Origin of the sequence: Streptosporangium sp. NPDC020145 (genome assembly GCF_040631275.1) — a bacterium.
Taxonomy (GTDB): Bacteria; Actinomycetota; Actinomycetes; order Streptosporangiales; family Streptosporangiaceae; genus Streptosporangium.
In genome coordinates this window covers 97,202-154,657 of record NZ_JBEXZT010000018.1, presented here as the reverse complement: position 1 = coordinate 154,657, position 57,456 = coordinate 97,202, and the positions used below count along the sequence as shown (strand labels likewise).

Below are 57,456 nucleotides of genomic sequence, written 5' to 3'. Positions count from 1 at the left end.
TCCCAAATCTCCCCCCCCCCCCCTCTCACCCTACCCCCCCCCCCCCCCCCGGCCCCCCCCCCCCCCCACCCACCGGGGGGGGCCGTCCCGGCGGCCCCCCCCCCCCGACTCGTGTGTCCCCGTTCGTTCACCGTTGAAACAACCTTTTGTGAAGGGATTCAGTGATGACCCGCGACCTGAGGACAGCCCGAACCGGGGCAGTTCTCACATTCGTGCTGGCCGGCCTGCTCTGTGGGTCGATGACCGTGCGTATCCCGGCGCTGTCCGACAAACTCGGCCTGTCCGAGGCGTCGATCGGCGTCACGCTCCTCGTGTGGGGGCTGGGCGCGCTGGTCGCCATGCAGTCGATGCGCGGGGTGATGGCACGGCTTGGCAGCCGGAGCGTCCTGCGGGTCGGCGCTCCCCTGTGCGCGGTCACCCTGGCCCTGCTGGCCCTGGCGCCGACCTATCCCCTGCTGCTCGTCGCCGCGGCGCTGTTCGGCATGGCGTTCGGCGCGGTCGACGTCGCCATGAACGCGCAGGGCTCGACGGTCGAGCGCGCCTACGGCAGGCCGCTGATGAACGGCATGCACGCGGGCTGGTGCGTGGGCGCGATCTCCGCGGGCCTCCTCGGCACGGCGGCCATCGCGGCGGGCCTGTCGTTCACCGCCCACCTGATCCTGGTGGCGCTCGTCTCCCTTCCCGTACTGGTCGTCATCAGCCGTTCCTACCTGCCCGACCCCGTCCTGTCGGAGAAGGCCGCCGCGGCCGGCCGCCGCCGGATGCCTCCGGTGGTCTACCTGCTCGGTGTGATCGCCTTCTGCGCGTTCATGGTCGAGGGCACGATCGCCGACTGGAACGGTCTGTACCTGCGCGACACCCTGGGCGCGGCCGAGGCCGTGGCCGCGCTGGGCTACCCGGTCTTCGAGGCGGGCATGTTGCTCGGCAGGCTCACCGGCGACCGGGTCAGGGCCCGTTTCGGCGCCCGAGGCATGATCGTCACCGCGGGTCTCGCGACCGCGGCCACCTTCGGCGCGGTGCTGAGCGCGCCGACCGCCCCGGTCGCCGTGGGCTCCATGCTCCTGGTCGGCGTCGCGGTCGCCACGGTCTCCCCGATGGCCCTGTCCCTGGCGGGCGGCGCGACGGCCAACCCCGGTCCGGCCATCGCCCAGACCGGTGCGATGGGCTACGCGGGACTGCTGCTCGGCCCGGTGATCATCGGATTCGTCTCGCACGTGACCACCCTCAGGACCGCGCTCTTCCTGGCCGTCGTCCTGGGGCTGCTGATCGCGCTGGCCGCCCGGTTCCTGCCCCGCCCCGCCGTACCGGCCGCCGTGGAGGAGACGCGGGAGCGGGAGCTGTCCATGGCCGCCTGACCAGGTCGCCTTTCCGGTCTTCCGCATTCCGCGGAAGACCGGACATATATGTCTTAAATGCGAACAACATCCAAATAAGAGATCAAGGCAGAAAATCCTCTGTACGTGTCGTTGATCGTTGATCTACAGTTCTGACTGGTAGTGCACTGCCTGTCAAGTACGTCGTATTCACGATCCGTCAGAACAGGAGATGCTCATGCGACCCGTCCTTCCGGTGGTCACCGCACTCGCCTTGGCCTCGACGCTCGCCCTGGCCGGTACCGCCCAGGCGCAGCAGACCGGCCCGGCCTCCAAGGCCTCCCTGGGACCCGTGGCCTACTTCGAGTTCGCCGACGCCGGCAGCGACACGTTCGTCTTCAAGCTCACCGACACCTCCAAGATCCGGCACGCCAGGGATCTGCTGAGCGGCCTGTCCACCGACAGGCGCAGCGTCATCGGCAAGATCGTCACCGGCACCGAAAGCTACAATCCGTCCTGGAGCTACCACTACGACCCCGCCACGGTCGACTTCTTCGACGTCGCGACCGAGGTGTGCGACGCCTCGATCGGCTACGTCGAGGAGCACCTGTCCGAGGTGGGCGGCGCGTTCCTTCCCGGCAACACCTGGTGCCCGTGGAGCTCGCACCTGGTGCGTGAGGTGACCGTGCCGTAGGGCACACGACCCGTGGTGAACGGGAGGTCCAGACCGTCGGGGGACGCCTGGGGACTCCCTGAGTGAGGACAGCGCCGTCCGGCGGCGGGCCCGCCGCCGGACGGTCACACGGGAAACGGCGCCGCACCCGGGCGCGACGCCGTTTCCCGTGGTCCTGTGAACTACTTGCGCTTGGTGATCTCGTCGGTCAGCTGCGGGACGACCTGGTGCAGGTCACCCACGACGCCGTAGTCCGCGAGCTCGAAGATCGGCGCCTCGGGGTCCTTGTTGATGGCGACGATCGTCTTGGCCGTCTGCATCCCGGCCCGGTGCTGGATGGCGCCGGAGATGCCCGCGGCGATGTAGAGCTGCGGGGAGACGGTCTTGCCGGTCTGACCCACCTGGAACTGGTGCGGGTACCAGCCCGCGTCGGTCGCGGCGCGGGAGGCGCCGACGGCGGCGCCGAGGGAGTCGGCGAGCCCCTCGATGACCGAGAAGTTCTCCGCCGAGCCCACGCCACGGCCACCGGAGACCACGATCGCGGCCTCGGTCAGCTCGGGACGGGCCCCCTTCTCCTCCTTGACCCGCTCCACGATCCTGGCGGCCTTGGCGGCCTCGGAGATCGTGACGGAGACGCGCTCCTCGGCGCCCGCGCCCGCCGCGGCCTCGACCGGGGTGGCGTTGGGGCGGACCGCGATGATCGGGGTGCCCTTCGTGACGCGCGAGTGGACGTTGACCCCGCCACCGAAGATCGACTGGTCGGCCACGAGGCCGTCCCCCACACCGACCGCGTCGGTCAGCACACCGGAGTCGATCTTGATGGCCAGCCTGCCCGCGATCTCCTTGGCCTCGGCCGTCGCGGCGACGAGCACCGCGGCCGGAGCCTTCTCCGAGACGAGCTGGGCGAGCAGCTCGGCCTTGGGGGCCACGACGTAGTCAGCGACCTCGGCGGAGTCGGCGACGTAGATCTTCTCGGCGCCGTGCTCGGCCAGCCTCGCCTGGGCCTCCGCGGAGTATCCGGGCCCGGCCCAGACCGCCGACGGCGAGCCCAGCCCTCGGGCGAGCGTCAGCAGTTCCAGCGTGACCTTCTTGACCTGACCTTCGACGTGCTCGACCAGAACGAGAATCTCAGACATATCAGGCAACCCCCGTTCTCAGACGAACTTCTTCGACGCGAGGAAGTCGGCGGCCTTCACACCGCCGTCGCCCTCGTCCTTGACGATCGTGCCCGCCGCGCGCGGCGGAGCCGCGGCGAAGTCGGTCACCTCGCTCCAGGAGCCCGCCAGGCCGACCTGGGCGGCGTCGATCTCGGCGTCGGCGACTCCGAGCTTCTCCACCGGCTTCTTCTTGGCGGCCATGATGCCCTTGAAAGAGGGGTAACGCGGCTCGTTGATCTTCTCGACGACGGAGACGACGGCGGGCAGCGAGGCCTCGACCCTGTCGTAGCCGTAGTCGGTGACGCGCTGGACGGTGATCGTGCCCTTGCCCACCTCGACCTTGTTGGCGAAGGTGAGCTGCGGGACGCCGAGACGCTCGGCCAGCATGGCGGCGAGCACTCCGGTACGGGCGTCGGTCGACTCGGAGCCGAGCACGACCAGGTCGAACCCGATCTTCCTGAGCGTCTGCGCCAGGGCGTAGGAGGTGCCCAGCGCGTCGGAGCCGTGCAGCGCGTCGTCGACCAGGTGGACCGCCTTGTCCGCGCCCATGGCCAGGGCCTTGCGGATGGTGTCGCTCGCCTTGTCGGGGCCCATGGTGAGGACGGTCACCTCACCCCCGTGCGCCTCCTTCAGGCGCAGCGCCTCCTCGACCGCGTACTCGCACAGCTCGTTGATGACGCCGTCGGCGGCGTCGCGGTCGATCGTCTTGTCATCGGACCGCAGCTTGCGCTCGGTCGCCGTGTCGGGGACTTGCTTCACGCAGACGACGATGTTCATGGCCGGTGGCCGACCTCCCGTGTTCGCGTGCGCCACCGCGTCGCTGCGGTTAGCGCCGAATGCTCCCTACGCGCACGCGGGGTACGTGCACGCGATGCCAAGACTGCCGGGTCCCCGTGGGCGGAACGGCAGCGGACGGCACGGCCGGGATGTCCCGTCCCTGCCCTCCGGCACCATGTTACCGATCGGTAGCCTACCCGGGTCGTACGGCTGACGCCGATGGCCAGGGCTGGCCGACCAGTCACACACCCCCACCATACCGAACTATGTTCCGGAAATCGTGGCCGGGTCCCATAGCTCAGCTCGACACGAGGATGGCCACCAGAACGAACAGGACCGTACCCAACGCGAGCGCGAGTGAAAGGGTGCTGAAGAAGGTGCCCAGAACGGCCCAGAGTATGACGGCTCCCGCGCCGCCCGCCAGATCGACGATCGCCCGGCCCCGGTCCTTACGGGCAAGGAGGGCGACTCCCCCGTCCACGAGCACCGTCAGGCCGTAGGCCGTCAGCAACAGCAGCGACAGCTCCGGCAGCGGACCGCGCGCCGTCGCCGCCGCCAGCGCGGTCAACAGCCCCGTGCCGACGACCCAGCGACGGTGCACCACGACCCTGCGGCGCCGCAGGGCCTCCTCAGCCGAGAGCCTGCCCTGCGGCGGGCGCCGCCCCGGACGCCACTGCCGGGTGGTCAGCGCGTGCACCCCGGTCTCCACCGCCCCGCCGCCTGAGGAGTCCGTGGAACCTGTGGAGACTCCCGGCACCGCGAAGGCCTGCCGGGGCCGTGCGAGCGGCTCGCCGACCTCCGGGGCCTCGGCCCCGAGGCGTCCGAGCACCTCCGCCGCCGTGGGCCTGGCGGCCGGGTCACGCCGCATGCACTCGCGCAGCACCGGCTCAAGCCAGCCGGGAACCCCCTCAAGGTCGGGATCGTGGTGGACGACGCGGTAGCCGACCGCCGAGGCCGGGCCGGTGCCGTACGGGTGCCTCCCCGTCGCGGCGTGGGCGAGTGTGGCGCCGAAGGAGAACAGGTCGGCCGCCGGGCCCGCCGCCGCGCCCTCGATGACCTCGGGCGCCAGGTATCCGGGAGTGCCGATGACCGTCCCCGACGCCGTGACGGAGGCGGCGTCGAGGGCCGAGGCGATACCGAAGTCGATCACGACCGGCTCGCCGTCGGCCATGATGACGTTGGCCGGCTTGAGGTCGCGGTGAACGACCCCCGCGGCGTGTACGGCCGCCAGCGCCCGCGCCAGGCCGTGCGCCAGCCGTACGAGATCGTCGCCGGGGACCGCGCCCTCGGCGGAGATCAGCGCGCTGAGCGGGCGGCCCTGCACGTAGCGGGTGACCAGGTAGGGGCGGGCGCCCTCCATGGAGGCGTCCAGAACCTCGGCGACGTGCGGCCCCTGGACCCGCCGCATGGTCTCGACCTCGCGGGAGAGGCGGGCCAGGGCCGTGGCGTCGGCCGCGACGTGCGGATGCAGGATCTTTACCGCGACCGTCCGCCCGTCGGGGTCGAGCGCCAGGTGGACCTCGCCGAAACCTCCGGCGCCGAGCGTGGACAGCAGGTGGTACGGGCCAAGGCGGTCACCCTCGGTCGCTCCCATGCGGCTCCTTCCGGCCTGTCCCCTCATCGTGCCTCAGCCGGGCCGCTCCCGCACGAAGAGGTTCCGAGAAACCCTCCATAAAGGACACGGGCCTACACCCGGCTTCTCCATCACGGTTACCGGAACTCACATCTTCCGGACGGAGACCGTCCGGAGATCAGGCTCCGGCCTGGGAAACGACGACCGGTTCCAGTTCCTCGCCCTTGGGGGTCGTGGCGAGCTGAGCGCGCAACCGGCCGAGAAGGTCGGTGACCCCGACCACCCGTTCCCCCGAGGACAGGGTGTGCCGGCCGAGGAAGCGGTCCTCGCCGTACCAGGCGATGAAACGGCCTGAATCCACCGGAACCCGGGCCGCCTGCGCGCCGTCCGCCGTTCGCCAGAGGCAGAGCTGACCGGCCTGCCCGGCGCAACGGGTGGCGAAGACCCTCCCGGAGGGGGACATCCAGTTCTGCTCTCCCATCAGTTTCCCGACCTTCTTGAAGCGGTGTCGCACCGCACCGTGGAGGTCGAAGAACGTGACGTCACGGTGGGCGTCCTCCTCGTCGCGTTCGAGCCCGGTCTGAACGGCCACCGTCTTGAAGTCCGCCCCCCAGCGGAATCCTCCTGAGTAACGGCCGCCATGGGCGACGCGGACGAACCGGGAACTCATCGTGGCCACGTCGACGATCACAAAACCGGTGATCGCCTCCTGGGTGCGGGCGGTCAACAGCAGACGTCCGTCCGGCGACCAGACGGGGCGGACCACACCCATGGGCGCCTTGACCGTCGGCACCTCGCGGACCTTCCCCGTCACGGTGTCCACGATCGTCACAGGGTCCCGGCCCTGCGCCGGGTAGCTCTCCGTGGTCCCGGCCCCCCAGGCACCGGTCGGCGAAAGGGCCCTCACCGTCCCGTCAAACCGGGCGAAGACTCCCTTCACTCGGACGTAGAGGTCTTCACCGGACAGATAGGCGCCCAGCCAGGGGGAGGTCGTGGCGTCCTCGGCCACCACCGTTCGCGTTCCCGGCAGGCGGAGCAGCCTGAACCGCTGTGGTGGCGCGGGAGCGGGGACGGCCCGCGCCACACTGACGACATCGGTTTCGCGCAGCCGGTCGGCGACGGATCCGGAGAGTTCCGTCAGCCGGCGCCGCACGGAGATGTCACCCGACACGACGGAGACCACCACCGAACCGGCCCTGAGGACAACGGTGCTCGGCAGGGTCGCGTCCGCGACGGCCTGGTCTCCGATGCCGGTGACCGGTCTGTACGCGTAGACGTCCCGCAGCGTCTCGATCGTGCCGACGGCCTCGCCCGGATCGTCGGCGACCCACAGGACACGTACGACGAGGTGGCCGCCGTTCCGATCGGTGTAGCGGCAGGCGACAGGGCTGGGCATGGTGTAACCGGACAGGGTGGTCCGGGGCGTCCCGGCGGAGAACGTCCTCCCCGGGGAAAGCGCGCAGGCGTCCGGCCAGCGGCCCGGGTCCACACCCGCGAGCAGCGGCGTCCCTCCGCCCTGGCCACGTCGCAGGGCCGCGATGCGTACGCTCGGCGTCTGCCCCACCGCGCTCATGACGCTTCCTGCGTAGAGACGCTCACCGGCCGACGCCAGCGGCCTGCCGGGCGTCGGAAGGCCGTAGGAGGTCACCTCGCCGGTCCCGGGCTCGATCAGGTCGACGACCGGAAGGCCTTCCTCCTCCGTCGCCCGGATTCCGACGCCTCCCTCGACCAGGCCGGTGTACGCCGGCGCCGGTCTCACCTGCCACACAGGGGCGCCTCCGGGCCAGGAGGCCGCCTCCATGACATCCTCCTCACCACTGTGGTAGGTCGTCAGCACGAGGCCCTGTTCGTACGTCATCGCGCATCGCGGCCAGCACTCCCCGCGCCGGAGCACCGCCCGCCCCTCGTCGTCGTACAAGGTCATCGCACCGTCACCGAAGAGCGCGATCACGTGATCGGCGACCTGGAAGTCCGAGACCGCCCCTGCGGGAAGCCGGACCGACCGGCGCGTCGCACCGGTGGCCACGTCCAGGAGAAGCATGCGCGGCGACCGGCCACAGGTGAGGAGGAGCACCACGTCGGCGGCACGAACCGCCGATTGGGAGACGTCGCACCCGGCGGGAGGGCGGAAGCTCCACAGATCACGCGCCGTGCCCGGCGAAACGGCGATCAGCCCTCCTTTCTCCGACTTCCTGGTGAGGAAGACCGGCGAGCGGTCCTGCAGGGCCGCCGACCTCCGTCCCCGGGGCGGGAGGGACAGCCCCCGTCTGCGCCACAGTTCCTTTCCGGTGACGCTCGACACCGCGATCAGCTGGTGCCGCCTGTTCACCTGGGCGAACGGCTGGTAGTAGTCGACGACGAAAACGCCGGAGGCGATGCTCCAGCCCACGGCCGTCGCCGTGGAGAGGTGGTGTCTCCACCTTGGCCGTCCGTCGTCCAGGCCGAGTGCGAGCACACCGCGTGCGGTGTACACGAGAAAGTCACGTGACGTGAGGGCGTACCCGTACTCCCCCTGCGGGATCGAGACGTCCCTGTGCCAGAGAGGGACGAGACGCGCTCGTGGCTGGGCGGCCGCCGGTGCGTCCGCCAGGGGCAGGGGCAGGACCAGCACCAGAAGGACCGCCAGCAGCCGTGTTCTCATCGCCTTCCGCACGGCTGATTCCTACCGGTGATCCGGTAACCCACACCGAAACTGCTGGGATCGTTGTAGACGACCGAGTACCTCGGCGCCTCTCCTGTGACTCTGAACGGCTGTCCGTTGGCCTGTTGGAAGAACGCGCTCTCGGTCTCCCCACTGTCCTTGTAGGCGTAAACCACCTCGATACCCCATTCGTACCAGCGGTTCTTGGCATGCACCGTGAACTCGACCGTCACACGCTCCCCATATGCCAGATCGATGCTCTTGGGCAGGAACCTCGACTGACCGCCTCTGGGGTTCAGGTGGTCGAGGTCCGCCTTGACCTTGTACTCCTCACCACCTCCCTGGGCGGGGATGGTGAGACAGGTGCCCGTGGGAGGGGGCCCGGACCTGACGATGTACGGCCGGACGTCGATGATCCTGACGGCGCCGTGGCGCCGGCCCCGGAGAACGGTGACCACGTTCATCGTCCCCAGCCGAGCCGCATGGTGACGGAACAGCGTCTCCGTCAGCTGCCGGTAACTCGGAGCGCGCAGCAGAAGGGCGTGCTCGGCGGTCGAGAACTCGTCCGGCATCGCGAAGGAGTCTCCGACGTTGACTATCGATGTGGTGACGGCGGTCAGGACCGGCGCGCCGAGAGCGTCCTGAGCCACGTCGGCCAGAGTGGAGCGTTCGCCGAACGCTACCGCGCCGACCGCCAGGACGACGCCTACGACGAACAGCCACACCGGTGAACGCCGCCGGACGGGTCTTCCCGCAGACTCGGAGACAACCGTCACGTCCCTGGCGGACGTGATCTGGACGTTGTTCCCGCCGACCGTCGCATGGTGCAGGCTCGGGGCGGCGGCGGGCTGCTCGACCGGCTCGGTCTCAGGCGGATGACGGGTCATCTCGTCGCCCGAAGGCCACGAACCACCTGGCGGGCGAGTCTCACGGTGACCTCGTGGCCGCCCGCGCCGTCCATGCGGACCACCGTGTCACCCGCCCGTAGGATCGCGACATCGCGCACCGCACTGTTGGTGTACATCTGCGCGCCATGCCCGAGAGAGATGGGTTTTTTCTCGTCGAACCTCGCCATCAGATCCTGAAGAACGTCCTCTGTCTCGTCCTTGTCCGTTCCCGCCCATCTGATGTCGATCGTGATGACGGGATGCCTCGCGTCGCCGGGAACCAGGTCGCAGCCGACGGGCGTGTCCAGGGCGAGTTCCGGCGGCCCCGGCCGGGCGACAGGAGTGTAGTGAGCCTCCGGGAACTCGGCCCTCAGCGTGGAGGCCGGGATCAGGGCACACGCGTCACGCCACCTCTCACGACCGACGCCTCCGCGCGCCGTGGCGCCGGGGTCTGCCGACGGCGGAACCGTCGTGTAAGCGGCCAGCGACGAGGTGGACACGGAGGCGAACAGCAACGTGTACCGGCTCATGCCAAGCAGGCTGACGGGAGCGGGAAAGGCGACGACGGGCGTCTGCTCTCCCGTCACCGGATCCACCGTCACGACGATGGAGCTCTGAAGCTCACCGAGCCGCCTCGTCGCGTAGATCCGCCCGTCGAGCGCCTGAACCGCCATGAAGGAGACACTCTCGTCCTCGCTCTCGATGACGCGGCCCGATCGCCGGTCCACGATCGCCGTCAACAAGGAGTTTCTGTAGTCGTCCTGCCCCACGACCAGCACACCGGTGGCCGTGGCGACGAGAGAGCACGGACAGGCGTGTTCGGCGACGTGCTCGTAGAGTTGCCGGCCGTCGGCGTCGTAGACGTTCAACGCGTTGTCGCTCTCCAGGCCCACCACCCCGTCGGCGACCACGACCAGGGGATTGCCCAGGGGAAAGACCTCCTGCTCCCAGAGCCACCTGCCGGTGGAGGCGCTCAGCACACGCAGACGGGTCTCCCGCCCGCAGGAGATCAGCATCGCGACGACCCACCGGTCCGCCCCGCCTGTCTGCCCGAGGCACCCGGAGGGGAGGGGGGAGTCCCATCTGCGGCGCCCGTCCGCCACGTCGAGAGCTCTCACCACACCGATGGCGGGAAGGTGGATCAGTACGTTCCCCTCACCGACACCGAGATAGGTCACCAGAGGGGGCAGGGGCGTGTCGGAGCCGTGGAATCCGGACCCGAGCGTCCAGAGGAGCGCTCCAGTGCGTCCGTTGAACGTCAGAAGGCCGTCACCCCTGGGGGCCTCTTCGTCCGTCTTGTCCTTCCCGTCGCGCGGAATCGCCGCGACGACGTAGTCACCGGTCACCCCGATGCGCTCCTCCGGCGGGCTGTAGCCGTTGGAGTCCGACACGCCGAAGGACCACAGGAGACGCCCTGTGTCGGCTTCTCTGCCTTCGATCTGATCTCCGTGTGTCACGACCAGCACGTCACCGACGAAGACGGTGTTGGACAGGTCCTCCGGGATCTTCACCTTCCACAGCAGCGAGCGAATACCGCCGGGAACGGCCGCGCCTCCATTTTCCACAGGAACGCGGAAAGGCACCGGAGGAAGCGAAGAAGGAATCACCAGGTAGGGCAGGAACAGCAGGGCAAGCCACACCCATGATTCACGAACGCGCCACTTCCCGATTACGAAGTACATCTTCAGGAAGCCATGTCCACTTGACCTCCCGGCGAATCAGCGTCGATGGAGGTTGACGTCCCGTGCCGATCCGATCTGAACGTTGTCCCCGGAGATCGAGCTTCCAGCGACGACCTGACCACCGTTGTTCACCACCGGAGTGGAGGCGGAGGCGGCCCGCAGCAACCTCGCCACGTCCCCGGCCAGTTCGGGATCGGCGGCGAGAGCCCTCTTCAACTGACCACGGAGTGCGGCCAGGGCGTCCTCGTCCTCCGGCTCGTCCGCGAGATCCTGAACGGCGGACTCGATGCGATCGCGGCTTTCCTCACGCTTGACGAAACGCCGCAGCAGCCTGCGCCCGAGATTCACCGACTCGTCGGCGGCCAGATCCTGCGTCTTGGCCAGCACCGCGCCTCCGTAGGCGCCTATCGCCGCCACCACATAAGGTGTCACCTGATTTGCCAGATCGGCAACGTTCACGCGCCCTCCCAGTCCTTCTATCTCATCTCCCCCGCCGCCGTCATGGTTACACCGCCGACGATTATCGGCCCGCCTTTTGTTCTTCTTCCGGCTGTGAAATCGCACACGCCGCGGAAACCTGACGGACCGGCGCCGGGCAGGAGGGTGAAACGGTGCCCCGGCAACGACCGGGGCAAAGCCGAAGGGCGTGGGGTCCGGAAGACACCCACGCCCTTCGTCGTTCAGGATCCCGGCGCTTGGACCCTCCGTCTAGAAGGAGACGAACCCGAGGCCGAGGCTGTCCATCAGGTCGTTGAACAGGCCTCGGACGAGGTCGATCGCCCCCATCTGCCCGTTCTCCACCTTGACCTGCCAGGCCCGCGTCACCTGCTTGACGACGCTCGACGGCTGGTCCCACGGGACGAAGGACGGGATCAGCGTCAGCGCGCCCATCACCACGAAGAACGCGAGCGTGCCCAGGATGATCGTGGTCACCATCGCCGCCCCCGGGCTGCGGATCACCCCGGTCAGCGCGCGGGAGACCGCTCTGCGCGGCTTGCCTCCGCCGGGCAGCACGAACAGCCCCGCCACGAACGCCCCGGCCGCGTAGGCCGCCGCCGGGTCGGTCTTCATGTGCCCGATGAACGTCAGCGCGCCCCAGACGCACATGCCGAACATCGCGGCCAGCGGAGCCGTGACCAGCGTCGCGAGGAACGCCTTGATCAACGCCCACGGGGTGCCGACCAGCGCGAGCAGCGGGTCGGCGGCGCTGTTGCCGCGCACGGAGCGACGCTGGGCCAGGTCTCCGAAGAGGTACTCCCCGACCCGCAGGCAGAGCACGGCGACCAGGGCGAAGGCGCTCACCACCACGGGCAGCACGCAGGCCAGGCCGACCAGGATCGCCAGCAGCAGCGCCGCGGCCAGCGGATGCCCGGTGCGGTAGCGGGGACGCTGCTCCCCGGGCAGGGGCTGCGGCGCGGGCGGCGGGACGTACGGCCTGGGCTCGTGCTGGGGCGGGGCGAACGGCGCGCCCTGCCCCACCGGCTGCGGCGCCGGGTATCCGGCGACCCGCTGGTCGGGGTAGGGGGGCGGCGGCGCGACCCTGCGCTGCACGGAGAGCGGAGCCGGCACGTAGGGCGGCGGCGGTGTGGCCGGGACGTACGGCGGCGGCGACCCGGCCGTGGAACGCCCGGCCTGGTGCTCGGGCGGCTCCTCACGCGGCCTGCGCTCGCGCCGCTCCGGCTTGGCGTACTCGACCGGGGGCAGCAGGTCGGAGTAGGTCCCGTCCTGCGGCAGCGCCCTGGTGCCGTTCGCCGGAGGCGGGACCTGAGGCCGCGACGCGGAAGGCGACGTGGAGGACGAAGCGGAAGACGTGGAAGACGGCGCGGTGGGGGGCGGCACGACCGGCGGCTGACCGTCCAGCACCCGGGTGCCGTCCGCGCTGAACACCCTGGTGCCGCCGTCGTTGGCCTGCGGCGGCGCGGCCTCGTGGAAGGCGGTGACCGTCGGGTCGAGGTCGCGTGCCATCCGCAGCAGCGCGTGCGCGCTCGGCCTGGCCTTGGGGTCGACCGCCAGGGCCTGCCTGAGCCAGCCGCGCAGCCAGACCGGGGCCTGGTCGACGTTGGCCCGGCCCTCCATGATGTTGAAGCAGACGACCTCGAAGCTCCCGGTGCCGAACGGCGGCTTGCCGGTCGCGCCGAAGAAGACCGTCGAGGCCAGCGCGTGCACGTCGGCGGCCTGGGTGATCTCGGAGTCCCTGATGATCTCCGGGGCGAGATAGCCGGGCGTGCCGACGAACATGCCGGTCTGGGTCAGCCGGGTCGCGTTGACCAGGTGCGCGATGCCGAAGTCGATGACCAGCGGCTCTCCGTCGACCATCATCACGTTCGACGGCTTGAGGTCACGGTGCACGACGTCGGCCGCGTGGATCGCCACCAGCGCCGCGCACAGGCCGCGGGCGAGCTTGATGACCTCGTGCGGGGCCAGCGGCCCCTCCGCGAGGACGATCTCCTCAAGCGTGCGGCCCGGCGCGAAGCGGGTCACGATGTACGGCTGCGCGCCGGTCAGCTCGGCGTCGAGCACCTCGGCCACCTGCGCGCTGCGCACCCGCCGCATGGTCTCGACCTCGCGGGTGAGCCGGTCGCGGGCCTTGAGGTCGGCCGCGACGTGCGGGTGCAGGACCTTGACCGCCACCTCGCGGCCGTCCTCGTCGAGCCCCAGGTGGACGACCCCCATGCCGCCCTCGCCGATCTGCCTGAGCAGCCGGTACGGCCCGAGCCGCTCCGGTGCCTGCGTCTCTCCCGTCGTCATCGTGTCGCCCTGTCCCGTAGATTGCGCAGTTCCCCCACCACCGTTCCGACGTCGACCGGCGCCCATTGCACCCGCGACGTCCCTCCCCTGAAGGTGCCGATCGCGAACAGGAGCGCCAGTGCGGCGACCGCTCCCAGCACCGCGGCCACGGCCGTGGCCGCGCCGCGCGAAGGCAGCAGTGATGCCAGCGTACGTCGCATCTGCCTCCTGGGGCCCTCGACTCCAGGACCTGCGCAGATCGTCCACAGCGCCACAGCCGCACCCCAGCTGAGCGCGGCGGTCTGCGGCAGGCTCCTGACCAGCACCGACAGCAGCAACGTCACCGGCAGGCCGAGGATGAGGCCGTACGGCACGAGCGCGAGGGTGATGCCCGCGGACTTCGCCAGGGCGGCGGGCCTGCCGAGCACCCGCAGGACGTCGGCGGCCCCCTCGGAGGCCTGCCTGCGGCCGTTGAACTCGGGCTGGGCGATGTCGGCGGCGCGCAGCAGGATCACCAGCGGGATGGCGACGACGGCGGTCAGGACGGGCGCCAGGACGGCGACGGCCGTCACGGCGACCATCAGCAGCGCGCTCGCGACGCCGTAAACCGCGGAGCCCCGCGGAGCGGAGGAGGCGGTGGGACGCCACTCCTGGCGTTCCTCGGCGGGCGGGTAGGACTGCACCCGTGTCGCCTGGTAGGGCTGCGGGCCCGCGGCGCCCGGATGCGCGGGGTGCCCGCCCGGCTGGGGAGCCCGCTCGAAGGCCGCCTGCCCCTGGGGGTACTGCCGCTGCGCCTGGTTGCGCAGTTGTTCGAGCTCGTGGGGCCGGACCCGCTGGGTCGGGATGTCGCCGTCGCCACCGGGCCTCGCCGGCAGGCCTCTCGTCCCCGGCTGCTCCTGGAAGGCCTGCTGCGGCATCGGCTGCGAGACCGGCTGGGCGGCCGCCTGACGCAGCTCCTCCGGCGTCACCCTGCGGGTCGGCCACGGGTCGGGCCCCTGCTGCTGCTCGCCGAGCAGCGAGACGTAGTCGGGCGGCGTCGAGACCGGGGCGGGCGGCCACGGCATGGACGTGCCGGGACGCGAGGCGACCGGGGTCGGCACGTCACCGGGGTCGGTTCGCTCCCCCGTACGGCCGGGCGCCGCGACGTCACCGGGGCGGGAACCCAGGCCCGTGGGCACGTAGGGACCGGTCGGCTGCCCGGGGTCCGCGACGGGACCGGACCGGAAACCCGGGCCGGTGGGCACGTAGGGCCCCGTCGCCTGCCCCGTCGCCTGGCCGGGGGCCACGCCCGGAGCGCCGCCGGGAGTGGCGCCGAGTCCCGTCGGCACGTACGGCCCGGTCGGCTGCCCGAGGTCCGTCGTGCGGCCCTCGAAGCCGGTGACCGTGGGCACCTCGTCCGGCGGGCTGGGACGTCCGGAGGCCGACATCAGCCGTTCGATCTGGGCGGCGAGCTCCGCCGCCCTGGGACGCCTGGCGGGATCGCGCTGGAGGGCGGCGCGCAGCACGGGCCGCAGCGCCTCGGGGACCGCGTCCACGTTCGCCCGGCCCGCGGTGATGTTGTAGAAGATCATCTCCAGCGTGCCCTTGCCGAAGGGCGGCTGGCCGGTGGCCGCGAAGACCATCGTGCCCGCCCAGGCGTGCACGTCCACCTCGGGTCCCGCCTCGTGCCCCTCGATGATCTCGGGCGCGAGGTAGCCGGGCGTGCCGATGAACATGCCGGTCTGGGTCAGCCGGGTCGCGTCCACGGCCTGCGCGATGCCGAAGTCGATGAGGACCGGCCTGCCGTTCAGGATGAGCACGTTGCCGGGCTTGAGGTCGCGGTGGATCACCCCGACGGAGTGCACGGACGCCAGCGCGGAGGCAACCCCGTAGGCGACCTTGAGCAGCGCGGGCAGGTCCATCGGACCTTCCTGCTTGACGTGGTCGTCCAGCGGCTGACCCGGCACGTAGCGGGTCACGATGTAGGGGCGGTGTCCTGTCACGTCGGCGTCGAGGACCTCGGCGATGTGCTCGCTGCGCACCCGCCGCATGGTCTCGACCTCGCGGGAGAGCCTGCGGCGGGCCACGTCGTCGCCCGCGACCTCCGAGCGCAGGACCTTCACCGCGACCTGCCGCCCGTGGGGGTCGGCCGCGAGGTGGACAACGCCCATGCCGCCTTCACCGAGCCGCCGGAGCAGTCGGTACGGGCCCAGTCGGTCGTCCTGATTCATGGCATGAAAAACCATACCGGCTTAAACCCCGCCCATGAGATGAACCATCAGGCCATATTCTCTGATGGGATAACGTGTGCCAGATCTCCACGGTTTCCCAAACCGGGGTAACACTCAATCTCTTTTCGGCGTCAGTTCGCCAGGCCGATCACCTGGGCGGTCTTCAGACCGGCCAGCAGGGCGCCGGAGACCGCCAGCTTCGACCTGCGCACACCGCTGCCGATCACCACCCCCGGATGGGCCGCGACCGCCTCGTCCACCAGCACCGGCCAGTCCTCGGGCAGGCCGAGCGGGGTGATGCCGCCGTACTCCATCCCGGTCAGGCCGACGGCGTCGTCCTGCGGGGCGAAGGAGATCTTCCTGGCGTCCAGGTGCCGCCTGACCACGCCGTTGACATCGGCCCTGGTGGTGGCGAGCACCATGCACGCGGCGTAGCGAACCTCGCCCGCGCGCTTGGCGGCCACGATCACGCAGTTGGCCGACTCACCCATGCCGACGCCGTAACGCTCGCAGAAGGCCGCCGTGTCGGCGAGGTCCGGGTCGATCTCCGCGACCTCGACGTCCTGCCCGGTCACGGCCCGCGCGACCGGCTCGGCGAGCAGGTCGGGCCGCTCCCCGGCGGGCACCCAGTCAAGTGTTCCGATCCTCACAGCCTTCTCCCAACCACTCACCGCGTCGTTCCTGAGACTGTACGGCGAATCAGGCCGGGGCCCGTACGACCCGGGTGTGCAGTTCGGTCACCGCACGCCTGGCCGACTCCATCGCCCCCGCCTGCCAGGCCACCAGGTGGGTGAGCCAGTCTCCGGCGAAGTAGACCCGCCCGGCGGGGCGCCGCAGCAGGGCGAAGGCCCCCTCGTAGGAGGGCCAGCGGACCCAGCCGCCCTCGATGTGCGGTTGCCTGTGCCAGGCGATGGAGACGCTGGAGCGCAGGTCCTCGCGGTACCTCTCGCCGTGGATCTTCTTGCCCTGGGTGAGCGCGCGGGCCCGGCGCCCGGCGTGGGGGAGCCTGCCGTACAGCTCGGCGTTCTCCTCGGTGTTGTAGTAGCCGACGATCAGGCCGGACGCGGAGTGGTAACCGTGCGAGGGGTACCAGATGTGAGTGATGTCCAGGTCCGTCTCGGTGACGCCGCCGTAGATGCGTTCGTCGATCTCCCACCAGCGCCTGCCGTACTCAAGGCCGATCTTCCCGGCGGCGACCGGGACCGGGGTGCGCAGCGCGGCGGTGACCTGGGCGCCCAGATTGTGCGGGAGGCGGGCCATCAGGTGCGGCGGCAGTGTCGCGACGCAGTAGTCGGCGCGGATCGTGCCTCCGGTGTGGGTCACCTCGACGCCGTCGGGCAGGTTCTTCAGGCCCGTGACACGGGCGCCCGTCATGATCCGGTCCCGGCCGACCGCGCGGGTGAGCGCGGTCACGATCGCGTCCATGCCGCCGACCGGCTGGAACATGGGCACGGCCTGGTCGTAGCCGAAGTCCATGGTGATCGCCCTGCCCATGCCCGCGGCGAAGACCTCGGCCAGTGAGCCCGGGGCGCCGAGCGGGACCCCGTCGTCGACCCCGGGGTAGACGGTGAAGCCCCTGCGGGTCGAGCCCCGGTAGGACAGGTCGGGGCCCAGGTCGCCGAAGCGGCGCAGGAACTCGCCGAGCCGTTCCCTGTCGTCCCTGGTCAGCCTGCGGTTGAGCGCGCCCGCGTGGCTGGCCTTCGCCAGCAGTTCGGCGACGTAGCCGTACATGTCGGCGCGGGCGGTCCTGGCCCTGACGGGGGCCTTCATGCCGTGGGTGTAGACGTAGGCGGAGGCGTTGTTGTTGACGAACGTCTCGATGGGCACGCCCAGCTCGCGGCAGTAGTCCATGGTGACCATCCACGGCGCGATACGGCCCGGCCCGGCGTTGAAGTAGGTCCCCTCCTGGAAGTCCGCCGTCTGGGCCTGCCCGCCGTTCTCGGTCAGCCGGTCGCCCCGGCGCAACGTGAGGTTCCGCCCGCCGACCCGGTCCGCGGCGTCGAGGAGGGTGCAGTCGTAGCCCGCCTTGCCCAGCTCGTAGGCGCAGGTCAGCCCGGCGACCCCGGCGCCGAGGACGACCACCTTCGCCGCGCCCCTGCCGCTGAGGGAGAAGTCGGAGGCCCGGGGCGGGACGTAGTCCTCGGGCCGGGTCTCGTGGGAGCCGGGGGCCAGGCCCAGCGCGCCCATGGCCGCGAACATGGCGCCCGCCCCGCCCGCGGCCCCGACGCCGACCAGCAGCGCCCTGCGGGTCAGCGTCCCCCGGCTCCCCTGGGCCTCCCGATCGCTCATCGTGTTCCCTGGGCCGTCCCCCGGGTCGTCCCCCAGCTCTCGACGCGGCGTGCCTCGTCCTCACTCATGAAGCCCACCTCGGCCGTCATGAAGTCGTGGACCTGTTTGCGCCACGGCTCGGGGATCTCCTCGACGGCCGGGGGGTAGCAGCGGTCGAGCCAGGCGGTCGAGGCCTCGGTCGCGCCGAGGAACCCGGCGGCCCTGCCGAAGACGGTGCCCTCGACGCCGGGGACCCTGGCGCAGCCGTACTCGATCATCTCCTGCCCGCCGTACGGCGGGGGCTCCTGCCACTTGCGGGCGACGGGGCGCTTGGGGCCGACCGCGGTGCGCAGCGGGCGGCGTTCCACGGCGGCCTGGATGAGCTCCTTGTAGAGGCACTTCCCGCAGGTCCCGCAGGGTCCCTCGACGCCCCGAAGGCACCAGCGGACCTGCTCGCGCAGGGAGGAGTTCAGGGCCAGGCGCATGGTGACCGCCTCGCTCACCCCGCCGACCGGGAGCACGATGTGCACCCCGGCGGCGGCGAACGCCCTGCCCCAGGCGCCGTGCGGCGCCCACATCGGGTTGTCGGGGGTGTATCTGAGCAGGTAGCGGTCCCCCCCGAGCCAGCGCGACCCCAGCTCGTAACCGAAGGCGAGACCGCCCAGGTCGAGTTCGTCGGCCAGCAGCAGCGCCCCGGCGGCCACCGCGTGGTGCTCGGGATAACCGGGGCGGGGCTCGGCGAGGGTGAACTCCAGGTCGGAGCGGACCACGGTCAGCTCCCTGCCCGTCTTCTCGGCGAGGCGGGCCAGGACGTCGGAGCGGTAGTGGGTCCAGCGGTTGGGCACGCGCGGGTGGGAGACCCGCTGGAAGTGCACGAACGGCGCCTCGGGCAGCATCGCGGCCACGGCGACCGAGTCCGCGCCTCCGCTGTAGGAGACCGCGAGCCTGCTCCCCGAGCGCGGCGTCCCGCCGACCGGCCCCGCCTCGACCCCCCAGCCGTCGGCGAGGGCCTCGGCCAGAACCGGTGAGATCGGCTCGTCGAAGGTGACCGTACGGCGCGTCCACGGCGCGACGATCGTCCAGGCCGCCAGCGCCCGCAGGTCGGGGTGGACCTCGCCGGGAGTGCGCGGCAGCTCGACCCGGCAGGAGTTCGTGGCCATCCTCAACGGCTGGCCGTCGGCGCAGAGGCCGGTGATCTCGTCCTCGGCGTCCAGCCGGAAGGCCAGGCGCATGACGTCGTCCTCGGTGGTCCAGGTCACCCTCATGGAGCACCCGCCCCACGGCGGCCCAGCGCCTGGTCGGCGGCCTGCCAGAGCAGGACCTCGTTCTGCAGGACGTGCTCCATGGCGGCCGCGGTCTCCTGCGCCAGCCGGTGCGCGTCGTCCCAGCGCCGCACCTGCGCCTGTTCCGGGGTGGCCTTGGCCACCTGTGCCCTGAGCCTGTCGACCTCGGCCCGCAGCGCGGTGACCTCCCGGCCCAGCGTCTGGACCTCCCAGAGCGCGTCCTTGATGTCCTGCCGGTGGTCGGCCCTGGAGATGTACCGCGCGTCGAACCAGCCGAGCACCGCGCGCCGCAGCCATGCGGGCAGCAGCGCGCGCTTCCTTAAGCGCACCATAACCCGGCACGATACCGGCAAAACACGATCTACCAGGACGCTCTTCGACGCTTCAGGTGACGGGCAGCGCCAGATCCCTGGTTCCTCCGGCGGGTTCCCCCGGGGCGGCGATGACCTGCCGGTAGATCCGCTCGTACCCGGCGGTCATGACCTCGACGTCGAAGTTGCCCGCGACGTGGGCCCGGCAGGCGTGCGGGTCCAGCCCGCCGGCCGCCTCGACGGCCTCGGCGAGTTCCTCGGCCTCCTCCCTGACGAATCCGGTGACGCCGTCGGCGACCACCTCGGGAACCGCCCCCCGTTTCAGGGCGACGACGGGGGTGCCGCAGGCCATGGACTCGATCATGACCATGCCGAACGGCTCCTCCCACAGGATGGGGAAGAGCAGGCAACGGGCCGCGGCCAGCAGTTCCCGCTTGCGGTCGGCGTCGGCCTGCCCGACGTACTCGGCGTCGGGGCCGAGTCTCGGCTTGATCTCCCGCTCGAAGTAGTCGTGTTCCGCGGGCTCGGTGAGCTTGCCCGCCAGCACGATCCTGCGGCCCGCCTCCCTGGCCACGTCGATGGCGATGTGCGCCCCCTTGTCCGCGTTGAGCCTGCCCAGCCACAGCACCCAGTCCTCCTTGCGCTCCCGGAAGGGGAAGGAGGCCGTCTCGACGGCGTTGTGGACCACCCCGGCCCAATTGAGGTCGGGGGCCAGCCGCCGTTGCGCCTGGGAGATCGCGACCATCGACACGGCCGGGCCGAGCACCCGGTAGTACTCGCCCAGCTCGCCCTCGATCTCCCCGTGGCAGGTGACCAGCGTCGGCACCGCCCTGGCCGCCGCGCTCAGCGGCCCGGCCAGCGAGTGGTCGTGGACGATGTCGGCGTCGATGTCCAGGGCCAGCGCGTACGCCTTGGCCGCGTGCAGCACCTCGGGCATCGGCTCGCCGATCCGCTCGGAGGGCGCCGGGTCGTAGGTGGGCAGGAACCTGGCCCCCGTCCGCGCCCTGCCCGCCCCGATCAGGGTGACATCGTGCCCCCTGCGGGACAGCCCGGAGACCAGCTCGGCGAGCATCGCCTCGATGCCCCCGTAGCCCAGGGGCGGGACGTCGTACCAGGGGGGCGCGACCATGACGACGCGCATCGCGTCGCGTCGTCGGGAAACAGCGGTTGTGGCGATCATTCTCAACCTCACCTACGGCCGTCCGGCCCGCCGGAATCCGACTTGAGTGGAACCTCAGGGGGCGTAGCGCAGGGCGGCCGCCGTCGGGCGGCGCGGCTCGTTGATCAGGGTGACGCCTTCGGAGAGGCCGGTGACGGACACCTCCGAGCCGTCGACGTCGACGGTGACACGGGAGTCGTCCAGGGGGAGCCCGGTGATCCGCAGCTTGCCCAGCCCGACCGGGTCGACCCACACCCGGCCCCGGGGGATCCACGGGTCCAGGCGCATCAGGGTGCGCACCAGGTGGATGGGGGCCGCCGCCGCCCACGCCTGCGGCGAGCAGGAGGTGGGGTACGGCACCGGCCAGGAGAATTCGGAGCGGCCGAAGCCGCAGAACAGCTCGGGCAGCCGCCAGCCGAAGACCTCGGCCGCGTCGAGAAGGCCGAAGGTGATCCGCTTGGCCTCCTCGGCGAAGCCGTAGCGCATCAGACCGGCCGCGATCAGGGCGTTGTCGTGCGGCCACACGGAGCCGTTGTGGTAGCTCATCGGGTTGTAGGCGCCCATGTTGGAGGCCAGGGTGCGCACGCCGTACCCGGTGAACATCTCCGGGGAGAGCAGGTGCTCGGCCACGGAGGCGGCCCGGTCCTCGTCGATGATGCCCGTCCACAGGCAGTGCCCCATGTTGGAGGCGAGGCTGTCGATGGGCCGTCCCGCGTGGTCGAGCCCGATGGCGTAGTAGCCCCGGTCGGCCAGCCAGAAACGCTCGTTGAAGGCGTCCCTGATCCGGGTCGCGCGGGCGTTCCACTCCTTCTCCAGTTCGATGTCACCCACCTCGTGGGCGAAGTGGGCGCGGGCGATGTAGGCGGCGTAGACGTAGCCCTGCACCTCGGCCAGGGCGATGGGGGCGCGGGCCAGGGTGCCGTCGGCGAAGTTGACGCCGTCGAAGGAGTCCTTCCAGCCCTGGTTGACCAGGCCGTGGTCGGTCTTGCGCTGGTAGGAGAGGAACGGGTCGGCGCACCTGACGATCCAGTCGAGGGCGTCGTCCGCGTACGGCATGAGTTCCTCGACGGCCTGCTGGTGCACCCCCCACCTGCGCAGTTCACCCAGGAGCATCACGAAGAGCGGGGTGGAGTCGACCGAGCCGTAGTAGGCGTGACCGCCGTGCGGCGAGGCGCCGGTCTGCACGCCGAACCGCAGCTCGTGCAGGATCTTGCCCGGTTCCTCCTCGGTGAGCGGGTCGTCCACCTTGCCCTGGAGCCTGGCCAGGCGGCGCAGGGTGCCCAGCGCGAGCGACTGGTCGAGCGGCAACGCCATCCACGAGGTCAGCAGCGAGTCGCGGCCGAACAGCGTCATGAACCAGGGCGCGCCCGCCGCGATCGTCGGCGGCTCCTCCGGCCGGTCCGGTTCGAAGAGCCGCAGCGCCCCCAGGTCCTCCCGCGAACGGTGGATCACGTGGGCCAGGGCGCGGTTGCTCGTGGTGAAGGAGGGGCTGAGCCGCTCCCAGTCGGCGCGGCGCCTGGCGGGCTCGGCGTGTTCGAGCGGGTGGTGGGTGGAGAACCAGGCCGGTGACTCCTCCCCCTCCAGGATCGGGTTGACCTGGAACGTCGCCTTCCACTCGCCGCGCGCGGGCACGACGACCCTGAAGATGAGCACGCCGGGCACGGCGAACGGCGGAGGGTCGGTGACCACCCGCGTCCCGCGCGACCTGGTGGCCGAGAAGATCAGCAGCCCCGACCTGTCCGCCGTCATCTCCACGTCCGTCACGTGCCTGATCCGGCCCGCCTTCACCTCGAACAGGTCGGCCACGTCGGAGGAGACGTGCACGTCGAGCACACACCCGGCGGGTTCGTCGGACAGGTTGCGCAGGATCAGGTCCTCCCGCAGGCCACCGCCGACGTAGCGGTCCCTGATCACCAGCAGACTGCTCTCGACCCGTCCGGGACGCGGCGCCGCCCTGCCCACGAACGTCGCGTGGTACGGCTCGCCCGCCAGCACCCTGAGCGGCTCGACGGGCGACTCGTCCACCCGCAGCTCCCAGCGGGACAGCAGTCGGGTGTCGGCGTGGTAGACCCCCTGCGGCCCTCCCTGGATGATGTCCCCGCTCCGCGAGCACACGCAGAAGGAGCCCCCCTCGACCAGGGTCACCGTGGTGTCGCCCAGTGCTCCGGGCTGTCCTTCGAACGTCCAGGCGTTCAATGCACTCTCCGGGGTCCACGTCCTCGTTTCCTGCCCCATTCCCTCCTCCCCGGGGGAAAGAACGCTTCCATGGCGTGTCTTGCCTGTTCACAGGCGTGTCGCCGGGAGAGGGACTACCGTTTGGTGCCGTCTTCGTGACGCCTGGCGAACTCCTGCTCCAGGAGTTCGTGCAGGCGCCGGACCATGCCGGGGCCGGGGCTCGGGCGCGGCGTCTCCGGCGGGACGTGGGGGGACAGCGACGGCTGAGCGGGGATGATCTCCCGCCACGGCGTGACGAACACCCCCGCGGGTTCGGAGTCCTCCGGCTCCTCCGGGGTGTCCGAAACCGACGACACGGCGGTCACCAGGAACAGGATGCCGATCAGCGCGGCGCCCGCCAGACGGAGCGTGAACCTCCTGCGGCTCCTGCGCGCCCTCTCCACGCCCACGGCCACCGGGGCGCCCGCCGTCGCGACGGGCTCCTCCGCCTGGGGTGTCCCCTCGGCGTCGTGGCCGAGCCAGGTCCCGGGGTCGACCCCGAGCGCGGCAAGCCGCAGCCGCAGCCGCCTCACCTCGGGGGCGCCGCCGAGGACGGCCGCCGCCACCAGGGAGTGGATCTCCCCGACGGTGACGCCCGCCGCGACCGCCCGGCCCCGTTCGCTCCAGGCCAGGCGGCTCGGCCCGGTCCATGTCGTCTCCCAGTTGGCCCGCCCCCGCACCACCAGGGCCTGGCCGACCAGCGCGAACAGCGCGGTCTCCAGCCGGGCCAGGCTCCCGGCCGTCTCCTTCCCGCTCCGCTCCTCCTGAGGGCCGAGGCAGGCGGCGAGCCGTCCCGCCCGGCCGTCGGCCAGCAGGTCGAGGACGGTCTCCAGCGCGGGCCGCGCGGTGCCGCCGACCCTGCGGGCGGCCCGGACCAGGCTCCGCACCGGCTCCGTCGCCAGGGTCTCCATGGTCAGTCCGACCCACTCCTGCCAGGGCAGTACGGCCCGCCTCTCCCGCTCCCCCGGGAACAGGCAGTGCCGTACGGTCCCCGGCCTCACCTCGAACCCGGCCTCCAGGGCGGTGGTACGGCCCCGGCCCGCGGGTTCCCGGCGCCCGCCCAGGGCCCGCATGCGCCGTTCCACGCTGGGGTGGGGGTCGTGACGCGAGGTCCGCCGGGACGGCGTCGCGTGTTCCATCCCCTCGATCGCGGCCCGGTAGCCGGACGAGGCGAGCATGGCGGCGAACACCGCCGGCGGGTCGTCGGGCAGGTAGCCCCTGACGTACATGGGGTCGAGATACCGGTCACGGAACTCGCCCCACGCCACCGGCAGCACCACCAGGGTCCGCCACAGCGCCTCCGCCGCGACCGTGCCCCCTGTGCCTCCTGTGCCTCCCGTGGCCTCGACGGCCCTCGCCGCGGCCGCGTCCGCCTGGAGTTCCTGCCGCCGGTTGACGGCGGAGGAGACCCAGAGGTACAGCCTCGCGTAGCCGGAAAGCGGCCACCGGATCCAGGAGACCGGGACGCCGCGCGCGGCGGGGTCCGGTGTGCGGGGGCGTTCGAGCCGGTCGAGGACGGCACGCAGCGCCAGGTGCCCCCGGTAGACGACCGCGCCGAGCCCGGTGGGGGCGTGGTGACCCAGTTCGTGGCAGAGCGCCGCGCGCAGTTCGTCGGCCGTCAGCCCGGCCAGCAGCGGCAGTCCGAGGCGCAGGTGCCGTCTGCCCCCGACGAGGCCGAGCAGCCTCGTCTCCTCCGTCAGCTCGGCGTCCACCTCCGCGGTCAGCCGCAGGGTCGCGGGCGGGCGGGTGCCGAGCCGCCCGGCCAGTTCCGTGACCACGGCCCACAGCTCGGGCGCCTGGCCGGGGGTGACCAGGACGCCATCGGGGGCGGGCCGCGCCCCGGCCCCGGTGACGAACAGGCGGCGCAGGATCCACAGCGCCGGGATCGCGGTGAGCGCCGCCGTCACCGTCCCCGCCCGCGACGGCCTGCCCAGCGCGGGCGCGTCCCACACGAACAGGACGAGGACGCCCGCGTCGAGCAGGACGAGGACCAGGCCCAGCAGGCAGGGGCCCGCGAGCAGTCCGAGCGCCAGCAGCGCGCGCACCGCGATCACGGCAGCCCCCTTCCCCGGTCCGCCGCCGTCCCGATGGCATGGCGGACCCGGTCGAGGCAGGTCCCCTTCTTCCTCAGCCGCTCCCACGCCCCGCGCGGGAGGAGGCCTCTGGTGGGCACACCCGCGAACGTCAGGCGGTGGAACCCCCCGAACCCGTCCGCCCTGTCAGGTGCCCGTGTGTCTTCCTGTCGTGCGACGTCCCGTTCCGTCATCGTTCGCCCCTCCGCCGGAGGCCGGACGCGGAGACACCATGGAGACACCTGATGAGCGTCCCCTCGCCCGCCCTGTGGCCGATGGGCACGGACTCCTCACCGGCCCGTGCCCGTACCACCGTGACCTGGCCGCGCGCCTGACTCCCGCCGGTCGAACGCATGCGGTACAGAACCACCGAGAACACCGGCCTGGCCGAGCCCGCGAGCAAGGCGGGGACGACCGATCGCTCATCGCCGAGGTGTTCCGACGGCCGGCGCGCCCTGCGCAGGCCCCGTGCTCCGAGAGGGTCTCGACAGTGAGAGATCTTGGCCGGAGTCGACCTGAACCACAGCGGTGCGCGGGCCCGCCCGGCCGCGTCCGCCGGAGCGGGCGGCGGCCCGGTGGGCCACGAACACCGGTAATGCCAGTAAAGCAGCAGGCTGCGGCGTTGCGGAGGGAAAGACGGATTTCCGGACTTCGGCGATCCCCGGCCGGACGAGGCCGGTCGGGGACAGCCGGGGACGGCGTTACGCCGGGGTCAGCGCAGGGTGCCGTTGGTCATGCCGACCGGTTCCTCGGGGACGGCGATCAGGCCGAGTTCGGCGGGCGTGGCCACCAGCGGGTGGTCCGGCACGACCCGGACGGTGTATCCGAAGGAGCCGGTGCGGTCGAGCGGGATCGTGCCGCTGTAGACGGCCTTGCCGTCGTCGGCCTCCGCCTCCAGGGTCAGGTCGGCGTAGGACGGGCCGACCATCTCGTCGTGCTGGCCGACCAGCCCGTAGGCGGCCTGGACCCGGATGTCGGACGGCTGCAGCTCACCGAGGGCGATGGCCGCACGCAGTTCCAGGGAGGCGCCTACCTCGGGGGTGTCCCCCAGGTTGGTCGCCTCGACGTGCTCGACCCGCACCCCCGGCCAGGCCTGGTGGACCCGGAGTTTCCAGGCGGCGAAGTGCCTGGCGGGCTCGTAGCCGTCCGCGGACAGGGCGCGGGCCGACCCGGCCGCCGGGGCGTACAGGCCGATCACGTAGTCGCGGAGCATCCGGCCCGCCAGAACCTTGGGCCCGAGCGAGGTCAGGGTGTGCCTGACCATCTCCAGCCAGCGCAGCGGCAGGCCGTCGGAGGCCCTGTCGTAGAACCGGTCGGCCACCTCGTGGTCGATCAGGTCGTAGAGCGCGTGCGCCTCAAGCTCGTCGCGGCGGTCGGGGTCGGCGACCCCGTCCGCGGTGGGCACGGCCCAGCCGTTCGTGCCGTCGAACCACTCGTCCCACCAGCCGTCGCGGATGGACAGGTTGAGCCCGCCGTTCAGCGCGGCCTTCATCCCGGAGGTCCCGCAGGCCTCAAGGGGACGCAGCGGGTTGTTCATCCACACGTCACAGCCCTGCACGAGGAGCTGGCCCAGGGCCATGTCGTAGTCGGGCAGGAAGACGATGCGGTGCCGTACGTCCTCGCTGTCGGCGAAGCGCACGATCTGCTGGATGAGTTTCTTGCCGCCCTCGTCCGCCGGATGGGCCTTGCCCGCGATCACGATCTGGACCGGCTTCTCCGGGTTGAGCAGCAGTTCGCGCAGGCGTTCCTGGTCGTTCAGCATCAGGGTGAGCCGCTTGTACGAGGGCACCCTGCGCGCGAAGCCGATGGTCAGCACGTTGGGGTCGAGGGCGTCCTCGATCCAGCCGAGTTCGGCCCGGGAGGCGCCCCTGGCCAGCCAGGACCTGCGCAGCCGTTCCCTGGCCGCGTTGACCAGGCGGGCCCTGAGCCTGTTCCTGATCCCCCAGACGTCCACGTCGGAGATCTTGTTGACGCCCTCCCAGCCCTGGGCGCGCTCGACCAGGGTGGGCAGTTCCCTGCCCGCAAGTTCCATGATCTCGCGGCCGACCCAGGTGGGCGCGTGCACACCGTTGGTGATGGACCCGATCGGGATGTCGTCGGCGTCGAAGCCGGGCCACAGGCCGCGGAACATCTCCCGGCTGACCTCGCCGTGCAGCTCGGACACGCCGTTGACCCGCTGGGCCAGGCGCATGCCCATCGCGGCCATGTTGAACTTGCCCGGTTCGTCCTCGGCACCGAGTTCGAGGATGCGCTCGACGGGGACCGTTGGCCAGGCGTTGTCGCCGCCGAACTGGCGGGCGATCATCTCGGCCGGGAAGCGGTCGATCCCGGCGGGGACCGGGGTGTGGGTGGTGAAGACCGTGCCCGCCCTGACGGCCTCCAGGGCCTCGTCGAAGGAGAGCCTGGCCTCGGTCAGCTCGCGGATGCGCTCAAGGCCGAGGAAACCCGCGTGCCCCTCGTTGGTGTGGAAGACCTCGGGCTCGGGGTGGTCGCCGACCCGGCAGTAGGCCCGGATCGCGCGCACTCCGCCGATGCCCAGCAGCAGTTCCTGGAGCAGGCGGTGGTCGGTGCCGCCGCCGTACAGGCGGTCGGTGACGTCGCGGGCGGCGTTGTCGTTCTCCGCGACGTCGGAGTCGAGCAGCAGCAGCGGGACCCGGCCGACCTGGGCCACCCACACCTGGGCGTGCAGAGGACGCTGTTCCGGCAGGCTGACCGTGATCCGGACCGGGGTGCCGTCCCGCTCCTTGAGCAGGGTCAGCGGCAGGCCGCCCGGGTCGAGCGAGGGGTAGTGCTCCAGCTGCCACCCCTCGGGGGAGAGCGACTGGGTGAAGTAGCCGTGGCGGTACAGCAGGCCGACGGCCAGGATCGGCACCCCGAGGTCGCTGGCCGCCTTGAGGTGGTCGCCCGCGAGGATGCCCAGACCGCCCGAGTACTGCGGCAGCGCGGCGGCGATGCCGTACTCGGGGGAGAAGTAGGCGATGGCCCGCGGTGCCTCGGCGAGGGTCTGGTACCACCGGGGCGCGGTCATGTACTCGTGGAGGTCGTCGGCGGCGTCGGCGACCCGCCGGAGGAAGCGGCGGTCGGCGGCCAGCTCACGCAGGCGGCTCGCCTCGACGGCGCCGAGCAGCGCGACCGGGTCGTGACCGACGCGTTCCCAGGTCGCCGGATCGACCTCGGCGAACAGATCGAGTGTTTCGGGGTGCCACGACCAGCGCAGATTGTGGACAAGCTCGCCGAGGGGGGCCAGCTCCGGGGGAAGGACGGTGCGGACAGTGAACCTACGGATTGCTCTCACGCTGCCAGACCCTAGTTACTCAGCGCCATGACGGCGACCCGGACACTCACGCGTCTCCCCCTCACCACTATCAATCCGCTCCAAACACATCCAAGGGCAGTCGATCGACCGGGAGACCACACCCTGGGAACAACTCGCCGAACAGTAAGAGGTCCCGCACTCTTCCACCTAGGCGCATGAAGATGGACTATTGGGGCACGCATCTGTGGGTCGCGACGCCCCACCCCCGGGGGGCCGACCGTCGATGCAACGGCAGGGTATTGTCCTGCATCAAAGCCGGTGACCAGGGGCTTTTAGAGAATCGAAGATCTATTCTTGCCGACTTTTTCGGCGGCACCGGGTGTGCCGTCGCTACCTTGAGACGCGATGATCGGACGAATTCCCATCCAGGACATCCAGCCCACGGTCGAGTGCGGGAGCTACCCCGCCAAGGCGGCCGCGGGTGAGACCTTCGAGATCACCGCCGTCGTGTTCCGTGAGGGCCACGACGCGGTCGCCGCGGGCGTCGTGCTGACGAGCCCCGACGGCGCGCGTGGACCGTTGCTGCCGATGCGCGAGCTCGCGCCGGGCACCGACCGCTGGGGCGTCGAGGTGACGCTGCCCGCGGAGGGTGAGTGGAGTTTCCGCGTCGAGGCGTGGGGCGACCCGATGGCGACCTGGCTGCACGACGCGGGCATCAAGATCCCCCGTGACCTGGACGCCGAGCTGATGTGCGAGGAGGGCGCCCGGCTCTTCGACCGCGCCGCCAAGGCCGTACGGCCCGCGGACTGCGCGCCGGCGGGCCAGGAGCCGAAGAAGAAGTCGGGCAAGACCGGGAAGAAGACCGCGTCGGCCCACGTGTGCGGGCACCGGGCCGCGTTGCAGGCGGTCGCGGCCAAGCTGCGTGACACGGCGCTCGACCCCAGGGCCCGTTTCGCGGTCGCCCAGTTGCCGGAGACGGCGGAGCTGCTGCGGGCGCATCCGCTGCGTGAGCTGGTGACCCGCTCCCAGCGGCGGCTCGTCAGGGTCGATCGCCGCAGGGCGCTCTACGGCTCGTGGTATGAGTTCTTCCCGCGTTCGGAAGGGGCGATCGTCGAACCGGACGCAGCCCCCAAGTCCGGAAATTTCAAGACTGCCGCGAACCGGCTGCCCGCCGTCGCGAAGATGGGCTTCGACGTCGTCTACCTGCCCCCGATCCACCCCATCGGGCACAGCTTCCGCAAGGGCCGCAACAACACCCTGACGCCGGAGCCGTACGACCCGGGCTCGCCGTGGGCGATCGGCTCCGAGGAGGGCGGCCACGACGCCATCCATCCCGACCTGGGCACCTTCGAGGACTTCGACGCCTTCGTGGCCAAGGCCCGTGAGCTGGGCATGGAGATCGCGCTCGACCTGGCCCTGCAGTGCGCCCCCGACCATCCGTGGGTCAGGGAGCACCCGGAGTGGTTCAACGTCCGCGCCGACGGCTCGATCGCGTACGCGGAGAACCCGCCGAAGAAGTACCAGGACATCTATCCGCTGAACTTCGACAAGGACCCCGAGGGCCTCTACGCCGAGGTCAAGCGGGTGGTCCGGCTGTGGATGGACCACGGCGTACGGATCTTCCGGGTGGACAACCCGCACACCAAGCCGGTCGCGTTCTGGGAGCGGCTGATCGCCGACATCGGCTCGACCGACCCGGACGTGCTGTTCCTCGCCGAGGCCTTCACCAGGCCGCCGATGATGCACGCCCTGGGCAAGGTGGGCTTCCACCAGTCCTACACGTACTTCACCTGGCGCAACTCCCGGCAGGAGCTTGAGGAGTATCTCACCGAACTCTCGCACGGGTCGTCGAGCTTCATGCGGCCCAACCTGTTCGTCAATACTCCGGACATTCTCCACGAATACCTGCAACACGGGGGAGTCGCGGCATTCCGCATTAGAGCCATCATCGCTGCGATGGCCATGCCAACGTGGGGCGTGTACTCGGGTTATGAACTTGCGGAAAATGTCCCGGTTCGCCCTGGTAGCGAAGAATACCTAGATAGCGAGAAATATCAGTACAGACCTCGCGATTGGGCCAGTGCCGAGCGAGAGGGCCGTAGCCTGGCTCCACTGATCACGCAACTTAATCTGGTGCGCAGAGCACACCCGGCGCTCCAGGAATTGCGTAACCTACGGTTCCATAGCGTCGACAATCCGGACGTGGTCTGCTTCTCCAAGCGGCTGCCCGGCGCCCACGATACGGCCACACGACGGCACGGCATGGGCGACGTGGTCCTGACTGTCGTCAACCTCGATCCGCACCGCACCCACGAGGCGACGGTTTCGCTGGACATGCCCGCCCTGGGTCTCGGCTGGAACGCCGAGTTCGTCGTCGACGACGAACTCTCCGGCGAGTCGTACCACTGGCGGCAGTCCAACTACGTGCGCCTCGACCCTTATATCCACTCAGCACACATCTTCACTCTGCGTGCCACGGCGAACCAGCGGTGAGCCGGCCGGGTACGCATACCGGCAAACAGCGGGGAGTCCACTGGTGAGTCAGGTACCTGAGCCAATTCCGAACACCTTCGACGAGGAGAAGCCGCGCGACCCGTACTGGTTCAAGCGCGCCGTCTTCTACGAGGTGCTCATCCGGGGATTCGCCGACTCCAACGGAGACGGCACCGGAGACATCCGAGGGCTGATCGAACGGCTGGACTATCTCCAGTGGCTCGGCGTCGACTGCCTGTGGCTGCTGCCCCTGTACGAGTCCCCGCTGCGCGACGGCGGCTACGACATCGCGGACTTCATGAAGATCCTGCCCGAGTTCGGGGACCTGGGAGACTTCGTGAAGCTCGTGGACGAGGCCCACAAGCGCGGCATGCGGGTCGTCGCCGACCTGGTGATGAACCACACCAGTGACGCCCACCCCTGGTTCCAGGCGTCCCGGCACGACCCGCAGGGCCCCTTCGGCGACTTCTACGTCTGGAACGACGACGACGAGCTCTACAAGGACGCCCGGATCATCTTCGTCGACACCGAGACCTCGAACTGGACCTACGACCCGGTCCGGCAGCAGTACTACTGGCACCGCTTCTTCTCCCACCAGCCGGACCTCAACTACGAGAACCCGGACGTGCAGGACGCGATGCTCGAAGTGCTGCGGTTCTGGCTCGACCTCGGTATCGACGGCTTCCGGCTCGACGCGGTGCCGTACCTGTTCGAGCAGGACGGCACCAACTGCGAGAACCTGCCCAGGACCCACTCCTACCTCAAGCGGATCAGGGCCGAGGTCGACCGGCTCTACCCGGACCGGGTGCTGCTGGCCGAGGCCAACCAGTGGCCCGCGGACGTGGTCGAGTACTTCGGCGACCCCGCGACCGGTGGCGACGAGTGCCACATGGCCTTCCACTTCCCGCTCATGCCGCGCATCTTCATGGCCGTGCGGCGCGAGTCGCGCTACCCCATCTCGGAGATCCTGGCCCAGACGCCGAAGATCCCGGAGAACTGCCAGTGGGGCATCTTCCTGCGCAACCACGACGAGCTGACGCTGGAGATGGTCACCGACGACGAGCGTGACTACATGTACGCCGAGTACGCCAAGGACCCCCGGATGCGAGCCAACGTCGGCATCCGGCGCCGCCTGGCGCCGCTGCTGGACAACGACCGCAACCAGATCGAGCTGTTCACCGCGTTGCTGCTGTCGCTGCCCGGCTCGCCGGTGCTCTACTACGGCGACGAGATCGGCATGGGCGACAACATCTGGCTCGGCGACCGTGACGGGGTGCGCACCCCGATGCAGTGGAGTCCCGACCGCAACGCCGGCTTCTCCAGCTGCGACCCCGGCAGGCTGTACCTGCCGATCATCATGGACCCCATCTACGGCTACCAGGCGATCAACGTCGAGGCCCAGCAGAAGAGCTCCGGCTCCCTCCTGCACTGGACCAAGCGCATGATCGACATCCGCAAGCGTCACCCGGTCTTCGGCCTGGGCGCCTACACCGAGCTGAACTCCTCCAACCCGAGCGTCCTGGCCTACGTGCGTGAGCTGGGCGACGACCGGATCCTGTGTGTGAACAACCTGTCGCGGTTCCCGCAGCCGGTCGAGCTCGACCTGCGCCGTTTCGAGGGATCGGTGCCGGTGGAGACGATGGGTGGAGTTCCGTTCCCACCGATTGGCGAACTTCCGTATCTTTTGACGCTTCCTGGGCATGGGTTCTACTGGTTCACCCTGCCGCCCACATCCCAGGAGGCGTGAGACCGTGTTGACGGAGCTCCTTTCCGGCTGGATCACCCATCAGCGATGGTTCGCCGGTAAGGGGCGCCCGATCGACGAACTCGGCGTCGACTCCGACGTCGAGCTGAGCCCCGGTCTGCGCCATCTGATCATCTCGGTGCGCCAGGCCGGGGACCACGACCGCTACCAGCTCCTGCTCGGCACGGACGGCGACGCCTCAGGCCGCTACAGCCACGCCAGGATCGGCGGCGACTACTACGACGCCGTCTACAACCCCGACCTCACCGGGCCCCTGCTCACCGGGATGGCCGAGGGCCGCGACCTGGGCCCCCTGCGCTTCCGCCATCTGGAAGGCGCCTCGATCGACACCTCCCTGCGCAGTCTGGTGCTGAGCGCCGAGCAGTCCAACACCTCCCTGGTGTACGGCGAGACCTACATCTGCAAGCTGTTCCGCCGCCTCATCCCCGGGGTCAACCCCGAGCTTGAGATCGTCACCGCCCTGGCCCGCCACGGCGCCGGACACATCGCCCGGCCGTACGGGTGGATCGAGACCGACCTCGACGGGGAGACGACCACGCTGGCGATGACCCAGGAGTTCCTCGCGACCGCGAACGACGGCTGGTCGCTGGCCCTGGCCAGTGTCCGTGACCTGTACGCCTCACTCGACCCCTCGGCGGAGGACGCGGGGGGCGACTTCAGCTCCGAGGCCTACCGGCTGGGCGTGGCGACCGCCGAGGTCCACCGTGAGCTGGCCGTCGCCTTCCCCACCGGAGTGCTGGAGTCCCAGGACGTCAAGCAACTGGTCGAGGACCAGCGCCGCCGCCTGGCCCAGGCGATCACCGAGGTGCCCGCGCTGGCCGCGCACGCGCGGGTAGTCGAGGACGCCTACCAGCGGATGGCCGACGTGGTCTCCGAGATGCCCGTCCAGCGCGTCCACGGCGACTACCACCTCGGCCAGGTGATGCGCACGACGACCGACTGGGTCGTCCTCGACTTCGAGGGCGAGCCCGGTCAGCCGCTGGCCGAACGCCGCGCGCTGTCGTCCCCGCTGCGCGACGTGGCCGGGATGCTGCGCTCCTTCGAGTACGCGGCCCGCCACCTGCTCGCCGACAATCCGGACGCCGCGGCACTGCGCCCCAGGGCGGCCGAGTGGGCCGCGCTGAACCGCGCGTCCTTCCTCGACGGCTACGCGGCGGGCGGCGGCAGGCTGCACCCCCAGGACACCGTCCTGCTGCGCGCCCTCGAACTGAGCAAGGCCGTCTACGAGGTCGTCTACGAGGCCCGTAACCGCCCCACCTGGCTGCCCATCCCCATGGCCGCCTTCGAAACGGACCGCTGAGGGTTTCTCACTCCAGCCGGCCCAGGTCGGCCAGGGAGCCGTTGAACAGGAAGTCGGAGGTCTGGGTCATGGCCATGACCACGAGGTCGCGGGCGGGGTGGTTGAACCACGAGGTGCCGTAGCCGCCGTCCCAGCCGTAACGGCCGGGGACCGAGGAGATCTCGTCCGGCTCGGTGACGACGGCCACGCCGTACCCCCAGCCGTGACCGGCGAGCACGATGTCGCCTGACGCCCGCTGCCCGGCCGTCAGGTGGTCGGTCGTGATCAGCTCGACGGACCGCTCGGACAGCACCCGGCGCCCCCGGTGGACGCCCCCGGCCAGCAGCATGCGGGCGAAGGCCAGGTAGTCGTCCACGGTGGAGACCAGACCGGCCGCTCCCGAGGGGAAGGCGGGCGGCCTGGTCCAGGCTTCGTCGGCGGTGTGCGTCTGCGGCGTCAGCTCGCCGGTCGGGCCGGTCATGTAGTGGACCGGAAGCCTGCCGAGGTGCTCGGCGGGCAGGTGGAAGCCGGTCTCGGCCATGTCCAGCGGCTCGAACAGACGCGTCCTGAACACATCGCCGAGCGACATGCCCGTGGCGCGGGCGACCAGCACACCGAGCACGAGGGAGGCGGTGTTGTACTGCCAGCGCTCCCCCGGCTGGCACATCAGCGGCAGCGTGCCGAAGCGGCGCATCCACTCGTCGGGGTCGTGCGGCGTGCGGGGGTCGGGCGGGCCGGTGACGAGTTCGAGCTCCCGGGCCGCCTCGATGACGGGATAGGGCAGGTCGATCGTGGGGTACGGCGAGTCCGGCGTGACCCCGAAGACCAGGCCGTATCCCATCCGGAAGGTCAGCAGGTCCTCCACCGTGATCGGGCGTCCGGCGGGGACGGTGTCGTCGAGCGGGCCGTCGAGGCGCCTGAGCACCCTGCGCCCGGCCAGCTCGGGAAGCAGCCGGTCGACCGGTTCCTCCAGTCTCAGCGTGCCGTCCTCGACCAGGGTCATGGTCGCCGCGGCCAGGACCGCCTTCGTCATCGACCCGACGCGGAAGATCGTGTCGCGCCGCATCGGCTCGTCACCGCCCAGGGCCGTCGCCCCGATCGGCTCGACGAGCGTCTCGTCCCCCTGGGCGACGAGAAGCACCATGCCGGACAACTCGCCTTTCTCGACACGCGCGGCCATCGCCTGGCGCACCCGGTCGAACCCGGCTCGCAACGGAGAGGTTGTCATCGTCGTGCCTCCACGCTCAGGGCTCCCGCCCACCGGTACGGCGTCACCCCAACCCTGCCATCCCCGACCGACATTTCCCACGCGCATTCGGGGTACGGCGGTGCCGTACGACCGCTTCCGCCTCCGGAGGGAGGCGAAGAAAAGGGTGCCGTAAGCCGGAAAGAGGCTAGGAAAGAGCGGACATAAGGCTTTCCCATAGCTTTTCACAATCGCCTGACGGGTTCGCGGAAATTACCAGGACAGGCCCTTGTCGTCGTCGCGAACCAGTGGACGGGCATACACCGCCCACCTCAGGGCATGAATCCGGTCACACCCTCACCACCCGTACGGCCCCGCGACGCACCAGGTGTTTCGGCCGCCCCATAGTCCTCGTGACATAACACACGCCACGCGCACCACTCCCGGAACGGATTGAATCCACAAACCCTGGCGGACCAATTCACTGACTTCCGTGATCGCCGCGGGAGGGGCAATCTTGTCGGTGATCCTTCCGGCCGAAAAAACCTTCTCATCGGCTCGGGAAAAACACGGGAAAACTCATCGGGAGTCTGGAGAATCGAACATGGATCACGGAAGGAAAACAAAGGGAATCTTATCCGGATCGGGGACGCTGCTGGCGTGCGCCCTGCTGGTCGCCGGAGTCGGGGCCGTACCGGCGCAGGCGAGCGCGGCCGCGGTGAACTGCGGCGACACACTGACCGCGGACGCCGCCCTGACCGCCGACCTGGTGTGCGCCGGCGGCGGGCTGACCATCGCGACCGACGGCGTGACCCTCGACCTGGGCGGGCACGTCCTCACCGCGACCGGCCTCACCCTGCGGGCCTCGGGCGTGACCGTGAAGAACGGCAAGATCGTGGGAACGGGCGGGGAGGCGGTGACCGTGCAGCCGGGCACCACCGGCGGCACCGTGGAGGCGACGCTCTCCGACGTGCAGGTCACCGCGGGGGCGACCCGGGTGCAGGACGCGACCCTGACCGTGGCGGGCAGCAACCCGGCCCTGTGCCTCCTGACGGGCCTGACGGTGCTGAAGTCCACGGCGACGGTCGAGCAGTGCGTCATGCACGGGGAGGTCAGCGTCCAGGACTCCCCCGAGGTCACGGTGGCGTCGAGCACGCTGAGCGAGGGGAGGCTGACGACCGCCAGGTCCGGCGGCGTCTACAACGGGACGGTCTTCGACAACTTCCCGGTGACCGTCGCCGCCGACGCGGGTGAGGACGTCTTCCAGGACAACCTCTTCAGGAACGCCGACACCGCCCTTGAGGTCAAGGGCGGGCAGCGGACCACCTTCGACGGCAACGTCTTCATGAACAACTCCGTCGGACTGCTGAGCACCGGCGGCTTCGCCCTCACGACCGTGAAGAACAACGTCTTCCACAGCAACAAGACGGTCGGCCTGCTGGTCAACCAGAACCTCGCCGGGGTCAACCCCGACCCGGTGGCCGACAACATCTTCTTCGCCAACGGCATGACCCCCCGCAAGCTCACCGACCTGGGCGGCAACACCGTCCGCGGTGGCCTGCACCTGTTCACCGGCACCCTCACGCAGGCCGCCCTCACCGTGGCGCGCAACGGCGGCCTGGCCAACGGCGGCTTCCTCATCTGGGCCAGGCCCGGCTCGGTGACGGACGGCGGCGGCAACCGGGGTCCGTGCGGCCCCAAGCCCAAGTCCGGCCTCGCCTGCGCCTGACCCCGGCCTTCGACCTTGACGCTTGAGGCGGCTCCCGCCGGGACACGGCGGGAGCCGTTCAGTCGTCCGAGGTGATCCGTCGCTCGATCCGGTGGCGGATCCCGGCCGCGCGGGGGTCGTCGTAGTCGGCGAGCAGGCCGAGCGCCTTCGTCCAGTGCCGTCTGGCCGCCTCGGGGTCCTCCTCCACCAGGGACGCGCCGAGGGCGTCGAGGTCCAGGGCCTCGTGCCAGGTGTCGCCGAGCATGTGGTGGATCGAGGCGGCCTGGCGGTGGAAGTCGGCCGCCTCCCCGTGCCGGTCGAGCGCGTGGAAGGTCTCGCCGGTGCCGTACCAGGCCAGTGCCTCCCGGCTGCGGTCCCCGAGGCGCCGGTGGAGCGTGGCCGAGCGCTGGAAGGAGGCCAGCGCGTCGACGAACTGCCCGGCCGCCCGCTGGGCGTTGCCAAGGGCGATGAGCCAGAAGCCCTCAAGCCGGTTGTTCCTGAGCACGAGGGCGATCTCGACCGCCTCGTTCGCCGTGGCCAGCGCCTGTTCGACCTCGCCCCGTTCACGCAGGACGTCACTGAACAGGCGCAGCGCGTTGCCCTCGCCGCGTTTGCTCTCAAGGAAGCGGTGCATCTCCAGTGCGCGCCGTACGGCCTGCTCCGCCTCGGTGAGCCGTCCGGCGTGGTAGTGGGTGCTGGCGAGGTTGGCCAGGGTGGTGGCCTCCCAGTGCGCCGAACCCTGCTCCCTGAAGGCGGCGACGGCCCGCTCGAAGTGCTGCGCCGCCTCGTCCAACCGCCTCCTGCGGAGGTTGACCAGCCCGATGAGGTTGAGCGAGTGGGCCTGGCCGAGCCGGTCGTCCACCTCGGTCCAGATCGCCAGCGCCTGGCGGTGGCTCTCCAGGCTGTCGTCCAGGCGGTTGATCCGGACGTAGCCGATGCCGAACTCGGTGAGCAGCCGTGCCCGCGCGGGCAGGTCGCCGAGCCGTTCCGTCGCGGCCAGTCCGAGCCTGCCGACCTCCAGCCAGTCGGCGACCGGCGCCGAGGGCGGCTGGCTGTTGGCCAGCACGACCGCCAGCTGCCAGGTCAGCTCGTCGTATCCGGCGGAGATAGCGGTCCTGGCGACCTGCAGGAGGTTGGCGTGCTCGCGTTCCGACCAGTCGACGGCCGTGTCGTAGTCAGCGAAGGTCAGCGGTCGCACACCCTCCATGGGAGGTGTGAGCCGTATCCGGTTCTCGGCGGGGCCGATCCAGTTCTGGGCGGCGTCGGCGGTGTGCAGGTACCACTCCAGGACGCGGCGGAGCGCGGCCTGCCGGTCGTCGTAGGAGCCGTCCCGCTGCGCCTGGTCGGCGGCGTAGGCGCGCAGCAGGTCGTGGAACTGGTAGCGGCCCGGCGTCGTCTGTTCGAGCAGGTGGGCGCCGACCAGGGAGTCCAGCAGCTGCCGTGTCCTGCTCGGGGTCAGCCCGCCGAGCGCGGCGGCGGCGTGCAGCCCGAACTCGGGGCCCGGGTGCAGACCGAGCAGCCGGAAGAGCCGGGCGACCTGGTCGGGCAGCGCCCGGTAGGACCACGCGAACACCGTCCGTACGGCCCCGGCCTCCTCGTCGTCCCCGGTGCTCAGCGCGTCCCACAGGGCGGACTCGTCACGCAGGTCGGCGATCAGGTCGTCCAGCCGCATGTGGGGGTAGCTGACGGCTCGTTCCGCGGCGATCCGCAGGGCCAGCGGCAGCCGGGCGCACAGTCTGGCCAGCTCGGTGAGCTTGCTCTCGTCGTCCTCAGGACGGTATCCGGCGGTGACGGCCCGCAGCAGGGCGACCGCCTCCGGCTCGGGGAGCGTGCCCAGCGTCAGGCGGTGCGCCCCGTCGCGTACGGCGAGGATCGACAGACGGCTGCGGCTGGTGACGACGACCAGGCAGCCCGCGCTGCCGGGCAGCAGGGGGCGGACCTGGCTCACCATGGCCGCGTTGTCGAGGACGATCAGCATCCTGCGGCCGGCCAGCAGTGAGCGGTAGAGCGCGGCGGCGGCGTCGAGGTCCTGCGGCACCGAGTGGGCGCGGACGCCGAGGGCGACCAGGAACCGGTGCAGCGCGTCGTAGGCGGTTACCGGCTCTCCGGGGTCGTAGCCGCGCAGGTTGACGTAGAGCTGCCCGTCGGGGAAGCGCTCCTGGATCTGGTGGGCCCAGCGCAACGCGAGCGAGGTCTTGCCGACACCGGCCGTCCCGGCGATCACGCACACCGAGATGACCCTGGGGTCGCCGTCCTCACCGGTCAGGACCGCGTTCAGCCGTTCGAACTCCTCGACGCGGTTGACGAACCCTCGCACGTCCGCGGGAAGCTGGCGCGGCACCGGAGCCGGGGAGGCGCCCCTGTTCCTGCCGCCGTGGTCGTGGAAGTGCACTCCCCCGCTGACGTTCCTGGCCTGCACGACGTCACGTGAGGACCCCGACAGTTCGGAGTACGAACCGCCGGGGTGTTCTTCATCTTCTCTGTGCTTTTTGACGGCTACTCCGTTTTCGACCCGACCGTGGACGAGGAGAGGGAGGTGAGCTCCCGGTCGACATAGGACCTGACGTCCTCGCCCGTCTCGTAGAGGCCTCTGATGTAGTCCTCCCAACCCCTGACGAGGTGGGGAGTGGTGTAGCGGAACGCGCCGTCGGGGACACCGCCCTCGGTGTAGAGGACACGGTAGAGAGTCCGGCCGCCGAGGACGACCACCTCAGGAAGCGGGCCGCCGCGTTCGAAGGCCGCGACCGCCTCGGCGCCGACCACCCGGATCCGTTCGCCGCACTCCGCGCGCATCCGCAGCGAGCGCAGCTCCCAGCGCATGTACGGCGTGAGCGGCGTCTCGACGACCCGCACCCGGTGGAAGAAGGAGTTGCGGAGCTCGTCCTCACGCGTCATGGCGAGCAGGCTGTCCGTGCGCTCTTCGAGCAGCCGCATCGACTCGTCCCAGTCACCCCGGCGGAAGGCGTCGTAGCTGGGAACGGCCTGCTCCTCGAAGTGCTGGCGCCGTTCGAGCTTCCAGGAGTCACGGTTGCGAAGGACCGCCTCCCGCTGCCGGAAGTCGCGCCGGTAGGCCTCTCTGACGAGCCTTTCGCCCTGGGCGGGGATGAGGTGGGGAGCGCGGAGGTCAGACATCGGCGATGTCCGGTTTCGCGACGCTGAGCATGATGCCGGGGATGACGACCAGTCGCTCGTCCGGAGCGAGGGAGACGCCTTCCGGCAGACGCGGCTCGTAGACGGCGGTGAGATCTCTGCCGATCACCGCGATGTCACCGTTGTCCAGCTGCCAGATGTCGGGGCACTCGTCTCGACCGTCGGAACGGTCAAGCTCCTTGGCCGACTTCCCCAGGCGCCGTTGGAACAACGCGGACGGGTCAGCCTCCCAGGAACGAGCCATGCCTGCCTCCCAGTCGGCTTGGCCGTACGTGTGACTTGCACGGAGCATATGCGAGACGGCCTCCCGGAACAATGGAAAGTTCGCCTTCGCCGCCGAACATCACCCAAAAAACAAACGGCTAGCCCTAAACAGGATGAAAGCAGACCAATAACCGGCAATCACCCAACCCAGCCGAGAGGCCATGGACACCCCTGACCTGGGGATTGTCTCCACAGAAAGCCTTTTTCCCGTAAACGATCATGGCCTCGTATTCCGACGTCACCCCCTTTGGGCACCGTTTCCGGCAGACACCGGACGCCGAAGACACCAAGAACGGCACGCCCGAGATATCGGCCTCCGAAAAGCCGCTTCCGGCACTCGCGGGCGCCGTCATCCCGAGTACAGCCAGCACCACGAGAAGAGAGGCGCTGGTGGGATGTCGCCGGGTACGGCGTCGCCGTGAGGATCGACGGGCTCTTCCATCGCTCACGAACAGGAGAGGCCCGTGGCGAAGCGACATATCCCCATCGCCCTCATGATCGGCGCCGCCCTGGCCGCCGTGACGCCCGTACTGCCGGCCCTGGCGGGCGGATCACGCCCCACGGCCGTGGCGGTCTCCGACGTCCCCTGCCCGGTCGTGAAGGGAACGGCGGCCCGCTGCGGAGAGATCACGGTGCCGCTGGTCCGCGCCGACCCCTCAGCGGGCACGAACCGGATCGCCTACGCGCTGCTGCCGCGCACCGACGTCGGCCGTCCCCCGGCGGGAACGGTCATGGTGGTCAGCGGCGGTCCCGGCGAACCGGCGATCGCCTACGCGGAACGCTTCGCCGAGGACATGACCGCCCTGCGCGACGACCACGACCTGCTCCTGGTCGATCCGCGCGGCACCGGCGGATCGGAGCCGGTCGACTGCGGTGTCCCCGCGGACTACGACCTGCTCCCCAGAGAGCGGCAGATCGACGAGGTCGAGGCGTGCGGACGACGGCTCGGGGAGCGGGCACGGGCCTACACCTCGGCGGAGCTGGCCGACGACCTGGACGCCGTCCGCTCACGCCTCGGCGTCGACAGGGTCGATCTGTACGGCGTGTCCTACGGCACCTATCTGAGCACCGTCTACGCCTTCCGGCACCCGGAGCACACCCGCAGCGTCGTCCTGTCCGGGGCCTATCCCCTGCGCTTCGACCCGCTGGGCCGTCCGAACGCGCGGGCGGTCGAACGGGCCCTGCTGCGGCTGTGCACGCGCAGCGACGGCGCCTGCCAGGGTGAGAAGGCGGTCGCCAACCTCGAACGGCTGGCCGCCCGCCTGCGGGAACGCCCCATTCCCTTCGAGATCGAGGTCTCAGGGCGTCGCCGTACCCTGCTGCTCGACGAGCACATGCTCGCCCTGATCCACTTCTATGTGGCGAGCGGCAACGGCACCCCGCGGGTCTGGTCCGAGCTGCCGGCCATGGTCTCGCGGGCGGTCTCCGGTGACACGGCCCCGCTCGTCGCCCTGGCCGGGCAGCTCGCCGAGGGACTCGCCTCCCAGCCGCCGGAGAAGCGGGCCACCAGGGCCCAGGCCCTGTCGATCGTCTGCAACGACTATCCGACCGTGTGGGACCGGCGGGCCACCGTCGCGGACCGTACCGCCGCCTTCGCCGGGGCGCTGCGACGGGCCGAGGGACGGTTCGGGCCGTTCAGCGCGCGTGGCTGGACCGAGGCCGTGATGGACGGCGCCGACCTGTGCCTCAAATGGCCCCGTACCGGCCGGCCCGCGGGCCACGGCACCGCGCCCCGCGTCCCGGTGCTCGTGCTCTCCGGTGAGCTCGACACCAACACCCCCGTCTCCCAGGGGCGCCTGGCCGCGGAGCAGTTCCCGGTGAGCACCTTCGTGGAGGTTCCCTCCTCGGGACACGTCCCGACCTGGGAGGAGACCGGTTGCGCGGCCAGACTGGCGACGGCCTTCATCCGCACCGGCTCGACCGGTGACCGCTCCTGTCTGAAGGCCATCCCTCCCCTGCCGGTCACCCGCCTCCGCTGACCCTGCCGTACGGCGGGGCCCTTTTCGTACGGCGGGCCCCGCCGTACGAAAAGGTGTTGAGAGGTTGTCGGACCTCCGTGAGAGGCTGGGCGACGGTGATCAGGGCCGATCAAGATGAGAGGACCACGAGTCATGACCGACGACCGCGTTTCCCCCGCTTTCATCGCCGACGAACGCGCCATGCTGGACAGCTGGCTCGACTGGCACCGCGAGACTCTGGCCGTCAAGTGCGCCGGCCTGCCCGAGGAACGGCTCCGTGAGCGTTCCGTGCCGCCGTCGTCCCTGTCGTTGCTCGGCCTGGTTCGTCACATGGCCCATGTGGAACGCGTCTGGTTCCGCCGGGTGCTGGACGGCGAGGACGTCCCGCTTCTCTACAGCAAGGCCGAGGACCCCGACTCCGACTTCAACGACGTGGACACCGCCTCCGTGGAGGAGGCCTTCGCCATCTGGCGGGCCGAGATCGAGGTGGCGCGCGAGATCTCGGCCCGGGTGCCGCTCGACGCCGTCGGCAGGCAGCAGCGTCACGGCCAGGACGTCTCGCACCGCTGGATCCTCGTCCACATGATCGAGGAGTACGCCCGCCACAACGGCCACGCCGACCTGCTCCGCGAACGCCTCGACGGCGCCGTCGGCGAGTAGCCCACTTCTCTCTGCCATCAAGGAGCCGCGGCCAGGTTCGTCGAAGGGGAGTGAGATTCGCATCCTGTTCGCGTTCGATCCGGTCCGACGGGCAGTGCTGTTGGTCGCGGGTGACAAGGCCGGTAACCGGCAGCGTTGGTATGACACGAACGTGCCGCCGGCGGAAAAGCGATATGCCGAACACCTGCCGGAGTTGGCCAGCAGGGAGTACGAATGAGCGCGGTCAGCTGGAACGAAGTGAGGCGACGGGCCAGGGAGCAGCGTCAGGCCGCCGGGCTGACGGTACGGTCCGACGCCGAGAAGTCTGCCGCGATGGACCGGCTCGCGGCGGAGATCAGAGCGTACCGGCTCATGGAGATCAGGCATGAGCCGGACCTGACCCAACGCGACGTGGCCGCCGTCATGGGGGTCTCAAGCCCAAGGGTTTCGGCCATCGAACACGGAGACATCGACCGCGTCGAGGTCGCGACCCTGCGTTCCCACATCGAAGCTCTGGGCGGGCGTCTCCGCGTGGTGGCGGACTTCGGCGACGCCGAACACACCGTCGCCTGACCGACCCGTTCACCCAGCCGTTGGTGAAGGCGCTGGGCACCATCGGAGAGCGGCAGGGCTCTCGCACCGCTGGATCCTCGTCCACGTGATCGAGGAGTACGCCCGCCACAACGGCCACGCCGACCTGCTCCGCGAACGCCTCGACGGCGAGTGACCTTCTCCAGGGGACAGACCAGGTAAGCCGGAAAGGACCGGTGGTTGAGAGCCGGTCTCCCGGTGGCGCGATGTCCCCTCCGGTGCGAGCACCGGCTTTCGCCGCACCGCCTTGACGTGGACGGTCCCAGGTCGTCCATGGGCTGCCGGGCTGCGGATGCCGAAGTCGTCTCCCGAGGCGGAGAGGTCACCTGCCGGGCGGCGAAACGATTAAAAGGGCAAGAGGGATGTACACCTCCTGCCACTACCAAGCTATAGCGCATGGGGGGACTTGCCACAAGGCCCCGGTTGTGCTGCACAATCCCCCTTCGACACCGGAACGTACGGACATCGGGGGCCGTGAATGCGCGTTGTGTTGGTGACCTACGGATCACGCGGGGACGTCGAGCCGATGACGGGGCTGGCGGCGCGGCTACGGGCGCTCGGTACCGAGGTGCGGGTGTGCGCGCCGCCGGACTTCGCGGAGTTGCTGGACGATGTCGGCGTGCCGATGAGTCCTCTCGGCTGGCCGATCCGCGCGCTGGCGACGGGGGCGATCCCCGACAAGGCGAAGGCGGGCCTGTCCGGTATCGCCGCCGAGCTGACCGCCATGGCCTACGAGACGGTCGTCGAGGCGGCCGGCGACCGCGCCGCGGTGGTTGCCACCGGTTCCTTCCCCGCCGTGGCCGGTGCGCGGGCGGCGGCCGAGAAGCTGGGTGCGCCCTACGTGTTCGCCTCCCTCTCCCCCTCCTACCTGCCGTCGCCGCATCACGCGCCTCGTCCCTGGCCGGGCCAGGTGGTCCCCGAGGGGGTGACCGGCAACCGGGAACTGTGGGCCCTCGACGCCGAGCACAAGGACGCGTTGTTCGGCGAGACGATCAACAACCATCGGGCGTCGGTCGGCCTGCCCCCGGTGGACGGCATCCGCGACCATGTCTTCACCGGCCGCCCGTTCCTGGCGACCGACCCGGTCCTGGGTCCCTGGCAGGAGACGCCGGAGCTCGACGTGACGCAGACCGGCGCGTGGATCAGGCCGGACGAGCGCCCGCTTCCTGCCGACCTGGAGGCGTTCCTGGCCGCCGGGGACAAGCCGGTGTACGTGGGCTTCGGCAGTATGCCGATGCGGGGCGCGAGCGCCCAGGAGATCTCGCGGGCCGTCATCGAGGCGGTTCGGGTGCTGGGTCGCCGTGTCCTGCTCGGGAGCGGCTGGGCCGACCTGGCCGCGATCGACGACCGGGACGACTGCTTCGTCGTCGGCGAGGTCAACCAGCAGGCGCTGTTCAGCCGGGTGGCCGCCGTCGTGCACCACGGCGGCGCGGGCACCACGACGACGGCGGCCCGTGCCGGAGCGCCGCAGGTGATCGTGCCTCAGGTCGCGGACCAGCCGTACTGGGCGAGCCGGGTGACCGAACTGGGCATCGGCGCGGAACACGACGGTCCGACGCCGACCGCCGATTCGCTGTCGGCCGCGCTCAGGATCGCCCTGGCCCCCCAGACCGGTGCCCGCGCGGCCGTCGTGGCCGGGACGGTCCGTACCGACGGGGCGGAGCGGGCCGCGAGGCTCCTGCTCGACATGATCGGCCGGAGCGGATCCGGGTTTCCCTAGAAAGCGGCCCCACTCAGGCTCGCCGTCAAAAGCCGATGAAGGCGTTCCGCGCACTCGCACTCACCATGAACGGCACCTGAAAGAAAACCCCGGTGACACGAATCCCCACCCGGCCACGGAGCCATCTCAGGACAGTCACCTTGATTCGGTGGCTTCAGCTCGTCGTCGAGGGTCATGAGGGGTTCCCCGGGGAAGGGCGGCGCTCCACCGAAGATAAGCGCGGGAAATCTCTGGGAGGTCATGCCCCCGGCCACGGGACCGGCAAATCCGGGAGCCGTCGAATTCCGTATGCGGCCTGCTGGATGACCCGTGGAGGCGGACGCCAGGAGGTATTCTCCTGGCGTCCGATCATTTCATTCTCTTTCACATGAACCGGGAGTTGGTGTGGGAGCCGGGGGTTTCACATGGACAGGCGCCGTGATCGTGTCGATCATCTGGGCGATCGCTCCGTGGCCTGGGAAATGGCCCAGGAGGGTGATCCTCGTCGCCCATTTGCTGGCGACGGCGTATATAGCGGCTTCGATCCTCTCGGGATATCTGGCGAACCAATCGTTCTCAGGGAGCGACACCGTGAACGGCATGGTCAACGTGGGTTTCTTCCTGGCGCCCGGTGCGCTCATCGCGGTCTTCCGTCTGTGCCGTGACGTATGAGACGCTCACGAACCCCGCACCGATGTGTGAGCGTCATCCGGTGATGACGTCCAGGCCGCTCCAGTCGCGGGTGGCCGTGCCGAAGTCCTGGAACACGATCCACTCCCTGCCCTGGTTGTTGGTGGCGTAGGCGGTCGTGGTGCCCATCGCCTGGACGCGGTCGCCAGCCAGGGAGAACACCGGGCCTCCGCTGTCACCGGGCCGACCGGCCGTGCCGTCCTTCCACGCCGAGATCAGGTCGTTGTAGCACTCGTGGTTGCCGTAGAGGTCGGTGCCGCAGCCCGAGACGATGGTCCCGTCGACCGTGTAGCCACACTTGGCGCCGGACGTCGTGCCGGAGAAGCAGAGCGACTGGCCCCCAGCGGTCCAGCCCCAACCGGCCACCCCCTTGGTGAAGTCGTTGACACCGGGGGTTCCGTCCCAGATGCGCCCGCCGGTGTCCGCCCTGACGAGCAGCAGGTCATGGGCGGTGTGCTCGTGCGTCGCCCGGCCGATGACGTTGCCCGCCCCGCTGAGGAAGGTGTCGCCGATCGCTCCGCAGTGTCCGGCGGTCAGCAGATATCGCTGGGACTGCAGGGTGACTCCGAAGCCGCCGGTGCAGTTGTACTGCCAACTGCCGTTCCCGCCGCAGCTCGGGCCGCTGAACTTGTCGTTGTGGATGGCCACGCCCCCGTACCAGTCCGGGGAGTCGTCGCAGCGGACCGCGACGGTCCTGAACGGCTCGCCCTGGGTCACGGCCACCGGGACCCCGACGTCGGGGACCGGCGCGAGCCCACGTGCGGACAGGGACCGGACGGCCTCAAGACCGCTGCCGTCGGTGAGCGCCTTGACCATGTGGACCTAGCCGCCGTTCTCCATGCCGGCCCGCCGCCACAGTTCCTTCGCGGCGGCGCGCAACTCCTGCTTGGAGTACCGCGCGCCTCTGACCTCGACCGGCACGCCCGCCTGGCGAACGATCCTCCGGATCTCCCCGGGCGGGGTTCCCCTCCACCACAGGATCGCCCGGTCGGCGGCGAGTTCGACGCCCGCGTATCCCGTGTCGGCCCCTCCCTCGGCACGGTCACGGATCTTCTTCACCACCTTGAGGTACGGCTCCTGCCTCCGCATGGTCGCGCCGTCCTCCGGCGAGGGGACGGCGGGGGCCGCCACGGGCCGGGGAACGGGCTTGACCTCGCCGTTCTGCGCCGAAGCGGTTCCACCTGCCAGCATCAGCGGGGACAGGAGGGCAAGGATCGCGCCCTTCGTCACGATTGATCTGATCTTCTCGCGCACGTGTCCTCCGAGAGGGGGATGACCCACGACGCGGCCGGGGAACGCCGGTCACCGTGGGCGCGTGGGCGGCCGATCACACATCAGCCTGGCCCTGTCGTATCACCGGGCGGGCGGCGCAGAAAGAGATCCGATGACGTGGTGGATGACCGTAAGGAGCCGTAACCAGGCCGCATGCCGCCACGAGGTCGCGTCCACGGGAGTGGTGGACGAGTACGGCCGGGCCACAGGTGTGCCGCCGGATGTGACGGACGGCTGTTCGGCGGCGGTGTCACGCCTTTCACTCCGCGACGGCGACGTAGCGCCAGGTCCTCAGGTGTGCTTGGGGTTCGGAGAGGTCGAGCTCGACATCGGGCAGGACGCGCCGGATTCGTTTGGCCATTTCCTCACTCAGGAAGTGATGGTGCAGGTCGAGGTGGCGCAGGTGGGTGAGAGGCTGGCCGCTGAGCAGGGCTTCGGCTCCGGCGTCGCTCAGTTCGCCCATGGCCAGGCTGAGCGCCTCCAGCCGGGCGACGACCGGCGCCGCGGCGACGGCGGCGGCCACCTCGTCCTGGATCTCACTGTCGCGCAGGCCGAGTCGGCGCAGCGCGGGCAGACCCGCCCCGGACAGGACTCCCTCCAGGTCGTTCACCGTGGCGCCGCCGCCGTACTCGGTGACGCCGAGCCACAGCTCCAGATGTTCCAGCGCGGGCAGGTCGCACCGCCCGAGTGCGCGCACGACCTCACCGGGCAGTCCGCCGGTCTCGAATCGCAGGACCTTGAGGGAGGCGTGCCGTACAGGGCGCAGCCGCAGGCCCTCGCTGCCGCGCACGTCCAGCCGTTCCAGGAGGGGGAACGCCTCCAGGATCGGGGTGATGTCGCCCTGCTGAATCCAGGAGATCTGATAGTCGGGCTCGACGAAGCCGAGGAACAGCGAGCGCAGCCGGGGTAGCCGGTGGGCGTTGGCGACGAGCACGGCGGGGGCGTTCCGCGCGCTGATCCCGGCGACCACGATGGCCTGGATCCCGGAACCGTCGACGGTGGTGAGCAGTTTCTCCAATCCCTCGGTGAACCCGGGGCCGTCGGCCTCCTCGTACATCTCGCCGCCATGCAGGGGCCAGGCGAAACACGAGGGGTCGGGGACGGTGTCGCGGCCGGTGAGCATACGGAATCCGGCGACGGGCAGCCCGGCGTAGGTCTCGCGGTGGCCGCCCATCCTGTCCCAGCGGTAGAACCCGTCCTCATGGAGGAACCTCTCGCCGGGGTCGCGCGGGTCGGCCGCTCTTTTTCCGGGGTAGAGCGCGTCGAGATATCTGTCGTACTCGTCCTTGTCGACGAACATCTCGTTGCCATCGATGAACATGCGGCGTCCTCGGTCGGGGTGTGAGCCTCTGTCCTACCAGGCGCGGGTGACAGTCTCAGGAGTGATCATCCGCATCCGAGTCGTACACCCCTTCCGTGGACACGACCCGCCACGGCTCGGTGGCGTGCTTCGGCCCGCGTCGCCGTCGCGGTGTCCGCGTGTCCTCCCGCGCGCCGTCCGCCCCCGGATTCCACAACCGATCTTTACCGATGAGCAAAACGGTGTTGGTTTTCCATGGTTACTCGATCATGTCAATTTCTCATGGGTAGCAGCCATATGTTCGCCGCCTCGACGGCCCGCCCACCGGCTGCGATCGGCACGCCGGGCGGTTGACACGTCTTCGGCGCTGGGGATTGTGAACCGTTCCAAACAGGTGGGTCACAAGGAGGTTCCGGATTCGTTTTCGGGATTGCCCTGCCGGGAAAATCCCTCTAAATCCATTTAAATGCGATATGGGGATGTAGTTCGAGGTCGTGTGGTGTTAGCGGCGGCGATGGGGGCGCTGGTCGCGGGAGTTCTGGGGGGCCTCGCGGCCCGGCTGCTGATGCGCGGGGTCGCGGTCGCCGTGGGCGTGGACACCTCCTTCACCCTGGTGGCGACGGTGATGATCACCGTCGTCTTCGTCGTGCTCGCCGTACCGGCCGCGATCACCGCGACCGCGCGTCCGGGCATCAGGCGCGGCGGCAGGTGGGTGACCGTGCTGGTCACCGGCTGGACCTCGGCCAGGACCGGGTTCGCCGACGCCAAGTCCATCCTGCTGGCCGAAGAGGAGCAACTGCCGGTGCTCGCGGCGCTGGCGGTGGCCTTCGCGGCGGTGGTCACCGCCCACGGGCGGTTCGCGCAGTGGCTGACCCGCCGCCTGGCGACCTCGGGGGAACCCGCGAGGCCGTACGCGGCGAACCTCGGACACCCGGAGCCGGGGGCGGAGTTCGCCGACGGCGAGGCCTTCATCCGGGGGTCCTGCCAGAGCCCCGCCCCGCCGGCCCGTGGGACCGGCGGTCACTGAGCCCGTCAGCCTCCGGCCGCGACCCGCGCCTCCTGGAAGCGGGTGATCCGTACCACGACGATGGCCAGCAGGGCGGCGGCCAGCAGTGTGGGGATCCAGGTGAACGGGTCGAGGCCGAACCCGACGAGCGCGCCCACCTCCTCGGGCGGGCGCCCGGCGAGGCTCAGCAGCGCGACGGACGACAGCGGGACCACCCAGAAGGCCAGCAGCCACGCGATCCACCAGGCCCACACCAGCCAGGAGTGCGGCTGCCTGCCGATGCTCTCCCCTCGCACGCCGCCGGGGCGGGAGGCGGCCCAGACGTCGTCCACGATCTGTTTGGGGATCCACCACCCGACGACCGGCAGCGCCCACCCGAGCACGATGAAGATCTTGAACCAGCGGTGCGGGACCCGGGTGAGGGACTCGGCGTTCAGGCGCGCCCGTACCAGCCAGACCAGGAAGACGACGACCAGACCTGCCCTGACCAAGGCTCTGGAGGCCGTCAGGGCGACCAGGAACGCGGAGTTCGACAGCAGCGGGAGGGCGCCCTCACCCACGACCTCGACGACGGTGGCCAGGGGGTCGGCCGCCACCGCCCAGGCGGCCCCCACGAGGGTGTCGAGGCCGAGCAGGGTCAGTACGGCCGTCGCGAGCCCTCTGACCGGCCGCAGCGGGCGGGGCGGCGGAGGGAAGGCCGTCTCCGCGGGCAGCGGCCAGTGATGAGGGCGTGCGGGAACGGGTGCCCCGGCCGTGTCACCGCGCATCGCCGCCCTCCAGGTGATCAACGGAACCGACGGCCAGTATTCCGCACCACATGATGGCGACATACAGGATTTTCCTCATCGCATATCCGCACATTTTCGCGACACGCATGGTGATAGCGGACAAGGGCATGGGTCGTAACGCCCGAGTAGGGCAGGGTTAGGGGATACCGATCTACGGGAGTGATCCATGAACGCGGACTTGGACCTGGAGCGGCTCGCGGGCGGAGCGCACCACGATCCGCACTCGATCCTCGGCGCGCACCCGGGGGCCGGTGGCGTGACCGTCAGGACGCTGCGGCCGCTGGCGGAGAAGGTCCAGGTCGTCGTGGACGATCACATCCATGACATGGAGCACCTGGCCCACGGCGTCTTCGCGGTGACGATTCCCGGTCTTGACAAGATCCCCGACTACCGGTTCCTGGTCACCTATCCGGGCGCGGAGCCGTACGAGATGGCCGATCCCTACCGGCACTGGCCGACGCTGGGCGAGGTGGACCTGCACCTGATCGGCGAGGGGCGCCACGAGCGGCTGTGGGAGGTGCTCGGCGCGCGGGTCATGCGGCACGAGGACGTCGAGGGTACGGCCTTCGCCGTCTGGGCGCCGAACGCGCGGGGCGTCCAGGTGATCGGCGACTTCAACCACTGGGACGGCACCGCCCACCCGATGCGCTCGCTGGGCAGGTCCGGGGTCTGGGAGGTGTTCGTCCCCGGCCTCGGCGAGGGCGAGCGCTACAAGTTCAACGTGCTCGGCGCCGACAGCGTGTGGCGGGCCAAGGCCGACCCGATGGCCAGGCGCACCGAGGTCCCGCCCGCCACGGCCTCGGTCGTCGAGCGCTCCTCCTACGAGTGGCACGACGAGGAGTGGTTGCGCGGGCGCGCGGCGGCGGACGCGCTGAAGGAGCCGATGAGCGTCTACGAGGTGCACCTCGGCTCGTGGCGGCCCGGCCTGTCCTACCGGGACCTGGCCGTCGAACTGGTCGAGTACGTGGTGGACATGGGGTTCACGCACGTGGAGTTCCTGCCGGTCGCCGAGCATCCGTTCGGCGGCTCGTGGGGTTACCAGGTGACCTCCTACTACGCGCCCACGTCCCGCTTCGGCGGCCCGGACGACTTCCGGTACCTGGTGGACAGCCTGCACGCGGCGGGCGTCGGGGTGCTGGTCGACTGGGTGCCCGCGCACTTCCCGATGGACGACTGGGCGCTGGCCAGGTTCGACGGCACCGCGCTCTACGAGCACGCCGACCCGACCAGGGGCGAGCACCCCGACTGGGGCACCTACGTCTTCGACTTCGGCCGCAGGGAGGTGCGCAACTTCCTGGTCGCCAACGCGCTGTACTGGCTGCGCGAGTTCCACGTGGACGGGCTGCGGGTGGACGCGGTCGCCTCGATGCTCTACCTGGACTACTCGCGGCGCGAGGGCGAGTGGCGGCCCAACGAGTACGGCGGGCGGGAGAACCTCGACGCGGTGGCCTTCCTGCAGGAGATGAACTCGCTGGTCTACCGGGACCAGCCGGGCATCGTCACCGTGGCCGAGGAGTCGACCGCGTGGCCCGGGGTCTCCCGGCCCGTGCACCTGGGCGGTCTCGGCTTCGGGTTCAAGTGGAACATGGGCTGGATGCACGACACCCTGGCCTATCTGGCGCACGAGCCGGTCTTCCGGCAGTACCACCACCACCAGATGACCTTCTCCCTGATGTACGCCTTCTCGGAGAACTTCGTGCTGCCGCTGTCGCACGACGAGGTGGTGCACGGCAAGGGGTCGCTGCTCGGCAAGATGCCCGGCGACGAGTGGCAGCGGTTCGCGAACCTGCGCGCGCTCTTCGCCTTCATGTGGGCCCATCCGGGAAAGCAGCTGCTGTTCATGGGCGGTGAGTTCGGGCAGGGGTCCGAATGGTCGGAGGTCCGAGGTCTCGACTGGTGGGTGCTCGACTTCGACGGCCACAAGGGGGTGCAGCGGCTGGTGCGCGACCTCAACCGGATCTACCGGGAGACGCCCGCGCTGTGGACCCGGGACGACACCCCGGACGGTTTCCGCTGGATCGACGCCGACGACGCCCAGGGGAACGTTCTCTCCTTCCTGCGTCTGGCCTCCGACGGCTCGGTGCTGGCCTGCGTGGTCAACCTCTCCGGGGCGCCGCACGAGGACTACCGGCTGGGGTTGCCCCTTCCCGGCACCTGGGAGGAGGCGCTCAACACCGACGCCTACGACTACGCGGGCAGCGGGGTGGGCAACATGGGCGCGGTCGAGGCGGTCGAGGAGGAGCGGCACGGGCTGCCGTACTCGGCGCGGCTGCGCGTGCCGCCGCTGGGCGCCGTCTGGCTCCGGCACGACGCGCCGTCGGAGAGTCCCGCCGCGGAGAGCCCCGTCGCGGAGGCGGCCGGGGAGGCCGTGAAGAAGACCTCCGGGAGGAAGGGCGCCGGGAGGACCACCCGCCGCTGAGGGTTCCTTGACCGACGGGACAACCGCCGGGTCAACGTCACAGGAAGATTTTTTCGGTCGGGCCTGGCCGGTCACGCAGCGTGTGACCGGCCCTTTTCCGTTCAGGCCGGGTTCGCCAAGGCTTCCGTGAACCTTAAATCCGCCTTATATCGGTCAGCGAGCCATTGACCGCCCACGAAGGAGAACCTACGCTCTGGAAACTAATAGGAAACTTTCCTATGAATTCGGGGGCTAGGAACTCTTTGACCTGGAGCGACCCTTGCGACGAATGACCATCGGCTCCTTGATCGCAGCCACAGCGCTGATAGTCCCGGTGGGGATCGGGATGGGCAGCGCCACGGCCGCCACCTCCGCCACCGCCGTCTACACCACCACCTCCGACTGGGGCACCGGCTTCCAGGGCAACGTGACGGTGAAGGCGGGCTCGACCGCCCTGACCAGCTGGAAGGTCGAGTTCGACCTCCCCGCCGGCAAGTCGATCGCGTCCGCGTGGGACGCCGACATGACCAAGAGCGGCAGCCACTACACCTTCGCGAACAAGTCGTGGAACGGTGCGCTGGCCGCGGGTGCCACGGTGAGTTTCGGCTTCACCGGATCCCCCGGCGGAGTCTCCGGTGTGACGAACTGTAAGTTGAACGGTGCGCCTTGTGAGGGCGGGGACGCCACCCCGACGCCCACGGTGACGCCGACCGTCACCCCCACCGTGACGCCGACCGTGACGCCCACGGTCACGCCGACCGTGACCCCGACCGTGACGCCCACGGTCACCCCCACCGTGACCCCGACCATCACGCCCACCGGCCCCGCCGGGGACAAGAAGGTCGTCGGCTACTTCACCGAGTGGGGCGTCTACGGCCGTAACTACCACGTCAAGAACCTGGTCAGCAGCGGCACCGCGCCGAAGCTGACCCACCTGCTCTACGCCTTCGGCAACACCGCCGGTGGCCGTTGCGCGATCGGCGACGCCTACGCCGACTACGACAAGTCCTACGGCCCCGGTGAGAGCGTCGACGGCGTCGGCGACACCTGGGACAACGGCGCCCTGCGCGGCAACTTCGGCCAGCTCCGCAGGCTGAAGAAGATGTACCCGAACCTCAAGGTCATCTACTCCTTCGGTGGCTGGACCTGGTCCGGTGGCTTCACCCAGGCCGCCGCCAACCCGCAGGCCTTCGCCGACTCCTGCTACAACGTCGTCAAGGACCCGCGTTGGGCTGACGTCTTCGACGGCATCGACGTCGACTGGGAGTACCCGAACGCCTGTGGCCTGACCTGCGACACCAGCGGCCCCGACGCCTTCAAGAAGGTCGTCTCCGCGCTGCGCGCCAAGTTCGGCTCCAGCGCCCTGGTCACCGCGGCGATCACCGCTGACGGCGCCGACGGCGGCAAGATCGACCTCGCCGACTACGCCGGTGCGACCCAGTACCTCGACTGGTTCATGCCGATGACCTACGACTTCTTCGGTGGCTGGGACGCCAAGGGCCCGACGGCTCCGCACTCGCCCCTGACCTCCTACCAGGGCATTCCGAAGGAGGGCTTCAACACTGACGCCGCCATCCAGAAGCTGAAGGGCAAGGGCATCCCCGCCAGCAAGCTGCTCATCGGCATCGGCTTCTACGGCCGTGGCTGGACCGGCGTGACCCAGTCGACCCCGGGTGGCACCGCCACCGGTGCCGCTCCCGGCACCTACGAGGCCGGCATCGAGGACTACAAGGTCATCAAGACCAAGTGCCCCTCCAACGGCACCATCGCCGGTACGGCCTACGCCTTCTGCAACGGCCAGTGGTGGAGCTACGACACCCCCGCCACCATCACCAGCAAGATGGCCTGGGCCAAGAGCCAGGGCCTCGGTGGCGCGTTCTTCTGGGAGACCAGCGGAGACACCCCCAACGGTGAGCTGATCACCGCGCTCTCCAACGGCCTCAAGTAATATTTCGGACACTCGGCCCTCCGTGCGCGACACGCCGCGGGGGGCCGAGCCATGTCCGGCCCCGAGATGAACTCGGGCTGAAAAGATCCTTCAAATCCGGTACGTGCTATTCACTGGCGACAAAGCAGTATTTAAACTCCGTATCGCATGATCAGCAGCCGGAGCTGTCCTTACCCCCGGAGGACGTGTGCGACTTCGAGCCCTCGTGGCCCAGGTGATCGTGCTCGGCGTCGTTTTCTGCGTCGTTTTCTGTGGGACCCCCGCGGTACCGGCCCTCGCCGAGGAGCCACCGGCGGAAACGGTCCAGACGACACCGGAGCCGGAGAAGCTTGAGGCCGGGCTCGTCTCCGACGAGGACGGCGCCCGCGCCATCGTCGAGCTCGCCGTCCCCGCGCAGGCCGAACAGGTCGCGGGCGAGGCACGGCTGCTGCCGGAGACCGACGTCGTGCTCCAGCCCCAGGACACCTCCTTCATCGTCGTGCAGGGCACCGGTGAGTCGCTGGCCGAGCTGGCCAAGGACCCCCGGGTGGTCTCCATCCGCAGGGACCGCACCTACTCCCCCAGCTCGCTCGCCTCCGGCCTGACGCTCGTCGGGGCCGACCGCGCCCACGCTGAGGGAGCCGACGGACGCGGCACGACGATCGCGATCGTCGACACCGGGATCGACGCCGCCCACCCCGCCCTGGGGAGCAAGGTCGTACGGCAGGCCTGCTTCTCGGTCGTCGACGAGGGCGTGCGCTCCCTGTGCCCGAACGGGCAGGAGGCCGACACCTCCGAGCGCGCCGCCGACGCCGCCACACCCGTCTGTCTGGACGGCCAGGTCAACCTGTGCGAGCACGGCACCCACGTCGCGGGCATCGCCCACGCCGTCGCTCCGGGAGCGGACATCGTGGCGCTCCAGGTCTTCAGCCGTGTCGACGACTGCGGGGCCGGTGAGCCCTGCGTCACGGCCTACGAGTCCTCGCTCCTGCTCGCCCTCGAATACCTCACGCGGCTGAAGGACACCGTCCCCGGCCTCGTCGCGGTCAACATGAGCCTCGGCGGCGGTCTCTACGGCGCCTCCTGCGACGGCGAACCCGAGGTCCAGGAGATGAGGGGACGCCTCGGCGCGCTGCTCGCGAAGGGCGTCGCGACCGTGGCCGCGGCCGGGAACGAGGGCTCCCCCGGCGCCGGGGTGCCCGGCTGCCTGTCCGGCGCGGTGACCGTGGGCGCCACCGACGACGCCGACCGCGTCCCCGACTGGTCGAACCACGGCTCCGTCCTCGACCTGTTCGCCCCCGGCGTCGACGTCGACTCCTCGGTCCCCGGCGGCAGGACCGAGATCTACAGCGGGACCTCGATGTCCACCCCGCACGTCACCGGGGCGCTGGCCGTACTGGCGCAGCGGGCCGCGGAGACGGGCGCGGACGCCTCGGCGGGCGCGCTCACCGGCAGGCTCACCGCCGCGGGCCGCCCGATCGTCTACGACGGGGTCGCCGTCCCCCGCCTCGACCTGTACGGCGCGCTCACCGGCGCCGCCCCCTCCCCCGGGGTGACCCAGAACCCCGGCGACCCGGGTGACCCCGGCCCCGGAGACCCGGGAGACTCCGACGTTCCCGAGGAGCCCGGCGACGACCCGAGCCCCGAACCCGGCACCCCGCCCGTCGGGCCGACCCAGGCACCCGTCCCGATCCCGCTGCCGACGGTGACCGTCACCGTGACCGTCACCGCCGACCCGGTCGATCCGCCCGCCGTCGCGGCGCCTGTCAGGCCCACGATGTGCGTGCGCGGAACATCGAAGAAGACGCTGAGCGCCGCGAAGTGGGCCGCCGAGTTCGGCACGGGCAAGGGCACGCTGACGGACGCGACGCTCCGGTGCTATCTCGGCATGGTGGGCAAGGCCAGCAGGGTCTTCCCCGAGTTGGGCGGGGCCTCGACCCCGGCCGCCGCCCGCCGGGTGCTCAAGCCCGCCAAGCGGACGAAGCGGACGGTGTTCGAGAGCGAACTGCTGGCGGCCTGGCTGAACTGGGCCAGCGGCTCCGTCAACCTCACCGCCAGGGTGAACGAGACCACGTCGGTCGGGGACGCCCTCACCACGGCGGAGGCCAGGCGGCTGCGGGGGTCGTTCCCCTCGGCGTCGGCCTCACTGCTGGGCAGGCACGTCAACGCCCGCCGTACCTGACGCCCCGGCGCCGGTTCGGAGAGGTTCGCCGCCACAGGACCCTGTCGCCAAGACGTCGCTTAGGGTGTCAAGCATGGATGCGACCAAGGTGATCATCGACACCGTCGACCGGTTCAGGCAGCGGCGGACCGCTCCGCTTGTCCTTGAGCTCGACCTCACCGAGGGGCTCTTCGAGGGGCCTCCCGCCGACCCTCTGGGCGCGATCCTGTCCATGCGCAAGACGCGGCTGGCCGACGTGCTCTCCGGTCTGCGGCGCGCGGCGAAGGACCCCAGGGTCAGGGCGCTGATCGTCAAGGTCGGCACCCGGCCCATCGGCCTGGCGACGGTTCAGGAGCTACGGCGGTCGGTGACCCGGCTCAGGGAGGCGGGCAAGCTGACGGTGGCCTTCTCCGAGACCTTCGGGGAGTTCGGCGCGGGCACCGTCCCCTACTACCTGGCCACCGCCTTCGAGAAGGTCTACCTGCAGCCCTCCGGTGACGTCGGGCTGACCGGCGTCTCCCTCGAACAGCGCTTCCTGCGGGGCGCGCTCGGCAAGCTCGGCGTCGAGTACCAGATCGGCCAGCGACACGAGTACAAGACGGCCGCCAACACCTTCACCCAGGACCGCATGACCGACGCCCACCGCGAGTCGCTGGGCCGCATCACCGAGTCGGTCGTCGAGCAGGTCGTCGCGGGTGTCGCCGAGGGTCGCGGCCTCGAACCCGCCAAGGTCAGGGAGCTGATCGACCGGGGGCCCTTCATCGGTGCCGAGGCGGTCGAGGCCGGGCTCGTCGACCGGCTCGCCTACCGCGACGAGGTCTACGACGAGGTGCGCAGGGCCGCGGGCGAGGAGTCCCTGCTGCTCTACGTCGGCCGTTACGCCAAGGGACCGATCGCGGGCAAGCTCCCGCAGCCGGGCGGCCAGACGGTCGCCCTGGTGCACGGCAGCGGCCCGATCCGGCTGGGCCGCAGCGGGCGC

At 70.4% G+C, this 57,456-nt stretch carries 42 protein-coding genes and 1 pseudogene (1 of these 43 running past the window's edge); 18 read left to right on the top strand and 25 right to left on the bottom strand.

Going from position 1 to position 57,456, the window contains the following annotated elements; all coding sequences use genetic code 11:
* Window positions 1-164 precede the first annotated feature (164 nt).
* Complete coding sequence (locus ABZ463_RS28055; protein WP_362780580.1) at window positions 165-1,355, top strand: MFS transporter; 1,191 nt, start codon at window positions 165-167, stop codon at window positions 1,353-1,355.
* 196 nt (window positions 1,356-1,551) lie between these two features.
* Window positions 1,552-2,007 (top strand): calmodulin-binding protein, encoded by a 456-nt coding sequence (locus tag ABZ463_RS28050; RefSeq protein ID WP_352015204.1) that lies wholly within the window; start codon window positions 1,552-1,554, stop codon window positions 2,005-2,007.
* A 161-nt stretch (window positions 2,008-2,168) separates the two neighbouring features.
* Here ABZ463_RS28050 and ABZ463_RS28045 read toward each other — a convergent pair whose 3' ends face one another.
* The 17 genes from ABZ463_RS28045 to glgP all read right to left on the bottom strand — a co-directional run bounded on the left by ABZ463_RS28045 (window position 2,169) and on the right by glgP (window position 28,242).
* Window positions 2,169-3,122, bottom strand: coding sequence for an electron transfer flavoprotein subunit alpha/FixB family protein (locus ABZ463_RS28045; protein ID WP_362780577.1), 954 nt, complete (start codon window positions 3,120-3,122; stop codon window positions 2,169-2,171).
* Between the two features lie 18 nt (window positions 3,123-3,140).
* Window positions 3,141-3,920 (bottom strand): electron transfer flavoprotein subunit beta/FixA family protein, encoded by a 780-nt coding sequence (locus tag ABZ463_RS28040; RefSeq protein ID WP_362780575.1) that lies wholly within the window; start codon window positions 3,918-3,920, stop codon window positions 3,141-3,143.
* Window positions 3,921-4,218: 298 nt separating this feature from the next.
* On the bottom strand, window positions 4,219-5,514 hold the full coding sequence (locus tag ABZ463_RS28035) for a serine/threonine-protein kinase (RefSeq protein ID WP_362780572.1): 1,296 nt from the start codon (window positions 5,512-5,514) through the stop codon (window positions 4,219-4,221).
* Between the two features lie 157 nt (window positions 5,515-5,671).
* Window positions 5,672-8,146, bottom strand: a complete 2,475-nt coding sequence (locus ABZ463_RS28030; protein ID WP_362780570.1) for a PQQ-binding-like beta-propeller repeat protein — start codon at window positions 8,144-8,146, stop codon at window positions 5,672-5,674.
* Window positions 8,131-9,021 (bottom strand): hypothetical protein, encoded by an 891-nt coding sequence (locus ABZ463_RS28025; protein ID WP_362780568.1) that lies wholly within the window; start codon window positions 9,019-9,021, stop codon window positions 8,131-8,133. Before ABZ463_RS28025 ends, ABZ463_RS28030 begins: the two co-directional genes overlap by 16 nt.
* Complete coding sequence (locus ABZ463_RS28020) at window positions 9,018-10,532, bottom strand: PQQ-binding-like beta-propeller repeat protein (protein ID WP_352015198.1); 1,515 nt, start codon at window positions 10,530-10,532, stop codon at window positions 9,018-9,020. Before ABZ463_RS28020 ends, ABZ463_RS28025 begins: the two co-directional genes overlap by 4 nt.
* Window positions 10,533-10,739: 207 nt before the next feature.
* The gene (locus ABZ463_RS28015) at window positions 10,740-11,162 is read right to left on the bottom strand and encodes a hypothetical protein (RefSeq protein ID WP_362780566.1); all 423 of its coding nucleotides are present in this window, start codon (window positions 11,160-11,162) and stop codon (window positions 10,740-10,742) included.
* Window positions 11,163-11,411: 249 nt separating this feature from the next.
* The gene (locus ABZ463_RS28010) at window positions 11,412-13,451 is read right to left on the bottom strand and encodes a serine/threonine-protein kinase (protein ID WP_362780564.1); all 2,040 of its coding nucleotides are present in this window, start codon (window positions 13,449-13,451) and stop codon (window positions 11,412-11,414) included.
* Complete coding sequence (locus tag ABZ463_RS28005; RefSeq protein WP_352015195.1) at window positions 13,448-15,640, bottom strand: protein kinase; 2,193 nt, start codon at window positions 15,638-15,640, stop codon at window positions 13,448-13,450. Before ABZ463_RS28005 ends, ABZ463_RS28010 begins: the two co-directional genes overlap by 4 nt.
* 131 nt (window positions 15,641-15,771) lie before the next feature.
* Complete coding sequence (locus ABZ463_RS28000) at window positions 15,772-16,290, bottom strand: YbaK/EbsC family protein (RefSeq protein WP_352015194.1); 519 nt, start codon at window positions 16,288-16,290, stop codon at window positions 15,772-15,774.
* Window positions 16,291-16,339: 49 nt separating this feature from the next.
* Window positions 16,340-17,929, bottom strand: a complete 1,590-nt coding sequence (locus ABZ463_RS27995) for an FAD-dependent oxidoreductase (RefSeq protein ID WP_362780560.1) — start codon at window positions 17,927-17,929, stop codon at window positions 16,340-16,342.
* Window positions 17,926-19,173 (bottom strand): DUF6395 domain-containing protein, encoded by a 1,248-nt coding sequence (locus tag ABZ463_RS27990; protein ID WP_362780557.1) that lies wholly within the window; start codon window positions 19,171-19,173, stop codon window positions 17,926-17,928. Before ABZ463_RS27990 ends, ABZ463_RS27995 begins: the two co-directional genes overlap by 4 nt.
* Window positions 19,170-19,523 (bottom strand): hypothetical protein, encoded by a 354-nt coding sequence (locus tag ABZ463_RS27985; protein WP_352015191.1) that lies wholly within the window; start codon window positions 19,521-19,523, stop codon window positions 19,170-19,172. The genes ABZ463_RS27990 and ABZ463_RS27985 overlap by 4 nt, the downstream gene beginning before the upstream one ends.
* Before the next feature lie 52 nt (window positions 19,524-19,575).
* On the bottom strand, window positions 19,576-20,682 hold the full coding sequence (locus ABZ463_RS27980) for a glycosyltransferase family 4 protein (protein ID WP_362780555.1): 1,107 nt from the start codon (window positions 20,680-20,682) through the stop codon (window positions 19,576-19,578).
* Window positions 20,683-20,736: 54 nt separating this feature from the next.
* Window positions 20,737-22,896, bottom strand: coding sequence for a glycogen debranching N-terminal domain-containing protein (locus tag ABZ463_RS27975; RefSeq protein WP_362780551.1), 2,160 nt, complete (start codon window positions 22,894-22,896; stop codon window positions 20,737-20,739).
* 74 nt (window positions 22,897-22,970) lie between these two features.
* Window positions 22,971-24,929 (bottom strand): M48 family metallopeptidase, encoded by a 1,959-nt coding sequence (locus ABZ463_RS27970; protein ID WP_362780548.1) that lies wholly within the window; start codon window positions 24,927-24,929, stop codon window positions 22,971-22,973.
* A gap of 730 nt (window positions 24,930-25,659) precedes the next feature.
* Window positions 25,660-28,242 (bottom strand): alpha-glucan family phosphorylase, encoded by a 2,583-nt coding sequence (gene glgP, locus ABZ463_RS27965; protein ID WP_362780545.1) that lies wholly within the window; start codon window positions 28,240-28,242, stop codon window positions 25,660-25,662.
* Between the two features lie 366 nt (window positions 28,243-28,608).
* On the opposite strand from glgP, the gene ABZ463_RS27960 reads away from it, so the two are divergent.
* The 3 genes from ABZ463_RS27960 to ABZ463_RS27950 are packed head-to-tail and all read left to right on the top strand — an operon-like array spanning window position 28,609 to window position 33,761.
* On the top strand, window positions 28,609-30,696 hold the full coding sequence (locus ABZ463_RS27960) for an alpha-1,4-glucan--maltose-1-phosphate maltosyltransferase (RefSeq protein WP_362780542.1): 2,088 nt from the start codon (window positions 28,609-28,611) through the stop codon (window positions 30,694-30,696).
* Window positions 30,697-30,739: 43 nt separating this feature from the next.
* Window positions 30,740-32,443, top strand: coding sequence for a maltose alpha-D-glucosyltransferase (gene treS, locus ABZ463_RS27955; protein WP_352015185.1), 1,704 nt, complete (start codon window positions 30,740-30,742; stop codon window positions 32,441-32,443).
* Between the two features lie 4 nt (window positions 32,444-32,447).
* Window positions 32,448-33,761, top strand: coding sequence for a phosphotransferase (locus ABZ463_RS27950; protein ID WP_362780539.1), 1,314 nt, complete (start codon window positions 32,448-32,450; stop codon window positions 33,759-33,761).
* A 7-nt stretch (window positions 33,762-33,768) separates the two neighbouring features.
* Here ABZ463_RS27950 and ABZ463_RS27945 read toward each other — a convergent pair whose 3' ends face one another.
* Complete coding sequence (locus ABZ463_RS27945) at window positions 33,769-34,968, bottom strand: serine hydrolase domain-containing protein (protein WP_362780535.1); 1,200 nt, start codon at window positions 34,966-34,968, stop codon at window positions 33,769-33,771.
* Between the two features lie 562 nt (window positions 34,969-35,530).
* Between ABZ463_RS27945 and ABZ463_RS27940 the strand changes: the two genes are divergently transcribed.
* Entirely contained in the window at window positions 35,531-36,655 is a 1,125-nt protein-coding gene (locus tag ABZ463_RS27940; protein ID WP_362780532.1) for a right-handed parallel beta-helix repeat-containing protein, read from the top strand.
* A gap of 58 nt (window positions 36,656-36,713) precedes the next feature.
* On the opposite strand, the gene ABZ463_RS27935 is transcribed toward ABZ463_RS27940, so the two are convergent.
* The 3 genes from ABZ463_RS27935 to ABZ463_RS27925 form a co-directional block, all read right to left on the bottom strand.
* Entirely contained in the window at window positions 36,714-39,053 is a 2,340-nt protein-coding gene (locus ABZ463_RS27935) for a tetratricopeptide repeat protein (RefSeq protein WP_352015181.1), read from the bottom strand.
* A gap of 77 nt (window positions 39,054-39,130) precedes the next feature.
* Window positions 39,131-39,766, bottom strand: a complete 636-nt coding sequence (locus ABZ463_RS27930; RefSeq protein ID WP_362780529.1) for a DUF6879 family protein — start codon at window positions 39,764-39,766, stop codon at window positions 39,131-39,133.
* Complete coding sequence (locus tag ABZ463_RS27925) at window positions 39,759-40,028, bottom strand: hypothetical protein (RefSeq protein WP_352015179.1); 270 nt, start codon at window positions 40,026-40,028, stop codon at window positions 39,759-39,761. Before ABZ463_RS27925 ends, ABZ463_RS27930 begins: the two co-directional genes overlap by 8 nt.
* Before the next feature lie 484 nt (window positions 40,029-40,512).
* Between ABZ463_RS27925 and ABZ463_RS27920 the strand changes: the two genes are divergently transcribed.
* From ABZ463_RS27920 to ABZ463_RS27890, 7 genes and pseudogenes are all read left to right on the top strand, one after another.
* The gene (locus ABZ463_RS27920; RefSeq protein ID WP_362780526.1) at window positions 40,513-42,027 is read left to right on the top strand and encodes an alpha/beta hydrolase; all 1,515 of its coding nucleotides are present in this window, start codon (window positions 40,513-40,515) and stop codon (window positions 42,025-42,027) included.
* Between the two features lie 132 nt (window positions 42,028-42,159).
* Window positions 42,160-42,666: a DinB family protein gene (locus ABZ463_RS27915; RefSeq protein ID WP_352015177.1), complete on the top strand. Its 507-nt coding sequence runs from the start codon at window positions 42,160-42,162 to the stop codon at window positions 42,664-42,666.
* Between the two features lie 16 nt (window positions 42,667-42,682).
* The gene (locus ABZ463_RS27910) at window positions 42,683-42,883 is read left to right on the top strand and encodes a type II toxin-antitoxin system RelE/ParE family toxin (RefSeq protein ID WP_352015210.1); all 201 of its coding nucleotides are present in this window, start codon (window positions 42,683-42,685) and stop codon (window positions 42,881-42,883) included.
* Entirely contained in the window at window positions 42,880-43,218 is a 339-nt protein-coding gene (locus tag ABZ463_RS27905; RefSeq protein WP_362780523.1) for an XRE family transcriptional regulator, read from the top strand. The genes ABZ463_RS27910 and ABZ463_RS27905 overlap by 4 nt, the downstream gene beginning before the upstream one ends.
* Window positions 43,219-43,243: 25 nt before the next feature.
* Window positions 43,244-43,372: pseudogene (locus ABZ463_RS27900) on the top strand (DUF664 domain-containing protein); the annotation flags it as partial.
* Window positions 43,373-43,714: 342 nt separating this feature from the next.
* Complete coding sequence (locus ABZ463_RS27895; protein WP_362780521.1) at window positions 43,715-44,956, top strand: glycosyltransferase; 1,242 nt, start codon at window positions 43,715-43,717, stop codon at window positions 44,954-44,956.
* Between the two features lie 417 nt (window positions 44,957-45,373).
* A complete protein-coding gene (locus ABZ463_RS27890) occupies window positions 45,374-45,607 on the top strand; it encodes a hypothetical protein (RefSeq protein ID WP_362780518.1) in 234 nt (77 codons plus the stop codon).
* 33 nt (window positions 45,608-45,640) lie between these two features.
* Here ABZ463_RS27890 and ABZ463_RS27885 read toward each other — a convergent pair whose 3' ends face one another.
* The 3 genes from ABZ463_RS27885 to ABZ463_RS27875 form a co-directional block, all read right to left on the bottom strand.
* Window positions 45,641-46,441: a hypothetical protein gene (locus ABZ463_RS27885; RefSeq protein ID WP_362780516.1), complete on the bottom strand. Its 801-nt coding sequence runs from the start codon at window positions 46,439-46,441 to the stop codon at window positions 45,641-45,643.
* 6 nt (window positions 46,442-46,447) lie between these two features.
* Entirely contained in the window at window positions 46,448-46,879 is a 432-nt protein-coding gene (locus ABZ463_RS27880; RefSeq protein WP_362780514.1) for a hypothetical protein, read from the bottom strand.
* Between the two features lie 277 nt (window positions 46,880-47,156).
* The gene (locus ABZ463_RS27875; protein ID WP_362780511.1) at window positions 47,157-48,218 is read right to left on the bottom strand and encodes an STM4015 family protein; all 1,062 of its coding nucleotides are present in this window, start codon (window positions 48,216-48,218) and stop codon (window positions 47,157-47,159) included.
* Window positions 48,219-48,696: 478 nt separating this feature from the next.
* Here ABZ463_RS27875 and ABZ463_RS27870 point away from each other — a divergent pair, with 478 nt between their 5' ends.
* Window positions 48,697-49,224 carry a hypothetical protein gene (locus tag ABZ463_RS27870; protein ID WP_362780509.1) on the top strand — a complete coding sequence of 176 codons (528 nt, stop codon included), beginning with the start codon at window positions 48,697-48,699 and terminating at the stop codon, window positions 49,222-49,224.
* A gap of 5 nt (window positions 49,225-49,229) precedes the next feature.
* On the opposite strand, the gene ABZ463_RS27865 is transcribed toward ABZ463_RS27870, so the two are convergent.
* A complete protein-coding gene (locus ABZ463_RS27865; protein ID WP_352015168.1) occupies window positions 49,230-49,970 on the bottom strand; it encodes a DUF4328 domain-containing protein in 741 nt (246 codons plus the stop codon).
* A 187-nt stretch (window positions 49,971-50,157) separates the two neighbouring features.
* Between ABZ463_RS27865 and glgB the strand changes: the two genes are divergently transcribed.
* The 4 genes from glgB to sppA all read left to right on the top strand — a co-directional run.
* Window positions 50,158-52,410 (top strand): 1,4-alpha-glucan branching protein GlgB, encoded by a 2,253-nt coding sequence (gene glgB, locus ABZ463_RS27860; protein WP_362780507.1) that lies wholly within the window; start codon window positions 50,158-50,160, stop codon window positions 52,408-52,410.
* Window positions 52,411-52,693: 283 nt separating this feature from the next.
* Window positions 52,694-54,337: a glycosyl hydrolase family 18 protein gene (locus ABZ463_RS27855; protein WP_362780505.1), complete on the top strand. Its 1,644-nt coding sequence runs from the start codon at window positions 52,694-52,696 to the stop codon at window positions 54,335-54,337.
* 187 nt (window positions 54,338-54,524) lie between these two features.
* A complete protein-coding gene (locus ABZ463_RS27850; protein WP_362780503.1) occupies window positions 54,525-56,498 on the top strand; it encodes a S8 family serine peptidase in 1,974 nt (657 codons plus the stop codon).
* Window positions 56,499-56,571: 73 nt separating this feature from the next.
* Window positions 56,572-57,456: the 5' portion of a signal peptide peptidase SppA gene (sppA, locus tag ABZ463_RS27845; protein WP_362780501.1), read on the top strand. Its footprint extends 816 nt past the window's final position; only the first 885 of its 1,701 coding nucleotides appear in the window; the start codon lies at window positions 56,572-56,574; its stop codon lies beyond the right edge, outside the window.

Excerpts from the sequence above, each read along its gene's own strand:
- ABZ463_RS28055 (WP_362780580.1), top strand. The coding sequence starts at position 165 with ATGACCCGCGACCTGAGGACAGCCCGAACCGGGGCAGTTCTCACATTC.
- ABZ463_RS28050 (WP_352015204.1), top strand. The coding sequence starts at position 1,552 with ATGCGACCCGTCCTTCCGGTGGTCACCGCACTCGCCTTGGCCTCGACG.
- ABZ463_RS28045 (WP_362780577.1), bottom strand. The coding sequence starts at position 3,122 with ATGTCTGAGATTCTCGTTCTGGTCGAGCACGTCGAAGGTCAGGTCAAG.
- ABZ463_RS28040 (WP_362780575.1), bottom strand. The coding sequence starts at position 3,920 with ATGAACATCGTCGTCTGCGTGAAGCAAGTCCCCGACACGGCGACCGAG.
- ABZ463_RS28035 (WP_362780572.1), bottom strand. The coding sequence starts at position 5,514 with ATGGGAGCGACCGAGGGTGACCGCCTTGGCCCGTACCACCTGCTGTCC.
- ABZ463_RS28025 (WP_362780568.1), bottom strand. The coding sequence starts at position 9,021 with ATGACCCGTCATCCGCCTGAGACCGAGCCGGTCGAGCAGCCCGCCGCC.
- ABZ463_RS28010 (WP_362780564.1), bottom strand. The coding sequence starts at position 13,451 with ATGACGACGGGAGAGACGCAGGCACCGGAGCGGCTCGGGCCGTACCGG.
- ABZ463_RS28005 (WP_352015195.1), bottom strand. The coding sequence starts at position 15,640 with ATGAATCAGGACGACCGACTGGGCCCGTACCGACTGCTCCGGCGGCTC.
- ABZ463_RS27995 (WP_362780560.1), bottom strand. The coding sequence starts at position 17,929 with ATGAGCGATCGGGAGGCCCAGGGGAGCCGGGGGACGCTGACCCGCAGG.
- ABZ463_RS27990 (WP_362780557.1), bottom strand. The coding sequence starts at position 19,173 with ATGAGGGTGACCTGGACCACCGAGGACGACGTCATGCGCCTGGCCTTC.
- ABZ463_RS27985 (WP_352015191.1), bottom strand. The coding sequence starts at position 19,523 with ATGGTGCGCTTAAGGAAGCGCGCGCTGCTGCCCGCATGGCTGCGGCGC.
- ABZ463_RS27980 (WP_362780555.1), bottom strand. The coding sequence starts at position 20,682 with ATGATCGCCACAACCGCTGTTTCCCGACGACGCGACGCGATGCGCGTC.
- ABZ463_RS27975 (WP_362780551.1), bottom strand. The coding sequence starts at position 22,896 with ATGGGGCAGGAAACGAGGACGTGGACCCCGGAGAGTGCATTGAACGCC.
- ABZ463_RS27960 (WP_362780542.1), top strand. The coding sequence starts at position 28,609 with ATGATCGGACGAATTCCCATCCAGGACATCCAGCCCACGGTCGAGTGC.
- ABZ463_RS27945 (WP_362780535.1), bottom strand. The coding sequence starts at position 34,968 with ATGACAACCTCTCCGTTGCGAGCCGGGTTCGACCGGGTGCGCCAGGCG.
- ABZ463_RS27940 (WP_362780532.1), top strand. The coding sequence starts at position 35,531 with ATGGATCACGGAAGGAAAACAAAGGGAATCTTATCCGGATCGGGGACG.
- ABZ463_RS27930 (WP_362780529.1), bottom strand. The coding sequence starts at position 39,766 with ATGTCTGACCTCCGCGCTCCCCACCTCATCCCCGCCCAGGGCGAAAGG.
- ABZ463_RS27925 (WP_352015179.1), bottom strand. The coding sequence starts at position 40,028 with ATGGCTCGTTCCTGGGAGGCTGACCCGTCCGCGTTGTTCCAACGGCGC.
- ABZ463_RS27915 (WP_352015177.1), top strand. The coding sequence starts at position 42,160 with ATGACCGACGACCGCGTTTCCCCCGCTTTCATCGCCGACGAACGCGCC.
- ABZ463_RS27905 (WP_362780523.1), top strand. The coding sequence starts at position 42,880 with ATGAGCGCGGTCAGCTGGAACGAAGTGAGGCGACGGGCCAGGGAGCAG.
- ABZ463_RS27895 (WP_362780521.1), top strand. The coding sequence starts at position 43,715 with ATGCGCGTTGTGTTGGTGACCTACGGATCACGCGGGGACGTCGAGCCG.
- ABZ463_RS27885 (WP_362780516.1), bottom strand. The coding sequence starts at position 46,441 with ATGGTCAAGGCGCTCACCGACGGCAGCGGTCTTGAGGCCGTCCGGTCC.
- ABZ463_RS27875 (WP_362780511.1), bottom strand. The coding sequence starts at position 48,218 with ATGTTCATCGATGGCAACGAGATGTTCGTCGACAAGGACGAGTACGAC.
- ABZ463_RS27865 (WP_352015168.1), bottom strand. The coding sequence starts at position 49,970 with ATGCGCGGTGACACGGCCGGGGCACCCGTTCCCGCACGCCCTCATCAC.
- glgB (WP_362780507.1), top strand. The coding sequence starts at position 50,158 with ATGAACGCGGACTTGGACCTGGAGCGGCTCGCGGGCGGAGCGCACCAC.